General features: G+C 66.9%; 52 protein-coding genes and 1 pseudogene (2 of these 53 running past the window's edge). 30 read left to right on the forward strand and 23 right to left on the reverse strand.

The genetic code is table 11. The features are described 5' to 3' along the window. The 6 genes from CUJ90_RS30715 to CUJ90_RS30740 form a co-directional block, all read left to right on the forward strand. On the forward strand, positions 1–1,217 hold the 3' portion of the coding sequence (locus tag CUJ90_RS30715) for an aldehyde dehydrogenase family protein (protein ID WP_114164546.1). It extends 1,171 nt beyond the left edge of the window; 1,217 of the gene's 2,388 nt are visible here — the last part of the coding sequence; its start codon lies off the left edge, out of view; it ends in the stop codon at positions 1,215–1,217. 123 nt (positions 1,218–1,340) lie between these two features. Beyond that, a complete protein-coding gene (gene rbsK, locus CUJ90_RS30720) occupies positions 1,341–2,303 on the forward strand; it encodes a ribokinase (RefSeq protein WP_073428376.1) in 963 nt (320 codons plus the stop codon). Between the two features lie 34 nt (positions 2,304–2,337). Further along, positions 2,338–3,408: an ABC transporter permease gene (locus CUJ90_RS30725; protein ID WP_244220080.1), complete on the forward strand. Its 1,071-nt coding sequence runs from the start codon at positions 2,338–2,340 to the stop codon at positions 3,406–3,408. Positions 3,409–3,518: 110 nt separating this feature from the next. Continuing rightward, a complete protein-coding gene (locus CUJ90_RS30730) occupies positions 3,519–4,523 on the forward strand; it encodes an autoinducer 2 ABC transporter substrate-binding protein (protein ID WP_073428374.1) in 1,005 nt (334 codons plus the stop codon). 73 nt (positions 4,524–4,596) lie between these two features. Beyond that, positions 4,597–6,150: a sugar ABC transporter ATP-binding protein gene (locus CUJ90_RS30735; RefSeq protein WP_073428486.1), complete on the forward strand. Its 1,554-nt coding sequence runs from the start codon at positions 4,597–4,599 to the stop codon at positions 6,148–6,150. 14 nt (positions 6,151–6,164) lie between these two features. Next, positions 6,165–7,223 carry an ABC transporter permease gene (locus CUJ90_RS30740; protein ID WP_073428373.1) on the forward strand — a complete coding sequence of 353 codons (1,059 nt, stop codon included), beginning with the start codon at positions 6,165–6,167 and terminating at the stop codon, positions 7,221–7,223. Positions 7,224–7,249: 26 nt separating this feature from the next. Here the strand turns inward: CUJ90_RS30740 and CUJ90_RS30745 are convergent, their stop codons facing one another. From CUJ90_RS30745 to CUJ90_RS30755, 3 genes are all read right to left on the reverse strand, one after another. Beyond that, complete coding sequence (locus tag CUJ90_RS30745; protein ID WP_073428372.1) at positions 7,250–7,975, reverse strand: DeoR/GlpR family DNA-binding transcription regulator; 726 nt, start codon at positions 7,973–7,975, stop codon at positions 7,250–7,252. 203 nt (positions 7,976–8,178) lie between these two features. Further along, positions 8,179–8,502, reverse strand: a complete 324-nt coding sequence (locus tag CUJ90_RS30750) for a TFIIB-type zinc ribbon-containing protein (RefSeq protein WP_114164741.1) — start codon at positions 8,500–8,502, stop codon at positions 8,179–8,181. 145 nt (positions 8,503–8,647) lie between these two features. Next, a complete protein-coding gene (locus CUJ90_RS30755) occupies positions 8,648–9,400 on the reverse strand; it encodes a TerC family protein (protein WP_114164548.1) in 753 nt (250 codons plus the stop codon). 123 nt (positions 9,401–9,523) lie between these two features. Between CUJ90_RS30755 and CUJ90_RS30760 the strand changes: the two genes are divergently transcribed. After that, positions 9,524–10,405 carry a LysR family transcriptional regulator gene (locus CUJ90_RS30760; protein WP_073428370.1) on the forward strand — a complete coding sequence of 294 codons (882 nt, stop codon included), beginning with the start codon at positions 9,524–9,526 and terminating at the stop codon, positions 10,403–10,405. A 23-nt stretch (positions 10,406–10,428) separates the two neighbouring features. On the opposite strand, the gene CUJ90_RS30765 is transcribed toward CUJ90_RS30760, so the two are convergent. The 3 genes from CUJ90_RS30765 to CUJ90_RS30775 form a co-directional block, all read right to left on the reverse strand. Beyond that, complete coding sequence (locus CUJ90_RS30765; protein WP_073428369.1) at positions 10,429–10,566, reverse strand: DUF3563 family protein; 138 nt, start codon at positions 10,564–10,566, stop codon at positions 10,429–10,431. 258 nt (positions 10,567–10,824) lie between these two features. Next, positions 10,825–11,655 carry a class I SAM-dependent methyltransferase gene (locus CUJ90_RS30770; protein ID WP_073428368.1) on the reverse strand — a complete coding sequence of 277 codons (831 nt, stop codon included), beginning with the start codon at positions 11,653–11,655 and terminating at the stop codon, positions 10,825–10,827. Between the two features lie 86 nt (positions 11,656–11,741). Beyond that, on the reverse strand, positions 11,742–12,176 hold the full coding sequence (locus CUJ90_RS30775; protein ID WP_073428367.1) for a GFA family protein: 435 nt from the start codon (positions 12,174–12,176) through the stop codon (positions 11,742–11,744). Between the two features lie 172 nt (positions 12,177–12,348). Here CUJ90_RS30775 and CUJ90_RS30780 point away from each other — a divergent pair, with 172 nt between their 5' ends. The 3 genes from CUJ90_RS30780 to CUJ90_RS30790 all read left to right on the forward strand — a co-directional run bounded on the left by CUJ90_RS30780 (position 12,349) and on the right by CUJ90_RS30790 (position 15,787). Continuing rightward, a complete protein-coding gene (locus tag CUJ90_RS30780; RefSeq protein ID WP_073428366.1) occupies positions 12,349–13,380 on the forward strand; it encodes an AraC family transcriptional regulator in 1,032 nt (343 codons plus the stop codon). 323 nt (positions 13,381–13,703) lie between these two features. After that, on the forward strand, positions 13,704–15,104 hold the full coding sequence (locus tag CUJ90_RS30785; RefSeq protein ID WP_073428365.1) for a selenium-binding protein SBP56-related protein: 1,401 nt from the start codon (positions 13,704–13,706) through the stop codon (positions 15,102–15,104). Beyond that, positions 15,104–15,787, forward strand: coding sequence for a hypothetical protein (locus CUJ90_RS30790; RefSeq protein WP_073428364.1), 684 nt, complete (start codon positions 15,104–15,106; stop codon positions 15,785–15,787). Before CUJ90_RS30785 ends, CUJ90_RS30790 begins: the two co-directional genes overlap by 1 nt. Before the next feature lie 34 nt (positions 15,788–15,821). Here the strand turns inward: CUJ90_RS30790 and CUJ90_RS30795 are convergent, their stop codons facing one another. Further along, a complete protein-coding gene (locus tag CUJ90_RS30795; protein WP_073428484.1) occupies positions 15,822–16,190 on the reverse strand; it encodes a hypothetical protein in 369 nt (122 codons plus the stop codon). Between the two features lie 121 nt (positions 16,191–16,311). Further along, complete coding sequence (locus CUJ90_RS33525; RefSeq protein WP_244220081.1) at positions 16,312–17,280, reverse strand: hypothetical protein; 969 nt, start codon at positions 17,278–17,280, stop codon at positions 16,312–16,314. On the opposite strand from CUJ90_RS33525, the gene CUJ90_RS30805 reads away from it, so the two are divergent. From CUJ90_RS30805 to CUJ90_RS30850, 10 genes are all read left to right on the forward strand, one after another. Further along, a complete protein-coding gene (locus CUJ90_RS30805) occupies positions 17,267–19,483 on the forward strand; it encodes a flavin monoamine oxidase family protein (RefSeq protein WP_244220082.1) in 2,217 nt (738 codons plus the stop codon). The genes CUJ90_RS33525 and CUJ90_RS30805 overlap by 14 nt on opposite strands. Before the next feature lie 278 nt (positions 19,484–19,761). Beyond that, positions 19,762–20,649, forward strand: a complete 888-nt coding sequence (locus tag CUJ90_RS30810; RefSeq protein WP_073428362.1) for a nitrilase family protein — start codon at positions 19,762–19,764, stop codon at positions 20,647–20,649. A gap of 55 nt (positions 20,650–20,704) precedes the next feature. Then, on the forward strand, positions 20,705–21,874 hold the full coding sequence (locus CUJ90_RS30815; RefSeq protein ID WP_073428361.1) for a substrate-binding protein: 1,170 nt from the start codon (positions 20,705–20,707) through the stop codon (positions 21,872–21,874). Between the two features lie 74 nt (positions 21,875–21,948). Then, entirely contained in the window at positions 21,949–22,782 is an 834-nt protein-coding gene (locus CUJ90_RS30820) for a branched-chain amino acid ABC transporter permease (protein ID WP_073428360.1), read from the forward strand. Continuing rightward, on the forward strand, positions 22,775–24,640 hold the full coding sequence (locus tag CUJ90_RS30825; protein WP_073428359.1) for an ABC transporter permease subunit: 1,866 nt from the start codon (positions 22,775–22,777) through the stop codon (positions 24,638–24,640). The genes CUJ90_RS30820 and CUJ90_RS30825 overlap by 8 nt, the downstream gene beginning before the upstream one ends. Then, on the forward strand, positions 24,637–25,344 hold the full coding sequence (locus CUJ90_RS30830) for a branched-chain amino acid ABC transporter ATP-binding protein (RefSeq protein WP_073428358.1): 708 nt from the start codon (positions 24,637–24,639) through the stop codon (positions 25,342–25,344). The genes CUJ90_RS30825 and CUJ90_RS30830 overlap by 4 nt, the downstream gene beginning before the upstream one ends. A 19-nt stretch (positions 25,345–25,363) precedes the next feature. Beyond that, positions 25,364–26,668 carry an amidase gene (locus CUJ90_RS30835; RefSeq protein WP_083082340.1) on the forward strand — a complete coding sequence of 435 codons (1,305 nt, stop codon included), beginning with the start codon at positions 25,364–25,366 and terminating at the stop codon, positions 26,666–26,668. A 29-nt stretch (positions 26,669–26,697) separates the two neighbouring features. After that, positions 26,698–27,870, forward strand: a complete 1,173-nt coding sequence (locus CUJ90_RS30840) for a transporter substrate-binding domain-containing protein (protein WP_073428356.1) — start codon at positions 26,698–26,700, stop codon at positions 27,868–27,870. Next, the gene (locus CUJ90_RS30845; protein WP_073428355.1) at positions 27,867–28,496 is read left to right on the forward strand and encodes an ANTAR domain-containing response regulator; all 630 of its coding nucleotides are present in this window, start codon (positions 27,867–27,869) and stop codon (positions 28,494–28,496) included. Before CUJ90_RS30840 ends, CUJ90_RS30845 begins: the two co-directional genes overlap by 4 nt. 652 nt (positions 28,497–29,148) lie before the next feature. Then, a complete protein-coding gene (locus tag CUJ90_RS30850) occupies positions 29,149–30,018 on the forward strand; it encodes a helix-turn-helix transcriptional regulator (RefSeq protein WP_073428354.1) in 870 nt (289 codons plus the stop codon). A gap of 21 nt (positions 30,019–30,039) precedes the next feature. Here CUJ90_RS30850 and CUJ90_RS30855 read toward each other — a convergent pair whose 3' ends face one another. Then, positions 30,040–30,939 (reverse strand): helix-turn-helix transcriptional regulator, encoded by a 900-nt coding sequence (locus CUJ90_RS30855; protein ID WP_073428353.1) that lies wholly within the window; start codon positions 30,937–30,939, stop codon positions 30,040–30,042. Positions 30,940–31,340: 401 nt separating this feature from the next. Here CUJ90_RS30855 and CUJ90_RS30860 point away from each other — a divergent pair. Next, positions 31,341–31,787, forward strand: a pseudogene (locus tag CUJ90_RS30860) (lytic transglycosylase domain-containing protein); the annotation flags it as partial. A 606-nt stretch (positions 31,788–32,393) separates the two neighbouring features. Here the strand turns inward: CUJ90_RS30860 and CUJ90_RS30865 are convergent. The 4 genes from CUJ90_RS30865 to CUJ90_RS30880 all read right to left on the reverse strand — a co-directional run bounded on the left by CUJ90_RS30865 (position 32,394) and on the right by CUJ90_RS30880 (position 40,019). Further along, positions 32,394–33,356: an alpha/beta hydrolase gene (locus tag CUJ90_RS30865; protein WP_073428352.1), complete on the reverse strand. Its 963-nt coding sequence runs from the start codon at positions 33,354–33,356 to the stop codon at positions 32,394–32,396. A 106-nt stretch (positions 33,357–33,462) separates the two neighbouring features. Then, the gene (locus CUJ90_RS32540) at positions 33,463–33,645 is read right to left on the reverse strand and encodes a hypothetical protein (protein WP_143031919.1); all 183 of its coding nucleotides are present in this window, start codon (positions 33,643–33,645) and stop codon (positions 33,463–33,465) included. Between the two features lie 1,827 nt (positions 33,646–35,472). Beyond that, entirely contained in the window at positions 35,473–38,904 is a 3,432-nt protein-coding gene (locus tag CUJ90_RS30875) for an autotransporter (RefSeq protein ID WP_114164550.1), read from the reverse strand. Between the two features lie 500 nt (positions 38,905–39,404). Continuing rightward, positions 39,405–40,019 carry a GNAT family N-acetyltransferase gene (locus tag CUJ90_RS30880; RefSeq protein ID WP_073428349.1) on the reverse strand — a complete coding sequence of 205 codons (615 nt, stop codon included), beginning with the start codon at positions 40,017–40,019 and terminating at the stop codon, positions 39,405–39,407. 564 nt (positions 40,020–40,583) lie between these two features. Between CUJ90_RS30880 and CUJ90_RS30890 the strand changes: the two genes are divergently transcribed. Continuing rightward, positions 40,584–41,063: a hypothetical protein gene (locus tag CUJ90_RS30890; RefSeq protein ID WP_143031920.1), complete on the forward strand. Its 480-nt coding sequence runs from the start codon at positions 40,584–40,586 to the stop codon at positions 41,061–41,063. A 357-nt stretch (positions 41,064–41,420) separates the two neighbouring features. Here the strand turns inward: CUJ90_RS30890 and CUJ90_RS30895 are convergent, their stop codons facing one another. From CUJ90_RS30895 to sctU, 10 genes are all read right to left on the reverse strand, one after another. Next, entirely contained in the window at positions 41,421–41,888 is a 468-nt protein-coding gene (locus CUJ90_RS30895; protein WP_073428346.1) for a CesT family type III secretion system chaperone, read from the reverse strand. A gap of 410 nt (positions 41,889–42,298) precedes the next feature. After that, complete coding sequence (locus CUJ90_RS30900) at positions 42,299–42,541, reverse strand: type III secretion protein (RefSeq protein ID WP_073428482.1); 243 nt, start codon at positions 42,539–42,541, stop codon at positions 42,299–42,301. 18 nt (positions 42,542–42,559) lie between these two features. Continuing rightward, positions 42,560–43,810: a secretion protein gene (locus CUJ90_RS30905; protein ID WP_114164552.1), complete on the reverse strand. Its 1,251-nt coding sequence runs from the start codon at positions 43,808–43,810 to the stop codon at positions 42,560–42,562. A gap of 333 nt (positions 43,811–44,143) precedes the next feature. Further along, on the reverse strand, positions 44,144–45,043 hold the full coding sequence (locus tag CUJ90_RS30915; protein WP_073428343.1) for a hypothetical protein: 900 nt from the start codon (positions 45,041–45,043) through the stop codon (positions 44,144–44,146). Beyond that, positions 45,040–45,303, reverse strand: coding sequence for a type III secretion system export apparatus subunit SctS (sctS, locus tag CUJ90_RS30920; RefSeq protein WP_073428342.1), 264 nt, complete (start codon positions 45,301–45,303; stop codon positions 45,040–45,042). The genes CUJ90_RS30915 and sctS overlap by 4 nt, the downstream gene beginning before the upstream one ends. A 43-nt stretch (positions 45,304–45,346) precedes the next feature. Then, complete coding sequence (sctR, locus tag CUJ90_RS30925) at positions 45,347–45,997, reverse strand: type III secretion system export apparatus subunit SctR (RefSeq protein ID WP_073428341.1); 651 nt, start codon at positions 45,995–45,997, stop codon at positions 45,347–45,349. After that, complete coding sequence (sctQ, locus tag CUJ90_RS30930) at positions 45,981–47,297, reverse strand: type III secretion system cytoplasmic ring protein SctQ (protein WP_227470540.1); 1,317 nt, start codon at positions 47,295–47,297, stop codon at positions 45,981–45,983. The genes sctR and sctQ overlap by 17 nt, the downstream gene beginning before the upstream one ends. Next, positions 47,294–47,965, reverse strand: a complete 672-nt coding sequence (sctP, locus tag CUJ90_RS30935) for a type III secretion system protein SctP (RefSeq protein WP_073428340.1) — start codon at positions 47,963–47,965, stop codon at positions 47,294–47,296. The genes sctQ and sctP overlap by 4 nt, the downstream gene beginning before the upstream one ends. A 20-nt stretch (positions 47,966–47,985) precedes the next feature. Then, positions 47,986–50,070, reverse strand: coding sequence for a type III secretion system export apparatus subunit SctV (gene sctV, locus CUJ90_RS30940; protein WP_073428339.1), 2,085 nt, complete (start codon positions 50,068–50,070; stop codon positions 47,986–47,988). Then, complete coding sequence (gene sctU, locus CUJ90_RS30945; protein ID WP_073428338.1) at positions 50,054–51,166, reverse strand: type III secretion system export apparatus subunit SctU; 1,113 nt, start codon at positions 51,164–51,166, stop codon at positions 50,054–50,056. Before sctU ends, sctV begins: the two co-directional genes overlap by 17 nt. Positions 51,167–51,530: 364 nt before the next feature. Here sctU and CUJ90_RS30950 point away from each other — a divergent pair, with 364 nt between their 5' ends. The 8 genes from CUJ90_RS30950 to sctT form a co-directional block, all read left to right on the forward strand. Continuing rightward, positions 51,531–52,112, forward strand: a complete 582-nt coding sequence (locus CUJ90_RS30950; protein WP_073428337.1) for an HrpB1 family type III secretion system apparatus protein — start codon at positions 51,531–51,533, stop codon at positions 52,110–52,112. 47 nt (positions 52,113–52,159) lie between these two features. Continuing rightward, complete coding sequence (locus CUJ90_RS30955) at positions 52,160–52,561, forward strand: type III secretion protein HrpB2 (RefSeq protein WP_073428336.1); 402 nt, start codon at positions 52,160–52,162, stop codon at positions 52,559–52,561. Between the two features lie 3 nt (positions 52,562–52,564). Continuing rightward, positions 52,565–53,386 carry a type III secretion system inner membrane ring lipoprotein SctJ gene (gene sctJ / locus CUJ90_RS30960; RefSeq protein WP_083082339.1) on the forward strand — a complete coding sequence of 274 codons (822 nt, stop codon included), beginning with the start codon at positions 52,565–52,567 and terminating at the stop codon, positions 53,384–53,386. Further along, entirely contained in the window at positions 53,341–54,114 is a 774-nt protein-coding gene (locus tag CUJ90_RS30965; protein WP_227470538.1) for a type III secretion protein HrpB4, read from the forward strand. The genes sctJ and CUJ90_RS30965 overlap by 46 nt, the downstream gene beginning before the upstream one ends. Beyond that, complete coding sequence (gene sctL, locus CUJ90_RS30970) at positions 54,099–54,926, forward strand: type III secretion system stator protein SctL (RefSeq protein WP_073428335.1); 828 nt, start codon at positions 54,099–54,101, stop codon at positions 54,924–54,926. Before CUJ90_RS30965 ends, sctL begins: the two co-directional genes overlap by 16 nt. A 55-nt stretch (positions 54,927–54,981) precedes the next feature. Further along, entirely contained in the window at positions 54,982–56,364 is a 1,383-nt protein-coding gene (gene sctN, locus CUJ90_RS30975; RefSeq protein WP_073428478.1) for a type III secretion system ATPase SctN, read from the forward strand. A gap of 4 nt (positions 56,365–56,368) precedes the next feature. Further along, complete coding sequence (locus tag CUJ90_RS30980; RefSeq protein WP_073428334.1) at positions 56,369–56,896, forward strand: type III secretion protein; 528 nt, start codon at positions 56,369–56,371, stop codon at positions 56,894–56,896. A 69-nt stretch (positions 56,897–56,965) separates the two neighbouring features. Beyond that, positions 56,966–57,010: the beginning of a type III secretion system export apparatus subunit SctT gene (gene sctT / locus CUJ90_RS30985; RefSeq protein ID WP_073428333.1), read on the forward strand. Its footprint extends 771 nt past the window's final position; only the first 45 of its 816 coding nucleotides appear in the window; it begins with the start codon at positions 56,966–56,968; the stop codon falls past the right edge of the window.

The following is a 57,010-nucleotide window of genomic DNA, read 5'->3' on the forward strand; positions in this document are numbered from 1 at the left end:
CTTCCACGCTCGCGCAGGAAGAGATCTTCGGCCCGGTGCTGGTGACGATGAGCTTTCGCACGCCCGACGAAGCGATTGCACTCGCCAACAATTCGCGCTATGGACTCGCCGCCAGCGTGTGGAGCGAAACCATCGGCCGCGCGCTCGACATCGCGCCGCGCCTTCAATGCGGTGTCGTGTGGATCAACGCGACCAACCTGTTCGACGCGGCGGTCGGCTTCGGCGGTTATCGCGAATCGGGCTATGGGCGCGAAGGCGGACGTGAGGGCATTTACGAATATCTGAAACCGCGCGCGTGGCTCAATCTTCCGAAGCGCCGGCCGGTGGAGCGCGCGGCGCATGTCGAGCAACGCGGCGAGCCGTCGAACGTTGCGCTGATCGACCGCACGGCCAAGCTCTTTATCGGCGGCAAGCAGGCGCGCCCGGATAGCGGGTATTCGCTGCCGGTGTACGCGCCGGATGGAACGCCCGTGGGCGAAGTGGGCGAGGGCAATCGCAAGGACATTCGCAACGCGGTCGAAGCGGCACGCGCGGCGCAGAAGTGGTCGCAGGCGAGCACGCATAACCGCGCCCAGGTGCTGTACTACCTGGCGGAAAATCTGGCTGTGCGCGCGGACGAATTCGCGCGGCAGCTCGTCGTGCGAAACGGCGCGACCGAGGCCGCGGCGCGCGCGGAAGTGGAGGCGGCGGTCGCGCGTCTTTTCACCTACGCGGCGTGGGCCGACAAGTTCGACGGCGCCGTGCATACGCCGCCGCTGCGCGGCGTCGCGCTGGCGATGCACGAGCCGCTCGGCGTGATCGGCATTGCGTGTCCCGACGAGGCGCCGTTGCTCGGCTTCGTGTCGCTGGCCGCGCCCGCGCTCGCGATGGGTAATCGCGTCGTGGTGTTGCCGAGCGAGGCGTGTCCGCTCGCGGTCACGGACTTTTATCAGGTGGTCGAGACCTCGGACGTGCCCGGCGGCGTGCTGAACATCGTGACGGGCGAGCGCGCCGCGCTGCTGCCGGCGCTCGCCCGACACGACGACGTCGACGCGCTCTGGTGCTTCGGCAATGCGGCGGATTCGGCTTTGGTGGAACGCGAGTCGATCGGCAACCTGAAGCGGACCTTTGTCGATCATGGGCGCCAGTTCGACTGGTTCGACCCTGCGAGCGAAGGCTTGCCGTTTCTGCGCCAGGCCGTGCAGGTGAAGAACATCTGGATCCCCTACGGAGACTGACCGGGCGTCCCAGGCACTTGAACAACGCGCACGCCAACCAGTAAATGGAGGAGACAACGTGCTGAAGAATCTGGCTCTGCTGAAACACGCCCCTTTCGCAAACGCTCCGCGAGGGACATACGCATGAACGCGCCTCACGAACGAGCGGGACGCGTCGTCATTCTCGGCATCTACGTCACCGATCTGACGTTTCGCGCCGAACGCATGCCGTTGATCGGCGAGACCATCGCCGGCTCGGCGTTCGCGATGGGGCCGGGCGGCAAGGGCTCGAATCAGGCGGTGGCGGCGGCGCGTGCCGGCGCCAAGGTCGTGTTCTGCACCCGCATCGGCAACGACGCGTTCGGCGCGATCGCCCGTGCGACGTGGGCCGCCGAGGGCATCACGGCGCGCGCCTCGGTGATCGACGGCGTGTCCACCGGCGCGGCGCATATCTTCGTCGACGACACCACCGGCATGAACGCGATCATCGTCGCCTCGGGCGCGGCGGGCACCCTGAATGCCGCCGACGTCGACGCGATCGAAGCCGACATCGCCGCCGCGCAAGTGTTCGTCACGCAACTGGAGCAGCCGCTCGCCGCCGCGCGCCGCGGACTCGAGGTCGCGCGCAAGCACGGCGTCGTCACCGTGTTCAATCCGGCGCCCGCGTTGCCGCTCGACGACGGCATCTTCCCGTTGTGCGACTACATCACCCCGAATGAAACCGAAGCCGCCGCGCTCACCGGCGTGCCGATCGCGAACGCCGACGATGCACGCCGCGCCGCCGACGTGCTGCTCGCCAAGGGTGTCGGCACGGTGGTCGTCACGCTCGGCGAGGGCGGCGCGCTGCTGCATTCGGCGACCCAATCGGTGCTCGTGCCCGCGTATCACTGCGGCCGTGTGGTGGAAACGGCCGGGGCCGGCGACGGCTTCACGGGCGGCTTCGCGGCGGCGCTCGCGCGCGGCGACGATGCGATCGCCGCGATGCGTTTCGGCTGCGCGCTCGCGGGCATTTCGGTGACGCGCGCGGGCACCGCGCCGTCCATGCCGACGCTCGATGAAGTGAAGCGGGTACTGAGCCAGTCGGATCAGACCTCACAGGCGCTCTGACCATTCGCGCCGGTTCAAGGAGATCGTCATCATCATGAAGTCCTCGTTGGGGTCCTTGCTCGAGTCCATGTTCGGCGGCGGCAAACCGTTCGCCGACCGGCAACTGAATTTCCTGCTGATCGTCAACGTGCTCGTCGTGCTGGTCGCGACGTGGCTCTCGCGCGGGCAGTTCGTCGATATCGACAATCTGCAATCGATGGGCGGCCAGTTGCCCGAGCTCGGCTTGCTCGCGCTCGGCATCATGCTCTCGATGGTGTCGGGCAATGGCGGGATCGACCTGTCCGGCGTCGGGCTTGCCAATCTGTCGGGCATGGTCGCCGCGTTGGCCGTGCCGCATTTCGTCAACGGCGACGACTCGCCGGTGCTCTATACGGCGCTGTTCTGCTCGATCGTCGTCGTGATGGGACTGCTCGGCGGAATGCTGAACGGCGTGGTGATCGCGTGGCTCAGGCTCACGCCGATTCTCTGCACGCTCGGCACGCAGTTGTTGTTTACCGGCTTCGCGGTGGTGCTCAGCAACGGTGCCTCGGTGCACGTCGACTATGTGGACCCGTTGTCGGCGATCGGTAACGGCACGGTGTTTCAGGTGCCGATCGCGTTCTGCATTTTCATCGCGGCGGTGATCGTGCTGGGATGGCTGCTCAAACGCAGCCCGTTCGGCCTGCGCCTCTATCTGATGGGCACCAATCCCAAAGCCGCGTTCTATGCCGGCATTCCGCGCGCGCGGATGCTGATCACGACCTATGCGATGTGCGGCGTGCTCGCGTCGCTGGCCGGGCTCATCAGCGCGACGCATACGTCCAGCGTGAAATGGGACTACGGCAACTCCTATCTGCTGATCGCGATCCTGATCGCGGTGATGGGCGGCGTGAATCCGGCGGGCGGTCATGGCCGCATCATCTGCGTGTTTTTTGCCGCCACGGTGCTGCAATTTCTGTCGAGCCTGTTCAATCTGCTCGGCGTATCGCAGTTCTTCGGCGATTGCGCGTGGGGTTTTCTGTTGCTGTTGTCGCTGGCGTTCGCGGGCGGTGAGCGGGTGCGGGCGATTTTCGGCTTTGGCGGTGGCGGCGGTGCGGCTGGCGCGAGCGCCGCGCCGAAGCGTTAGCTATCGACCCAACGCCTGCGAACGGTTTCATTCAGTACACGGCGGACAACGAGCCCTGGTTGTCCGCGACCGTGAAGAGGGGCGACATCGAACGATAAAGGAGACATCGCATGAAATTGACTCGACTGGGTGCCGCGCTGGCTACCGGCGCCCTCGCGGTGGGCGTGATCGCCGCCGCGCAGGCGGCAACGAACGAAACGATCGTGACGGTCGTCAAGGTCACCGGCATCAACTGGTTCAACCGGATGGACGAGGGCGTGAAGGAGTTCGCGAAGGAGAACCCCGGCGTGAGCGCGTATCAGACGGGCCCAGGCCGCGCGGACGCGGCCCAGCAGTTGAAGATCATCGAAGATCTGATCGCGAAGAAAGTCACGGCGATCGCGGTGGTCCCCTACGATCCGCCCACGCTCGAACCGGCGCTGAAGAAAGCGATGGATCGCGGCATCAAGGTGGTCACGCACGAGGCCGACAACGCGAAGAACACGATGGTCGATATCGAGGCGTTCGACAATACCGCCTACGGCGCCGGCCTGAACGAGCGCCTTGCCTCGTGCATGCACAGCGACGGCAAGTGGGCCGTGCTGGTCGGTTCGCTCGGCAGCCGTTCGCAGGTGCAGTGGGCGGACGGCGGCATCGGCAACGCGAAGGGCAAGTACCCGAAGATGAACCTGGTCGAACCGAAGCTCGAAACGAATAACGACGGCGAGCGCGCCTATGAAGTCGCGAAGGAAGTGCTGCGCAAGCATCCCGACCTGAAGGGCTTTCAGGGCTCGTCGTCGCTGGACGTGATCGGCATCGGCCGCGCGGTCGAGGAAGCCGGCATGCAGGGCAAGATCTGCGTGTACGGCACCGGCTTGCCGACCGAGGCGGGCAAGTTCCTCGAAAGCGGCGCTATCAACGGCATCGCGTTCTGGGACCCCAAGCTCGCGGGCGAGGCGATGAACAAGGTCGCCAAGATGCTGGTGGACGGCAAAACCGTCGAGAACGGCGCCGATCTCGGCATTCCGGGCTACACCAAGGTTACCGTCGCGAAGGGACCAGGCAAGGGGATCATCGTGCGCGGCCAGGGTTGGGTGAACGTCGACAAGTCGAACTACAAGCAGTATCCGTTCTGATTCCGCTTGTGTCCGTTGCTTCATGTGTCACGGCGTGCCCCGGTGGGCACGCCTCAACTTGCGGCTCGCCATCATGAATCAAGACGTATCGTCATCCGTACAGCCTGAAGCGTCGCGGCCTTTCCTGCAGGTCGCCGGCGTACATAAGCGGTTCACCGGCGTGCATGCGCTGCGCGGCGTGAGCCTGTCGTTCGAGCGCGGGCAGATTTATCACCTGCTCGGCGAGAACGGCTGCGGCAAGAGCACGCTGATCAAGATCATTTCCGGCGCGCAGCCGCCAGATGAAGGCGAGCTCGTGATCGAAGGCGTGCGGCATGCGCGGCTCTCCGCGCTCGAAGCGCTCGCCGCGGGCATCGAAACCGTCTATCAGGATCTGTCGCTGCTGCCCAACATGAGCGTGGCCGAAAACGTCGCGCTGACTTCCGAACTGGCTTTGCATGAAGGCCGGCTCGCCCGCACCTTCGACCGGCGCGAATTGGCGCGCACGGCGGCCCGCGCGCTAGAAGCGGTCGGCTTGCCCGGCGACGCGGAGTTTCAGGCGACGCTCATCGAACAGTTGCCGCTCGCAACGCGCCAACTCGTCGCGATTGCACGCGCGATCGCCAGCGAGGCGAAGTTCGTCATCATGGACGAACCCACGACCTCGCTCACGCAAAAAGAAGTGGACAACCTGATTGCCGTGCTCGCCAATCTGCGCGCGCAGGGCGTGACGGTGCTGTTCGTGAGCCATAAGCTCGACGAGTGCTACGCGATCGGCGGCGAAGTAATCGTGCTGCGCGACGGACAGAAAATGGCGCAAGGCCCGATCGCGCAATTCACGAAAGCGCAGATCAGCGAGTTGATGACGGGGCGCCATCTGTCGAACGAACGTTATCGCGAGGGCGGGCTAGGGCAAGACGTCGTGCTCGACGTGCGCGCTTTTACGCGCGCCGGCCAGTTCAGCGACGTGTCGTTTCGCCTGCATGGCGGGGAAATTCTCGGCATCACTGGTCTGCTCGACTCGGGGCGCAACGAACTCGCGCGGGCGCTCGCGGGCGTCGCGCCGGCGCAGTCAGGGCAGGTGGTGCTCGACGGCAGGCGCATTGCATTGCGCACGCCGTCGGATGCGAAACGCCATCGCATCGGCTATGTGCCGGAAGACCGCCTGAACGAAGGGCTGTTTCTCGACAAGCCGATCCGCGACAACGTGATTACCGCGATGATTTCCAGCTTGCGCGACCGCTTCGGCCAGATCGACCGCGCGCGGGCGCAGGCGCTCGCGGAACAGACCGTGAAGGATCTGCAGATCGCGACGCCCGGCGTCGACAAGCCGGTGCAATCGCTGTCGGGCGGCAACCAGCAACGCGTGCTGATCGGCCGCTGGCTCGCGATCGATCCGCGCGTGCTGATCCTGCACGGACCGACGGTCGGCGTCGATGTCGGATCGAAGGACATCATCTACCGCATCATGCAGCGGCTGTCGCAACGCGGCATCGGCATCATTCTGATCAGCGACGACTTGCCGGAACTGCTGCAAAACTGCGACCGCATCCTGATGATGAAGAAAGGACGCGTCGCGAGCGAATACCGCGCCGACGAACTGAGCGAAGCCGATCTGTATCACGCGCTGCTTTCCGAAGCGGCATAGAGGACGCCCCACCCATGAACTCGCGCCTGAATCCGCGCATGAACCAGCCCATGACCACCCCGACCGTTGCCGAAGTCGCTCCCGAGGTCAAACCGCCGAGCCTGCGGACCCGGCTCGCGCGCAATCCCGAATGGTTTACGGTCGCGCTCATCGTGCTGACGTGCCTGCTGGTCGGCGCGATCAATCCGCGCTTCTTCCAGTTGGCGACGCTGTTCGATCTGTTGCACTCGGCCACCACGATGTCGCTGTTCGCGCTCGGCACGCTCGTCGTGCTGGCGTCGGGCGGCATCGACGTGTCGTTCACCGCGATCGCCGCGCTCACCATGTACGGCATCACCAAGGCCGTGTTCGCGTGGTGGCCCGACGCGCCGTTTGCGCTGATCCTGATCACCGGCGCGCTCGGCGGCGTGATGCTCGGCGTGGTGAACGGGCTGCTCGTGCACCGGTTGAAGGCGCCTTCGCTGATCGTCACGATCGGCACGCAGTATCTCTATCGCGGCATGTTGCTGACGTTCATCGGCACGACGTTCTTCATGAACATTCCGCACAGCATGGATCATTTCGGCCGCATTCCGCTGTTTTTCTATCACACGGCCGACGGGCTGCGCGCGGTGCTGCCGGTTTCGGTGCTGGCGCTGGTGGCGGCGGCGTTCGTCACATGGTGGCTGCTGAACCGGACGATGATGGGGCGCGGCGTCTATGCGATGGGCGGCAGTCTCGCGATTGCGGAGCGGCTCGGCTACAACCTGCGCGCGATCCATCTGTTCGTGTTCGGCTATACGGGCATGCTCGCCGGTATCGCCGGCATTCTGCACGTGTCGAACAACCGGCTCGCGAATCCATTCGATCTGGTTGGATCGGAACTCGATGTGATCGCCGCGGTGATTCTCGGCGGCGCACGCATTACGGGCGGCACGGGTACGGTAGTCGGCACCTTGCTCGGCGTGGTGCTCGTGACGTTGATCAAGAGCGTGCTGATACTGGTCGGCGTGCCGAGCACCTGGCAGAAGGTGATCATCGGCGCATTCATTCTGATCGCGGGGACGCTGTTCGCGTTGCAGCGCAAGCGCTGAATTGTGACGCTGCGCGGCCTGCGCGCTTATTTGCGCTGGCGCAGCGCCTGGCCTTTCTCGGTGATGATCGAATCGAAGTCGTCCACTTGCGAGAAGCGCACCGCCTTCACCACGCCGAACTTGCTTTCGTCCACCACCAGATGCCGTTCGACGGCGCTCGCCATCGCCGCCTGTTTCAGCGCGACTTCGTGAAAATTCCAGCAGGTGACGCCGCGTGCGGCGTCCACGCCGCCCGCGGAAATAAAAGCCTTGTTGATCCCCATGCGGCGCAGCATCTCCAGACTCTCCTCGCCCGCGAATGAGTCGGACGAAGGCACATAGACGCCGCCCAGCAGGATCATTCGCACATTCGGCTTGCGCCGCAGAATCTCGGCGACGTTCAGCGAATAGCACACCACGGTGACATGGCGTTCGACCGGAATCAGCCGGGCAAGCGTGGTGAGCGTCGTGCCGCAGTCGATGAACAGGGTTTCGTTGTTGCCGATCAGCCCCGCCGCAATCGCGGACGCTTCGGCCTTGGCCTGCGCGAAATGGTCTTTTTCTTCTTCGAGTGAATAGCCGGCGGTGTTCGGTACGTCAGTGGCGCTGACGATATAGCCGCCGAGATACGTGAAGCGTTCCGGGCTGCCCGCGATGTCGCGCCGGACAGTCATCTCCGATACGCCCAGCAGGCTGGCGGCGTCGCGCAGACGCATCACGTTTTGCTTGCCTAGCGCGTCGCCGAGGACGCGGAGGCGGTCGGGTTTCAGCATGGAGGTCCTGTCGCGCGGTGCGGTTCGCGCAGTTGGCGCAGTTGGAATTGGCGTTATGTTTTGTTCGACTTGCTGAAAGAATTATAACAAGAGCTCGCCTGCGCGGCGAGCCTGGATTGAAGGTGCTCCGGTGGCGATGCGGTCCCGCTGCTTCGTTGCAAACGGGACCGCCGCGCATGCCGCGCATGGCGCGATCACGGCGTTCAGTCGAAATCGAATACGTCGAAAATCGAACGCTTCTTTCGTTTATGTCCCTGATAGCCGCTTCGGTGATCGTCATACGAGCGGTGGCCTTCGTATCGCGGCTCACGCTCGCGGTGGTCACGGTGATCGCGGTGATCGCGGTCATCGTCCCGGCTCACGCGCGCGCTAGTCGGCGCGTCGTGGCTTTCCGCATCCTGCGCGATCAGCTTGTCGAGTTCGCCGCGATCGAGCCACACGCCCCGGCAGTTCGGGCAGTAGTCGATTTCGATCGAGCGGCGCTCGGTCATCAGCAGGTCGGTTGTCTTGCAAACGGGGCATTTCATCATGTCGCTCCTCAAAAGTACCAAGAACATCGAACGTCAAACATGGCGGGCCGTTCGATTCGGGGGCGGCCTCCGGCGATAGTCCGGCCAGATCGATCGAGCCGCCCTTCATGCGCGGGCGCAATGCCCGCGCTCAGTGCACGCCTCACTGCCTCGCCACGGCGGCTCGCTTCGCGTGCGCCCGGCGCGTCAGCATGTTCATCGCCTCGACGAACGCGGAGAACGCCATCGCCGCGTAGATGTAAGCCTTCGGGATGTGCGAACCGAAGCCTTCCGCGATGAGCGCCATGCCGATCACGAGCAGGAAGCTCAACGCGAGCATGACGATCGTGGGATTGCGATCGATGAAGCGCGAAAGCGGATGCGCGGCGAACAGCATGGCCATGACCGCGGCAATCACCGCGACGAACATGATCGGCACATGCTCGGTCATGCCGACCGCGGTGATGATGCTGTCCACCGAAAACACGATGTCGAGCACGAGGATCTGGCTAATCGCGGCCCAAGCGGTCATTTGAACCACCTTGCCCGCCGCGCCCTGTGCCTCGTCGGCGGGGGCGACGTGATGGTGCATTTCACGCGTGGCTTTCCAGACCAGGAACAGGCCGCCGCCGAGCAGGATCAGATCGCGCCAGGAAAAGCCGTGGCCGAAGAGCGTGAGGGCAGGCTGGGTCAACTGCGCGATCCACGCGACGGTGCCGAGCAGGGCCAACCGCAGCACGAGCGCAAGCATGATGCCGATGCGCTGCGTGCGTGCGCGCTGCGCTTCGGGCAGCTTGTTGCTGAGAATCGAAATGAAGATCAGGTTGTCGATGCCGAGCACGACTTCCATCACGACCAGCGTGAGAAGCGCCGCCCATGCAGCGGGGTCGGTAACGAGTGCGAGTAGATAGTCCATGGGAATAGGTGATTGAGGTTAAGGAGAATGACGCCGGAATTCGTTGATGATCCGCGTTTTCGTGGTTCGGATAAACCAGTGTTACCCTGAGCGATACATCGTTTTTCCCGAAGACTGTTCACCATGCTCAATTACCGCCATCTCTACTATTTCTGGATCGTCGTGAAGGAGGGCGGTTTCGCGCGCGCGGCCGAACGTCTCGGCATGGCGGTGCAGACGATCAGCGCGCAAGTGCGCGAACTCGAAAAATCCATTGGGCGCCAGTTGCTGAAGCCGGCCGGGCGCGGCGTCACGATGACCGAAGCAGGGCAGGCCGCGTTTAGCCGCGCGGAGCAGATTTTTCAGCTCGGTGAGGCGCTGCTCGACGAGATGCGCGAGGCGGGCGGCGAGCGTGTCGCGCGGCTCGCGGTGGGTCTGTCCGACGGCATCTCGAAGCTCGCGGCGCACGCGTTGCTCGCGCCGGTGCTCGGCACGCCTTCGCTCAGGCTGCTATGTCATGAAGGCGAACACGCGCAATTGCTGTCGGAACTCGCGCTGCATCGGCTCGATCTCGTGCTGGCCTGCCAGCCCGCGCCGCACAACGCGGACCTGCGCGTCGTGAGCCAGCGCCTCGTGGGCTCGCCGGTCGACTGGTACGGTCCCGCGGAAATCGTTCGCAAGTCGACTCGCGCCGGTTTTCCGCACTGTCTGTCCGAGGTGCCGGTGCTGCTGCCGACCGGCCATGGCGCGTTGCGCGCGCGGCTCGAACGCTGGTTCGAAACCGAAGGCATCCGGCCGCGGATCGCCGGAGAATTCGAGGACAGCGCGCTCATGGCGGTGTTCGCCGCGCGAGGTCTCGGCGTGTTCCCGCTCGCGGAGTTGGGCGCGGACGATGTGTCGCTGCTGCGGGGACTGCGCCCGCTGGGCCGTGCGGAAGGCGTGATCGAGGAGATTCACGCAATCCGCTCGCGGCGCGGGCAGCATCATGCGCTCGCGTCGCAGGTGATTGCCGCCGCGCGTGCGTAGGCGGCTCAAGAGGCCCCGTTCGACTAACCGTTGATCTCGAACGAGCGCATGCGCCGCTCCAGCTCGCCTATATCGACCGACGACGCGAGGAACGCATTACGGCGGCTATGTTCCGCGCGTTCGAGCAAATTGCGCAGCATCCTGGCAAGATAGGCGAGCATGGTGTACTCCGATAATCGATGCGGTCTGGAGTGAATCCACCGCCGCGAATCGCGGGCAGCCGTTCAACTCAACTGCCGTACCTAAGCATCGACCATGCGCGCTTTACACGAGCCTTGACTGGAACGCGTTGCGGCTTCCAGTGGCGATGCGAGGGGGAAAGTGTCGTTTATTCGACGACGTTCATTGAGCAAATAGTTCGGGCGCGACAGACAGCGCGGCTTGACGCTCCGCGTATCCGTCAGCGCCATCGCGCGGCATCAGTTCCGCTCGATCACCACTTCGAGGTATTCGCTCGGCAGCACGAGCGTGGCGTCGCCGGAACGATTGCGGCTTTCCATGAGCGAGAGCAGATCCTGGGTCAACGCGGCCTGTTGCGCCGCATCGAGCGCGCCGAACGTCCTGTTCATCGGACCGTAGTAGGTGCGGAACACTTCGAGCCAGTGGGCCGGCGACAGATAGCGGAAGACGAACTCGCGGCTCGTCGTGCGAACGTCCCGCGCGGTTTCGCCGAACAGTTCCGCGAGCCGGGCCTGCGTGCCCCACAGTGCCGGCGATTTGACGCCCGGCGCGGGCGGTATGTATTTGCCGATCATCCTGAACACCTGGCCGATAAAGCTATCGGGCGTCCAGTTCGCGAGGCCGATTCTCCCGCCGGGTTTGCAGACGCGCGCGAGTTCGCTCGCGGCCTGCTCCTGATTCGGCGTGAACATCACGCCGAAGGTGGACATCACGACATCGAACGATTTGTCCGCAAACGGCAGGCTTTCGGCGTCCGCTTGCTGGAACCGGATCGTGTGGCCTTCCGCTTGCGCGCGCGTGCGCCCGGCTTCGAGCAGCGACGAGACGTAGTCGGTGGAGGTCACGTCGCACCAGCGGCGTGCGGCGGCAAGCGTTGCATTGCCGTTGCCGGCGGCGACGTCGAGCACGCGGCTGCCGGCGCGCAGATCGAGCGCCTCGCACAACTGTTCACCGACGATCTGCAAGGTGGTGCCCACCACGGCATAGTTGCCCGAGGACCAGGCGGCTTGCTGACGGCTCTTGAGCGCGGCGAGATCGACGGCGGGCGAGGAAGAAGTGACTGTGGACATGGCTGTACTTCCTGTTAAGCATGGAGTGGAAATGTTCCGCGGTGCATCGCGTCGCATGGCGCGGCAATGCACGCGCCGTGCGGCCGCTATTCGGCGATCGTGATACCCGAACCGCCCATTTCCTTCGGCACGTCCTTCATTTTCGGCAAGCCGTCCTTCATGCGCAGCCTGGTGTGCTCGTAGTGAACATGCACGCCGGGTTCGTAGGGAAACTGTGGAATGGACGCTGCATACACGTCGGTGAGTCCCATGCCGGGGTGTTCGGTGAAGAGGTGACCGCCGCACGTCTTGCACCACTTCCGATAACTGTTCGGCGTTTTGTTGTAAGTGCCGATGTTGTCCGCGCCCTGCGTGATGCGCACCGCTTCCGGTTGCCACAGCGTGAACGCATTGACGGGTCCGGCCGACCAGCTTCGGCATGAATCGCAATGGCAATAGCCCATTCCGGCCGGCTCGCCGCTCACCGTGAATTGAACCGCGCCGCAAAAACAGCCGCCCTCGTAAGTGCTTTCATTGCTCATGAGATGTCTCCTTGATGGTTTGCATTGCATGTGCCGCTACTGTCGCCGGGTGCCTGATTCGCGCGTTGTTGCGCGTTCAGGTGGGTGCTAGTATCTGCTCGTAGTTCATATCGTTGAATGACCAGGCGTCCAGATCTCTTGCGCGGAACGCCGGGATTGACGGACGCTGTTCATGGATGCGCTTTCCGACGTTCTTCGCGTTGTGCGGCTCAATGGTGCGGTCTACCTCAACGGAGACTTCACGACCCCGTGGTGCCTGTTTGGCCAGGCGGATTCGGCCCTCTGCGACGCCTTTCTGCCGGGCTCGCAACGCGTGATTTCATTCCATCTCATCACCGAGGGCAGTTGTTCGGCGCGACTCGCCAGCGACCCCGCATCCGTCATTCATCTCAAGGCCGGTGAACTGCTGGTGGTGCCGCAAGGCGAGGCGCATGTTTTCGGCAGCGCCCTCGATCTCTCCCCCGAGCTGGCAGGACCGCTTCTCGCGATCCAGATGGAGACGACACCGGGCCAGGTGATGACGCTCTCCTATGGCGGCGGCGGAGCGCCGACGCGGGTCGTATGCGGCTTTCTCGCTTGCGACGATACGTTGGGCAATCCGCTGCTGTCCTCGCTGCCGAGGCTCTTCAAAGTCGACATGCGCAACGATCCTCATTCGGCGTGGCTCGAATCGTCGCTTCGATTCGCTGTCGGCGAGGCGGCGCAGTGGCGCGCGGGCAGCGCGATCGTTCTTGCGAGGCTGTCGGAACTGCTGTTCGTCGAAGCGGTGCGCCGCTGTATCGACGCCTTGCCGGCGGACCGCAAGGGCTGGCTCGCGGGTGTGCGCGACCGCTTCGTCGGGCCCGCGCTATCGCTGCTTCATGCGCAACCGGCGTATTCGTGGACCGTCGACGAACTCGCGCGAAGAGTGGGGCTGTCGCGCTCCGCATTGGCGCAACGGTTCACCGATCTGTTGGGTCAGCCGCCCATGCAGTACCTGGCGCGCTGGCGTTTGCAGCTCGCCTCGCACGAACTGCTGGACGGCGCCAAATCGCTCGCCGCGCTGGCGGAGCAGGTCGGCTACGACTCCGAGGCGGCGTTCAATCGCGCATTCAAGCGCGAGTTCGGTATGCCGCCGGCCGCATGGCGAAAGAGCCATGTGACGCCAAACGATAGCGCGCCCGCCAATGCGCCGGGAGCGATCGGCGAGACGACGGCCGTATAGGGAAAGTACGCACGCGCGCATGCGGTACTCACGATCACGATCACGATAGGAATACCGTGCGTGCGGTTTGCGTCACATCGCATGGCGGGCGTTGGCTATCCGTGGCGCATGACAACTAAGTGGAAACCAGGTGGACCCGCGCGAACGCGCAAACCGCGCGCAACATTTCTGTTGCCCTCGTCAGCACGGTGGTCTACAAATCTAATCGACCGACCGCTCGCCTGCGCGACATCGCATGCGGAAACAGAAGATTCGGCAATGCAGCATCCGCGTCGCCGCCGCGCGCGGCCACCCTCGATCATTCATTCACTCCAAGGTGCTCCATGCGCCCAGATCCCACGTTCCACGCATCGCCGAAACTCGCGATGGATGCGCCGGCGGAAGACTACGCCTACACGGTGTTGCTGAGTCCCGACTTCTCGCAGCCGGACATGCTCGCCGTCCTCGACGTGAAGCCGGATTCGCCCACTTACAGCCAGGTGGTGCATACGGTGCCCATGCCGAACAAGGGCGACGAATTCCACCACTTCGGATGGAATGCTTGCTCGTCGGCGCTGTCCCCGCTAACGGGCCACGCTTTCCTCGAACGGCGCTACCTGATCATTCCGGGCATGCGTTCCTCGCGCATCTATATCGTGGACACCAAGCCTCATCCGACCCAGGCGCGAATCCACAAGATCATCGAACCGGAGGAGATCTTTCGCAAGACGGGCTACTCGCGTCCGCACACGGTTCATTGCGGTCCCGAAGGCATTTATGTCAGCACGCTCGGCGGCGGCGGAAAGGACGGCACCGACGGCCCGCCCGGCATCTTCATCATGGACTGCGAGACGTTCGACGTGCTCGGCCGCTGGGAGATCGATCGAGGGCCGCAGGAGAAACACTACGATTTCTGGTGGAATCTGCCGCGCGACTACATGGTGTCGAGCGAGTGGGCGTTGCCGCCGCAATTCGAGAACGGCATCGTGCCCGAGGATCTGCTGTCGAACAAATACGGGCACCGCATTCACTTCTGGGACCTGCGCGCGCGCCGCAACGTGCAGACCATCGATCTCGGCGCGAATCATCAGATGGCGCTGGAAGTGCGGCCCGCGCATGACCCCAGCCGCGAATATGGCTTCATCGGCGTCGTGGTCGACACGACCAACCTGGAAGGCTCGATCTGGACGTGGTGGCGCGAGGACGGGCAATTCCACATCGAAAAGACCGCGACGATTCCGCCCGAGCCGGCGGCCGCGGACGAGCTTCCACCGTTGCTGCAAGGCTTCGGCGCGGTGCCGCCGCTCGTCACCGATATCGATCTGTCGATCGACGACAAGTTTCTGTACGTCGCCTGCTGGGGAACCGGCGAGATGCGTCAATACGACGTGACGGAGCCGCGCAAGCCGAAGCTCGCGGGTTCGGTTCGCATCGGCGGGATCGTGCGGCGCGCGCCGCACCCGAACGGCAAGACCTTCGCGGGCGGCCCGCAGATGGTCGAGATCAGCCGCGACGGCAAGCGCGTCTACTGGACCAATTCGCTGTACTCCACGTGGGACGACCAGTTCTATCCGAACGGCGTGCCCGCGGCGCAAGTGATGGCGCGCGCCGAACCCGGCGGCGGCCTCGCGCTGGCCGAAGAATACTGGGTGAACTTTCCCGACGGCTACCGGGCTCATCAGATCCGGCTCGAAGGCGGCGACTGCTCGACCGATTCGTTCTGTTATCCGTCGGTGGGTACTTGATGGCGAATAGCTGGCCGCAGGCCGGCCTGTGGCTGGCCGTGGTGGCGAGCGGTCTCTATCACGGCGTCAATCCGGCGATGGGGTGGCCGCTCGCGGTGTCGAGCGGCTTGATGGAGCGGCGCGCCCGCGCGCTGCTCGCCACGCTGCTGTATCTCGCGGCCGGGCACGTGCTGGCGATGTTCCTCGTGATGCTGCCGTTCGCCATGCTCGCGATGCTGCTCGCGTGGCAACGCGAGATTCAGATCGGCGCGAGCGTGCTCGTCATCGGCTTCGGCGTGGGCCTGCTGATCTGGCGGCGTCATCCGCGCGTGCTTGCGCGAATTCCGCCGTCGCGGCTCGCGCTGTGGTCCTTCGCGGTCGCCATCGCGCACGGCGCGGGACTCATGCTCGTGCCGGTCTACCTCGGCCTGTGCCGCGCTGACGACATCGATCGCGGGCACCGCGCCGCGCAGGCGTTGATGCAGAGTAATCTGACGATGGCGCTCGCGGTCTCCGGCGTGCATGCCGCCGCGATGATCGTGGTCGGCGGGCTGATCGCCTGGCTGGTCTACCGCTATCTCGGGCTGAAGTTCGTCTCACGAAGCTGGTTCAACCTGGATGCGTTCTGGGCCTCCAGCCTCATCGTGGTCGGCCTGCTCGCCCTGGTGTTGAATGCGGCGTTGCCGGGCGCCGAGCACGGCTGAAGGGCGACGGCCCGCAACGGCCCAGCTCATCGCTTCACGCCTTGAATCTCGACTTGCGCGGCCTGGGCTCGACGCCCACGCGCGGATCGCGCGCGAGCACGAGCTTGGTCAGATGGTCCGCGATCGACTCGAACGCCGGATCGTCTTGCGGCACATAGAGCCATTTGCGCAACACCGGATGCGGCCGCAACGCGGGCATGTCGTTGATGAGCGCGGCGTGGCGTTCTTGCGATGTGCATACGAGCAAGCCGTTCCAGGGCTTGGCGCGATCGGCGGCGACCAGACACAACTGGCCGTCGATATACGCGGCATCGGAGCCGAACATTCGCTTGCGAAGGTAGGTTGCATCGCGCTCGAATGCGTCGAAGATCCAGACGAGCGAGTTTCTGATCGAAGAAGGCATGGGCGTGGAGTCGATAGTGGCCGAAGCGTGGCCGAAGCGCGGCCAAAGCAGGCATGAGCCTGCATGATAAAACGCGCGACGCTTCACGCGACTCCCGTCGTGTTGCTCGTTCGCGCGCCGCTCATCGAATCCGGTCGGTGACGCGGCCGGTGAATTTCCATCCGCGGTCCTGTGTCCAGACGTAGGCAAAGCCGCTCGGGCCGTCGATGAACACGGTCATCGGCTCGCTCGCGGCACGCTTTTCCTTGAGACGCGATGCGCCCACGGGCGACACGCGGCCTTCGGCCTGCGTGGATGCGCCGTTCGCGGTGTCGAGCTTCCATCCATCGAGCGGCACATAGGTGAGCCGCAACGTGCCGCCCTCGGGCGGATCGACCAGCAGCGTCAGCGGGCCCGGCGAGGATTGCGCGCTGCCCGTCTGGGCCTCGCAGGGCGTCGCCGCGCCGCGCGCAGCGGTGGCGGCGAACGTGGCCGCGCCATGCGTGGCGAACGTCAGCGCTACCAGGGTAGCGGTGAGCAAAGCGGCACATCGATTCAGGCGTTTCATCTCTTCTCTCCAATCTTCGGTAGTGGGCGACGAATCCGACGCACCGAAGACGTGCACCGTCTGGAAAGTGCTGGACCCACGGCGCAATGCCTTTCCGAAAATAAGACGGCAGCTTCGAAAGTAATTTGAAGCGCGTAATTTGAAGCGCGGCCGGGCCAGCACGAGCGTGCGGCGTTTCGCATAGCGTGTCGATTCTTCCGGGGTGACGGTTATCGCCGAGCGCTCGCCTGTTCTCATAACGATCGATTGCTTTTGTTCGACATAACTCACGAGACAACCCACGAGGGACATCGCCAACATGAACGTCAATCCAAGCTCGTCCACCCCCGGTAACAACCCCGACATACCGCCGCTCGGCGACGTTGCAGCGGAACCTCCACCGCCGGCCGCCTCGCCGCGGCAAGTGCCTCCGGGCATGCCGGGGCCCGCCGAAAGGCGCAAAGCGGGTCCAGCAGAAGGCTCCGCCGCCGACCGTCCGCGCCAGCCGCCGCCCGCCTCGTCAAGCCAGGGCGCGCAGGCGACACGGCCGGTGATCACGGACAAATGGCCCTACGGCCAGGCGCTCATGGGGAGCTATCTGAAAGCGGGCAACTCAGACGCGCTGCTTCGCGACCCGACTCTGAAAACCAGCGGCCGTGCGCTGCCGCCACTCACGCCGCAGGCCATCGGCTGCGATTTCAGCGAGCCGGTCGGCCAATGGCCGCGGGCCGACCGCGAGAAGCTCGCGCCCGCCGTCACGAAGAATCTGAACTTGCTGGGCACGCTGGGAGAAGGGCGGGAGCGCAACCAGCTGCATATGGAAATCACGACGATGTGGCTCGCGTTGTGCGAGGCCGAAAAAGGCGACGTGCTCAACTCGCTGGGCACGGAGCAGGCGGCATTGCTCGGCGACACCACGCGCGCGGCGTCGCAGGATCTGCCGCGCACGCCGGTGCGCGACTGGCTCGACCACATGGCCGTCAACATGAAGCCGGAGCAAGCCGCGCGTCTGCTTGGCTCGTGCACGCCCGAAGCGGAGCAGGCGCTGACGGCGCCGATGCAAGTCGTCGACGCGGAGCCTCGTCTGAAGGCGCTGCTCGATGATCGCTTCGCCGACGTGAGTGCGTCGATGCCGGTGGATCACCAGGTCGACTATCGGGGTTTCCTCGAACGGACCAACCGTGTGGTCGGCGAACTGCCCGAAGGCGAGAAGGACATCAGCATCGGTATCGTCGGCGGGGGGCCCGCAGGGATCATGGCGGCGGACCTGGCCAACCGGGCCGGCATCAAGAACATCGAGGTGCTCGAACAGGCGGGCCAGATCGGCGGACGGATCGCGGCGAAACACTGGGAGGGAATTTCGACGCCCTTTCATCCGGGCGGCATGCGTTTCCACCGGGATCGGAACAACGCGTACTGGGGTTTGGCCGAACACTACGGCCTCGAATTCGAGCCGTTTCCCAATCCGGGTTCGCCGGGCGTGCCGATCACCTATCTGCTCGGCGGCAAGGTGGCCACGGTTCAGCCCGGCCAGCAGGCCGACGATCCCGTCATGCGCAAGGTCGCGCACGACATCCAGCGCGCGATGATCGACCCCTTCTTCAAGCCGATCGACGAGGCGCGCAAGGCGGGCGACACGGCCGAGGTCCGCAGACTCTGGGACAAGGCGAAGAAGGATTTCGACAGCCACTCGTTCCGCTCCGGCGTGGACCAGTTGCTGGCCGAACAGGGCATCGAATGGAGCGAGGAGGAATGGCAAACGTTCGGTGCGGTCGGCATCGGCGTGGGCGGATACAAAGGCTATTCGGACATCGGCTTTCTCGAGGAAGCGCGCTTCGTCAGCGACGGCCGTCTGAAGGATCACGTGGGGCTGAAGGAGGGCGCCGATGCACCGCTTTACAAGCTCGTCGCGGACCGCGAGGGGCTGCCCGAAGGCGTGGGGTCGCTCGAGGACAAGCAGGTCATCAAGCTCAATACCGAAGTCACCGAGATCAGGAAAGTCGATGGCAAGTACCGCGTGTCGGTGCTCGACAAAACAACCGGCAAGACCGACGAAAAGGTCTACGACGAACTGCTCTTCTCCGGCAGTCCGCGTGAGGCGCTCCGGCTCGGTCTGCATGCGCCCGCGCCAGGCACGGAGCCGATGTTGCCGGATGAATTCGTCGCAGCGCTGAAAAACGCCAACCTGGTGTCCGCCACCAAGGCGGGATTCGGGATCGCGGTCGGCAGTATCCGGGCCGACGAATTGCCGGCGAACATCCAGACGGACGAGTTCAATCAACAGGTCTACATGATGCTGCAGCCCGACGGTACGGGTGCGGTGTATTCCGAGTACGCGCAAGGAAAGAATGCGGACAAGGCGGTGGGGATGACCGTCGAGGATCGGCGAGACGGATTCATCAAGCTGTTGCGCAGCGTCGCGTCACGTGAGCCGGACAATCCCGAGTACCAGAAGATCGGCAAGCTCGCCGATCTCGTGGAAGCGAATCGCGACCGCTTCTTCTACACGAACTGGGCGGAAGAGCGGCATGTCTGGGCCGCCTTCAAGATGGACGCACCGGGCGATCTGGAAAACAGCCGCCGGCTCTATGGCTTCCTCACGGAACGGCACGACGACGGCGTGATTCCGATGGGCGAGAAGCTCACCTACGAGGGCGGGTTCGCGAGCGGCGCAATCGCATCGGCGATTCTCGCGACGCAGAAGCTCGTCGTGCGTCACGGCGGTACGTTGCCGGTGAATTCGCCGCTGCACCAGGAATTGCTGTAATCGCGCGTCACGCGCAAACTGTGAGTTGATTCGGATGCCGGGGCTCCACGGTCCCGGCGTCGCGGCTTGAGAGAGCTGGAGAGAAGTACTTTCCCTATAAGCTGCCCAAATCTCTTGACATCGAGAATTTGGTTTCATAAATTCACCCCGAATCAGTCGCCATGATTTTCCGGCGACACCACGGCAACGTTGCCGTGCCACACATGGAAGGCTATGCAGCCCCCGAACTTGCGTCCAACGCTAGTGAGGGGGCTTTTTGTTTTGGGAGAAGAAAAGCGATGTTGCACGACCCCGCAAAACCTGAGCTTCAAAGTCTCGTGATCGCATGCGTGCAGATGGAGCCGCATGTCGGCGCGAAGCGCGATAACGTGGCACGAGCGATCCGGCACATCGAAACCGCCGCGAGAAACGGCGCATCGCTCGTGGTCTTGCCCGAGTTGGCGAACACCGGTTACGCCTTTGCGAATCGCGAGGAGGCTTTCGCGCTGGCGGAAGCGCTGCCCGATGGAGAAACCGCTCGCATCTTCGCCGACACGGCGCAGCGTCTCGGCATTCATCTCGTCACCGGTATCGCGGAACGGGCCGGCAAGCGTCTGTATAACTCGGCGCTCTTCACGGGTCCTTCGGGTTACATCGGCGTGTACCGCAAGCTGCATCTCTGGAATAACGAAAACCTGTTCTTCGAGGCGGGGGACCGCGGTGTGCCGGTGTTCGGCACGCCGCTCGGGCGCATCGCGATCGCGATCTGCTACGACGGATGGTTTCCCGAGACCTATCGGCTGGCGGCCATGCAAGGCGCGGACATTGTCTGCGTGCCGACGAACTGGGTGCCCATGCCGTCGCAGCCTGACGACCGCTCGGCGATGGCGGCGACGCTCACCATGGCCGCCGCGCACAGCAACGGCATTGCGATCGCCTGCGCGAACCGGATCGGCACCGAACGCGGTCAGCCGTTCATCGGCCAGAGCCTGATCGTCGGCGGCGACGGCTGGCCGGTGGCCGGGCCGGCCAGCGTCGATCGCGAGGAAATTCTGTACGCGGTGATCGACGTGAAGCGCACGCGCTCCGGGCGCACGCTCAACACGTTCAATCATGTGTTGCGCGATCGGCGCGCCGACGTGTATGGCCGGATGCTCGGCACCGCCCGGTCTTTCTGTCTCGCGTGAAAGACCGGCGCCCGCATGTACTTCCCGATTCACTCCATCCATTAAAGGAAACGCCATGAGACCGTTCGACAAACAGTTCCTCGTTGCCACGATCGCGGCGCTCGCCGGCGCCTGCGCCTGCATGAACGCGTTTGCCGCCGAGCCGATCAAGATCGGCGTCGCAGTCGGGTTGTCCGGCGCCAATAGCGTGGTCGCGCCCGCGGTGGTTCAGTCCTCGCAGCTTGCGGTCGACGAGATCAACGCATCCGGCGGCATCATGGGCCGCCCGATCCAGCTTGAAATCACAGACGACGCGTCCGGCGCGGTCGGCGCGCAAAAAGCCTACGACACGTTGGTGTTCCAGAAGAACGTCGACGCCATCATTTCGATGGAGACCAGCGCCGCCCGCAATGCGGCCCTGCCGATCGTGGCCCGCGGCAAGAAGCCGCTCATCTATACGTCGTTTTACGAAGGCCGCTCGTGCAGCCCGTGGATGTACGTGAACGGCTGGGTACCCGAGCAACAGGTCGCGCCGGTGGTCGACTACTTCGCCAAGAGCAAGAACGCCAAGACGTTCTATCTGGTGGGCAACGATTACGCGTTTGGCCGCGGCATGTTGCAGTTCACCAGGAAGTACATCGAGCAGCATGGCGGCAAGGTGATCGGCGAAGAGTATCTGCCCATCGACGGCACCGACTGGACGCCGGTGCTCTCCAAGATTCGCGCGGCGCATCCCGACGCGCTGATCAGCGCGACGGCCGGCGGCGCGCCCAACGTGGCGCTCGCCAAACAGTTGAAGGGTTCGGGGCTCGCCGTGCCATACGGCAACCTGGCTATCGACGAAGGCACCGCGAGAAGCATGGGCGACGTCGCGACCGGCATCTACATGTCCGGCTCCTACTTGACGAGTATCGATACGTCGGGCAACAAGAAGTTTCTCGCGGCCATGGACAAACGGTTCGGCAAGAACGTGAAAACGCCGAACGAGCTATCCGAGCCGCAATACGAAGCCTTCTTCCTGTACAAGGCGGCGGTCGAGAAAGCGGGTTCCACCGACTCGGGCAAGGTCATCAAGGCGCTCGATCAAGTGTCTTTCGACGGCCCGCGCGGTCAGGTCGAGATGAGCAAAAGCCGGCATACGCCCCTCGCGATGCGTTTGGGTCAGATTCAGGCAGACGGTTCGGTCAAGATCCTGCAAACTTTCCCGGACGTGGACCCCGGCGCTCAGTGCCCGAATATCAGGTAAGCACGATCAGACATGCAACATCCGCCGCTCGCGGGTTCCGACCGGCGCCAAGGCGGATGTGATGGGAGACGACAATGGTTCTGGTATTGGATGTTTTGACAACCGCGGCGGTGCTGTTCATCGTGACCGCCGGGTTGATGGTCATTTTCGGCGTGATGAAAATCGTCAACTTCGCTCACGGCGCGTTGCTCACGATGGGCGCGTACGCGAGCTTCGTGATCACGCAACTGAAGCTTGATCCGTGGATCGGCGTGCCGCTGGCGATCGTGATCGGCACCGCGGTCGGCATGCTGGTCGAACTGGTGATCGTGCGGCCTCTCTATAAGCGGCCGCTCGACGCGATCCTCGCCACGTGGGGGCTCGGCATCGTCATCGGACAGATCATCGTGATGGCGTTCGGCCGCGAGGTCCAGTTCGTGGAAACACCGCTGAAAGGCGTCTTTTCCATCGCGGGGACCGAGTATTCCGCCTATCGCCTGTTGCTGATACCCGTTGCGCTCGGCCTATGCGCGCTCATGACGGCGCTGCTCACGGGCACCCGCTTCGGCGTCAAGACCCGTGCGGTGATCATGAACGAGGACCTGGCGCGCGGGCTCGGCATTCACTCGGGCCGTATCCGCTTCATCACGTTCAGTCTCGGCGCGGCCCTGGGCTCGCTCGCGGGCACGCTCATCACGCCGCTGTCGAGCGTCGATCCCGACATGGGGCTGCCGTGGCTGGTGAGCGCTTTCATGCTGGTGATGGTGTCCGGGCACTCGATGCTGAGCCTGCTGTTCACGTGCCTCGTGTTCGGCGCTTGCCAGGTGCTGGTCAGCACGTTCGTCAGTCCGGTGCTCGGTGGGTTGACCATCGCCGTGCTGGCGGCGCTCACGCTGCGTGCCCGTCCGAAGGGGTTCTCTCATGGCTAAAGTGAACGCATCGCTCAATCATGTCGGCGGTGATCCGGCACGGACCGGCAAGCCGGTGCGCGACCGGCGCAACGCGCAGGGCAGGGGACTCGTCGTGCTCGGCGGTATCGGCGTTCTGCTGATGGCCGCGGGTCCGTGGCTGTTCGGCTCCTATCTGCTGAACGTGCTGATTCAGGCATTCTTTTTCTCGATCGTCGCCGTGACGGTGGACATTCTTTGGGGATACACCGGCTATCTGACGTTCGGGCAATCGGCCTTCTTCGGTCTCGGCGCGTATGCGGCGGGCCTCGTCTTCACGCACGGCGGCTTCTCCGCCGGTTATGTGGCGTTGGCGCTGGGCGCGGCCGTCGCGGTGAGCGCGGGCGTCGCCGGACTGCTTGGCTGGCTCTCGTTCTACCGGGGCGCCTCGCCGTTCTTCGCGACGGTGATGTCGCTGGTCTTGCCGATCGTCCTCAGCCAACTGCTGCTCTCGGGTGGGGAATGGACGGGTTCGAGTTCGGGGCTGACCGGCTACCCGACCTTCGATCTTTCTCTGGAGGCCTGGTACTGGATCGCCGGAGCGGCGCTCGCGGTTGTCGCCCTGCTGGCCTGGCTATTCGTGCGCAGCGACGGCGGCCGCGTGCTCGCGGCCATTCGCGACAACGAATCGCGCTGTTCGTACCTCGGCATCAATACGTCGCGGGTCAAGATCGTTCTGCTGGTGGCGACCGCCGCCGTCGCGGGCCTTGCGGGCTTCGGCTATGGCTCGTTCAGCGGCGTGGTCGCGCCCGAGCTGACCGGCTTCGTGCTGGGTACGCAACTCATCATCTGGGTTGCGCTCGGCGGCCGGGGGACGCTGTGGGGGCCCGTGATCGGCGCGCTGCTGATCAACGTGGGGACGGCCTATCTCAGCGGCTTCATGCCCTTTGCGTGGCAACTGATACTCGGCGCCGCCTTCGTCGCGGTGATCGTCCTGCTGCCGCAAGGTCTCATGCCGCTGCTTCTGAAACCGTTCCGTCATCTGGGCGGCAACGGCGCCGAACCGGAACTGGTCGAACGGGTGATGCGGGCGGAGCATGGGCGTGCGGCGGCATCTCCGCCCGCGCTGCAAATGGAGGGCGTCGCCCGGCATTTCGGCAATCTCAAGGTGCTGCAAGGCATCGACCTGAACGCCGACGCCGGCGAGCTGGTCGGCCTGATCGGTCCGAACGGCGCCGGCAAGACCACGCTGATGCGATGCATGAGCGACGGCGCGGAACGCTCCGCCGGTACGGTCGTGCTGTGCGGTCACGATATCCGGCAACTGCCGCCGGATCGCTGCGTGCATTTCGGCCTGGGCCGCAAGTTCCAGAACGCGAACATCTTCGAAACGCTCACGGTGGCCGAATGCTTGCGAATCGCGGGGACGATCATCGAGCCGCCGTCGCTCTTCAGACAGTCGGCCACGCTCGCCTTGCCGCCGTATGCGCTGGAGGTGGTCCGCACCACCAGCCTCGACCGGAAGCTGAGCGCGGTGGCGAAGGATCTGTCGCACGGCGAACAGCAGGCACTGGAACTGGCGATGGTGCTCGCGCTCGAACCGCGGATCGTGCTGCTCGACGAACCGACAGCGGGGCTCACCAAAACCGAGCGCACGCAGATCGGCAACGTGCTGGCCGCGCTGGCGCATCAGTATCGGCTCTGCTGCCTGCTGGTCGAGCACGATCTGGATTTCGTCGCCGAGATAGCGACCCGCATCGTGGTTCTGCATCAAGGGCAGATCGTGATGCAAGGCAACTTCGACGAAGTGGTCAATTCGGAACTGGTCAGGACGATCTATGCCGGAACCGCGCAGGCCGACGCGCCCGGCGGCGCCGCTACCTATCAGGAGGCCTCGTGAGCCAGATCGCATTGAATCTGCAGGACGTCACGAGTGGATACAAGGCCTCGGTCGTGCTGCGCAAGCTGTCGTTGAGCGTCGCCAACAGCGAGGCCGTCGCCTTGCTCGGCAAGAACGGCATGGGCAAGACCACGCTGCTCAAGACGATCATGGGTTATCTGCCGAAGAAGAGCGGCGCGGTGCATGTGCATGGGCAAGACATCACGCGCCTGCCGCCGCATCGCATCGCGCGCGCGGGCATTGCCTACGCGCCGCAGGAGCATGCGTTGTTCCAGGATCTCAGCATCCGCGACAACCTGCGCCTGGGGCTTGCCAAAGTGTCGGTGTTCGACGAACGCTTCGCTGAGATCGAGCCCGTTTTCCCGGTGTTCAAGAGCCGTCTGAGCCAGTATGCCGGCACGCTGTCAGGGGGCGAGCAGAAGATGCTGCTGGTGGCGAGGGCGCTGATGATGCGTCCGTCGATCATCCTGCTCGATGAAATCACCGAGGGCTTGCAACCGTCGGTGATCGACCGGCTGGCCGACGCGCTGTTATGGGAGCGCAACCGTCACGGCACCACGCTTCTGCTGATCGAGCAGAACGTTCCGTTCGCGTTGAAGGTGGCCGACCGGTACACCGTGCTCAAGCAGGGCGAGATCATCGACCACGGCGACGCCAAGGACGAAACCGCGGCGGCGTCGATCTTCGAACACTTGCGCGTGTGATCTTCACGATACTCGGGGCATGATGACAGCACATTCGTTTTATCGGCCGCTCTCGGGCGTGGATCTGCTGGAGCGCACGGCGAACGACCCGCGCGAGCGCGGCCTCGTCATGCTCGAAGCGTTCGCGCGCATCGAGAAAGCCGAGCCGGCCGTCAGAGCGATGACGGCCGTCGGTCGCCGCGAGCACGCGGTGGCCGCGGCGGTCGCGGCGAAAGGGCCGCTCGCGGGCATGCCGGTTGCGGTCAAGGACATCTTCGACACCGCCGACTTCGTCACCCGGTACGGCTCGCCGATCTACGAAGGTCATCAGCCGAAGTCCGACGCCGCGCTCGTCACGCTGTTGCGGCGCAACGGCGCGGTCATCGTGGGCAAGACCGTCACGAGCGAGTTCGCCTATATGGCGCCCACCGTGACGCGCAATCCGTGCGACCTCGAACGCACCGCGGGCGGATCGTCATCCGGCTCGGCGGCGGCGGTGGCGGCCGGCATCGTGCCGTTCGCGATCGGCTCGCAGACCGGCGGCTCGACGATCCGGCCCGCGTCGTTTTGCGGCATTGCCGGCTTCAAGCCTACGTTCGGCATGTTGCCTACCGTGGGCATGAAGTGCTTCTCGTGGTCGTTCGATACGGTGGGTCTGTTCGCCGCCGGCGTGCGCGACGTGGCTTACCTGGCGCAGGTGTTGTCCGGCCGGCGGCTCGCCGTGGACGATAGCCGCGCCGGCCCGGTGTTCGGCGTCCCGCTGAACTACCCTTGGACCGAGCCGTCGGCGAATGCCGGCGCCGTGCTGGACACCGCCGTGCGGGCAATCGAAGCGGCGGGCGGGCGCGTGCGCCAGGTGCGCTTCGGCGCGTGGATGAGCGAACTGATCGCGGCGCACGATACGATCCAGCGTTACGAAGCGTGGCAGGCGCTCGGCTTCGAGTACGATTACCATCGCGCCGATCTGTCGCCGATGCTCGCCGGTTTTCTCGACCGCGCGGCCGCGGTCGATGTGGCTTCTTACGCCGAGGCGTGTGTCCTGATGGAGCAGGGAAAGGCGCGGCTTGCCGAACTGTTCGACGGCGTCACCGCCTTGTTGACGCCGAGCGCGCCCGACGAAGCGCTCGACGGGCTCGGATCGACGGGCGACCCCGCGTTCAATCGCAACTGGACGCTGCTCGGATGCCCTTGCGTGAACGTGCCGGGGCTGCGGGGCGAGCGAGGCGGTCCGATCGGCGTGCAGGTGATCTGCCGGCCGTGGGACGATCGCGCATGCCTGCAGGCCGCCGCGTTCGTCGAGCATGCGATAGCCGCCACGGCTGCGATTGATCCGGCGGCGCGGTGAATGACTTAACGATGCAAGGAGAACATCGAATGGAGGCGAAGCAACAGCCGGCGAGAGCGCTGCCCGCGGACGCCGGATGGCGTATCGGCGTGCTGTACTCCCGTAGCGGCGTAACCGCGGCGACGGAGTCGGAACACTTTTTCGGCACCGCCCTCGCGATCGAGGAAGTCAACGCGGCGGGCGGCGTCGACGGGCGCATGCTCGACCCGGTTGTCTACGATCCGAAAAGCGATCCCGACGAATACCGCCGGCTCGCCTCGCGCATGCTGCAGGAAGACGACGTGACGGTGATCTTCGGCTGTTCCACATCGTCGAGCCGCAAGGCGGTGCTGCCGGTGATCGAGCGCAACAACGCGCTGCTCTGGTATTGCTCGATTTACGAAGGATTCGAGTATTCGCCCAACGTGATCTACACCGGGGCCGTGCCCAACCAGAACAGCATGCAGCTTGCCGCATATTTGCTGCGCAATCACGGCCGCCGTTTTTTCCTCGTGGGCGCCGACTACATTTACCCGCGCGAATCGAACCGCATCATGCGCGACATGGTCGAGCAGCATGGCGGCGAAATCGTGGAGGAAGTCTATCTGCCGAGCGACGCGGACCCCGCGGCGCTGGAGGAGGTAGTGCGGCAGATCCGGGCCGTCGAGCCCGACGTGGTGTTTTCCACGTTGATCGGCCGCGGCGCGCGCGCCTTTTACCGCCTGTATCGCGAACATGGCATCGACCCCGCGCGCGTGCCGATCGCCAGCCTGACGATGACCGAGGGCGAAACGCGAATGATCGGCCCTGAACTGTGCGCGAGCCACATCATTTCCGCGAGCTATGTGAACACGCTGAACCTCGCGGGCAACCAGCGCTTCCTGAAGTCGTGGCGCGCGCGCTTCGGTGACCAGCCCGCCAGCATGTGGTCGGAGATGGCGTACAACCAGGTGCATCTCTTTGCGCTGGCATTGGCCCGCACCCGAAGCCTCGATACGGCCAAGCTGGTGGAGGCCGTGCATGACGTCGAATTCGATTCGCCGGAGGGCATGCTGAGAATCGACCGGGCCAACAATCACGCGATCCTGACGCCGCGCATCGCCGTCTGCCGGACGGACGGCGCGTTCGACATCGTGTGGGAGGGCCGTGCTCCGATCAAGCCCGATCCTTATCTCACGTCGTATGGTTTTTCGGAATTCTGGCTCGACGGAGAACCGGCATGAACACGGGCGCTCGCCGGCTCTTCGACGATCTGCGCACGCTACGCGTCGTGGTGATCCATCCTCCCGGCGACGACCGCAACGTTCTGGTCGAGCAGTTGCGCCGGATCGGTTGCCTGATCCACGCGCTTTGGCCGTTACCTTCGCAGTTGCCCGCGGATGCCGACGTGATTTTCTTTCTCGTCGGCCCGGAAACGCGCAGCGCGGGAAACTGGAGCGCCGCCGATACGCAAGCCACCTTGATCGCATTGTCCGATTACGAGAATCCGACCGCGTTGAAGATGCTGCTGGATACGCAGGCGCACGGCGTGATCACGAAGCCCTACCGGTCCACCGGGATTCTGAGCACGCTCGTCCTCGCGCGCGCCTCCTCGGGCTATCAGCAGCGGCTGCACCACAAGATCGGCAAGCTCGAGGAAGCCATCAAGGCGCGGCGTCATATCGAGCGGGCGATTCGCATCCTCATCGAAGCCCACCGGTTGAGCGAAAACGAAGCGTATGAACACATGCGCTCGCGCGCCACGGAACTTCGGGTCACGGTCGGCGAGATCGCCACGATCGTGATCGATGCGCATGAGGCCATGGACAAGCTGGGGCTTGGCAAAAGAGCGAGGCCTTCGGATCAGTAGAGGGGCGGTTTGGTAATTGCTGACTCGGCGGTTCTAACGACCAACGCGGCGCGTAACTCGATCCGCGCTCAAGCCACCGGCGCGGCACGTAGCTCGTCGCGCAACACGGCCCACCAACGCGGCACGTGACTCGTCGCGCAACACGGCCCACCCACGCGGCACGTGACTCGTCGCGCAACACGGCCCACCGACGCGGCACGTGACTCGTCGCGCAACTCGGCCCACCAACGCGGCACGTGACTCGTCGCGCAACTCAACTCACCGACACGGCACGTAGCTCGTCGCGCAACTCAACCCACCAACGCGGCACGCGACTCGTCTCGCAATTCAACCCACCAACGCGGCACGTAGCTCGTCCCGCAACTCAGCCCACCGACGCGGTACACGACTCGGCGCACCCACGCGACCCGCAACCCAACCCACAACGCGGCCGCACGCGACCCCGCCCCGCGCTTGCGGCCGTCCGTTGCGAACATTCCTCCGATGCGCATCGACTACGAATCTCCAGCAAGCCGGCCGTCGACCCCGCTGCCATAATTCCCGTTCACGCCTCGCGCGGATCGCGGCGCCGTCGAACGCCGCGCGCGCCGGCACTTTCGTTCAACAACGCACATGGGCGCACAGAGGGGCGCGATGTCGGAGGAGCGCGAAGATGGTCAGATCGGGAAAAGCTCATGCGTGGGTCGAGTCGCCGCCGCAGGCATCGCGCTTCAAGCGTGCGCGCTCGGCTCGGGCAACGGACGCGGACGCGGACCTGCCGCCGGCTTCGCGTGAAGACGGCAACGCATGCCTCGACAGTCCGGGCTCATGCATCGCCGACACCCGGCTCGCCCTCGATCTCGCCGGCGCGGGTCATCCACAGGAGCGTCTGCGAATGGCGAGCGCGATGTGGAACATCATCGGCTTCACGTCGTTTGCCAACGGCTTCGTTCAGTTCGAGGGCGACGCCGCGGCGCGCTGGTCCTCCAAATGGGTGGACGTGCCGGCGCATCCGGGCAGCGCTTATTTTCGCGCCGGCTATCACCTCCACGATCCACGACTGCGCGCGGCATTGCGCCACAACGCGCCGCTCGTCTGGGACAGCCGCTGGCTCGCGCAGGCGTGGTCGCGCAACGGTTCACCCAAAGAATTGCACGGCCTCTTCGACGAACTCGCGCGCGAGCAGGTCGGCAGCGGCGTGATGTTCGCGTTCACCACCGGCGCGCGGGACGTGCGGGCGATCGTCAGCCTCGGCGCGGGACGCAGCCGCTCCGACTGGATCAGCGACGTGGTCCTCGCCCAGGCGCTCACGATCGGTCTCTCGCTGCACCGCGCGCGGCCCGGCGATCCGGCCGCGCTGTCGGATACGGAGGCGCGCATCCTGATGGGCGTCGTGAGCGGCCTCGGCAATCGGGAGATCGCGCTGCGGCTGCGCACGAGCGAACACCGGGTCGACTATCACCTGCGTGCGCTGCGCCGGAAATACCGCGCGACGACTCGCGCCGAACTGGCGTTCATCGCCGGCAGCATGGGTTTGCGCTAGAGGGGCGAAGGGGGCCGCCGCTCAGGTTTGGCGCGTCGGCGCATCACTCGCCTGGCCGTTCAGGATGCCGCCCGCGACGTAGGCAAGCTGGGTCCGGTTTCGCGCGTGATAGCGCGCCTGCAACTCGCGAACATGTTGCGCTACGCAGCGCGGAGCAAGCTTGAGAGCGGCGGCGATCTCGCGATCGTTTTTGCCGTGGCCGATATCGCGCAGCACCGCGCGCTGGATTTCGCTGAGATCGTTCGCGTGATAGCGCGGCAGCAGCCGGCTCGCGTAGGCGTCGACGAGGGTATGGACGCCGACCGCCAACGCATAGGCGGCGCCGATGGCGGTCCCGGCGTTCGAGTCTTTCCAGGCGTCGGCCGGCTGCGCGCCCGACAAGGCGACGACGCATCGCTCGAACCGGTTGGCGGTGACGATGCCGAGGCACACGCCGCTGCGCAGACCCGCGTCGATTGCGGCATCCGCGAAGCGCCGTGTCGCCGCTGCGTTGCGCGTGGTGGCCGCGGCTTCGGCGAGCCGTTTCATGTCCCACGTGAACGGCCACTCGACGTGGCAAGCGGTCGCCATGCGTGGATCGACCGCGAAAAAATTCTCGCGGCAGTAGCGGCTTGCCCAGCCGGTGGGCGAGTAGCTCTCCAGCCACGCGGCTTGCGTGACCTGCTCGCCGATGCGCAGCATTCGCACATAGCACAGCGAGTCGAACCCGGCGCGCGCAAGCGCCGCGTCCATCAATGCGCGCCGCGTCGCGCCATCGGCCGCGGTGGCGAGTTCGTGCGCGAGCGAAGCGAGCGTCGCGCCCGGCGCGACGAAGGCGGTGGACGCCACGGTTTCCGGATCGACCACGACGTCGTCGATGTCGAAAAGCGTAGGCGTGATCGCGTCGCCCGCGGCGGCATCGCGCTCCATGTTCTGATTCATGCGATGACCTCGTCGGATGGCCGTCGATGTGCGCCGGCCAGGCGCCCGTTTTTGCAGGGAAGTGATGGCCTGCGTCGCGTGCTGCTCGCGGCGTGTCGCGCGCCGGCGCGATGATCGTCGCGGGTAGCCGGCGACGCGTTTCGCGTGAGCGTGGCGATGGAATCATACGCACGATGAAGCGGCCCGTGAACGTGCCGTCGAGTCCTGCTTCGCATTGGAGGCACACGTGTTCGCGTGCGCCGTTTCTTGTTGCGCGGCTTCGCGCATCATGCGAGACCAGAACGACTCGCATGCCCGCTATCCGCATGATCCGGCCTATCATCGTGGCGCCTTTTCATCCCCTGTCCCGGCACGAACAACGTGGCGGCTCGTATCGCACGCGCGTGTGCTGCGTCGCGCGCCTGCGGGCGTGCGTGATCGCCGCGCTCGTCTGCGGATCGGGCGCGGCGCTGCCGGCCCGCGCGAACTGTTTCGACGATGCCGCCGCGTATCAGCACGTCAACCCGCTGATCCTGCGCGCGATCGCGTGGCAGGAGTCGCGCAACCAGCCCGGCGCGACCCATCTGAACGCGAACGGCTCGACCGATTACGGCGTGATGCAGATCAATTCGATCCACCTCGCCACGCTGTCGCGCTACGGCATCGCGCGCGATGCGTTGATGTCGCCGTGCAAGAACATCTACATCGCGGCGTGGCAGTTGCGGCGGCAGATCGTGAAGTACGGCAATACCTGGGCCGCGGTGGGCGCCTATCACTCGGCCACGCCCGCGCTGCGCGACGGCTACGCGAGGCAGATCGCCGCGATCCTGCGCCGCTGGAACATGCTGCCCGACGAGCGGGCCGCGTCCGCGGGCATCGAAGGGGTGTCCGCGACGCCGCGCGACATGCGCGCTGCTCAGACGGGTGTGAAGCAGAGCGTGCGCGGCGACGAGCGGGCTGTGTCTGCGGGTTTCGAGCGGGTGTCCGCGACCTCGCGCGGCACGCCCGCTGCTCAGGCAGGTATGAAGCAGAGCATGCGCGGCGACGAGCGGGCCGTGTCCGAGGGTTTCGAGCGGGTGTCCGCGACGTCGCGTGACATGCCCGCTGCTCAGGTGGGCACGAAGCAAACCCGGCGCGCCGACGGCGACGTGATGCGCCCGGCGTGCGGACGCGGCGAATGACGCGAAATGCGGGCAGCTTCGCCCGAACCGTGCGCGCCAGGCGCTAGAGCGTTAGCCTGTCAACGCATTAGGGCGTCAAGCAGCCGCAGCGCGGTCCGCCGCACACGGGAGCGGGTGTCCGCGACCTTGCGTGACATGCCCTCTGCTCAGGTGGGCACGAAGCAAACCCGGCACGCCGACGGCGGCGTGATGCGCCCGGCGTGCGGACGCGGCGAATGACGCGAAATGCGGGCGGCTTCGCCCGAACCGCGCGCGCCAGGCGCTAGAGCGTTCGCCCGTCAACGCATTAGGACGTCAAGGCAGCCGCAGCGCGGTCCGCAACACACGGGCCGCGTCGCGATGCGCGAGCGCCGCTTCGGGGATCATCCCGCCCATCGAAAAGAAGCCATGGATCATGCCGGGGTAATACACCACCTCCGCCCGGTTGCCATGCAGCTCGAGCTTTTCCGCGTAGCGCGCGTGCTCGTCCTGCAGCGGGTCGTACTGCGCCGACACGATCCACGCCGGCGCGAGACCGCGCCAGTCCGCCGGCGCCTCGCGATCGCCGTCGAGCGGCGCGAAGCGCCAGTCGCGGCGATCATCGGCGCTCGCGAGATAGTGGCTCTGAATCCAGCGGATCACATCGAGCGACAGAAAATAGCCGTCGCCGTAAAGGCGATGCGCCGCGGTGTCCATGCCGCCCGAGACCGCCGGGTAGATCAGCAGTTGCAGCGCGAGCGGTATGCCGGCATCGCGCGCGCTGAATGCGCAAACGGTGGCGAGCGTGGCGCCGGAACTCTCGCCGCCGACGGCGAGCCGCGTGGCGTCGATCGCGAGCGATGCAGCCTGCCGATGCAGCCAGCGCAGTGCGTCGATCGCGTCGTTGACCGCATAGGGAAAGCGGTACTCGGGCGCCAGCCGATAGCCGACCGACACCACCGCGCAACCGGTGTCGGCGGCGAGCATGCGGCACAACGCATCCGAGGCCGCGACGCTGCCGACCACATAGCCGCCCGAATGGAAGAACAGCAGCGCCGGCTGCGGATCGGCCCAGCACGCGGGCGCGGGATAGTAGACGCGCGCGTCGAGCGACGCGTGGTCACGCGTGTCGATCGTCAGGTCCTCGATCGCCGCGAGCGGACGCGGCGCCACGTCGCCGAGCGGCGTGTAGTAGTCGAACCGTTGGCGCGCATCGCGCAGCTCGATGGCGTCGATGTTTTGCGCGCCGGCGCTCATGCGCCGCGCGAGGAACTGCTGCACGCTGGGGGCAAGCGACATGGCGATGTGAATAGCGTTGGCCGGATTTCAGCGTAGCGGGCGGCAAACGCGCGGGATCGCCGCCCGCGAAATCGCATGCGATTTCGCGAACCGGCAAGCATCGGCATCAGATGCGGACGATGCGCGGGTTCATGGCGGCGTCCGGGTGAGGCTCATGCGCGTGGTGGCGGATCGTCGCCGTGATCGTCATCGTCATCGTGATTGGCGCGCGGCGGGCTGGCGGGAGCGGCTTCGATCGCGAGCCTTTCCACAGGTGGAGCGGGCCGTGGCGGCTGGTCGAGACGTTCAAGACGCACCACGTGTGGCGGCGGTGTCTGCGATGGCGGGACCGGCGGGGAACCTCGCATTGGCATCGATTGGGAAGTCCCCCAGGGCTGCGGGGAAGGCGGTTGCGGCATGCCATACGGTGACTGCGTGGGCGGCTGCGGTTGTGGCCGCGGCCACGGAGCGGAGGCACCCGAGGACGCTTGGGCCGGTGGCTGCGGAGGGACATACGGCGGCTGCGGCTGTGGCTGCCGCCACGAAGCGGGCGTGCCCGAGGGCGGTTGGGCTGGTGGTTGCGGAGGGGCATACGGCGGCTGCGGCTGTGGCTGCTGCCACGAAGCGGGCGTGCCCGAGGGCGGTTGGGCTGGCGGTTGCGGAGGGGCATACGGCGGCTGCGGCTGTGGCTGCCGCCACGAAGCGGGCGTGCCCGAGGGCGGTTGGGCTGGCGGTTGCGGAGGGGCATAGGGCGGCTGCGCGGGCGGCTGTGGCTGCCGCCACGAAGCGGATGTGCCCGAGGACGGCTGGGCTGGTGGTTGCTGTGCGCCATACGGCGGCTGCGCCTGCGGCCTCGAAGCGGGCGCACCCGCGGGCGCTTGCGCCGGCGGCTGCGGCTGCGGCTGCGGCGCACCATACGGCGGTTGCGCCTGCTGCGGCTGTTGCCATCCACCGGATTGCCATCCCTGCTGTTGCTGCGCGCCATTAGGGGGCGGTTGCCACTGGCCGTACCCCCCGTATCGCGGACCATAGGCGTTGGCATCACTGCGTTGCGCCATCGACTTGTGCTGTTTCCAGTAACCCCATGCGCCGAGGCCCATGATCCCGATCATCGCCAACGAGCCCATGCCACCGCTCGCTAGTCCGAATGACAGCAATGAAACGCCAACAAATCCGGCGACCGCGGCAAGAGGCCGATAGCTCCGTCGCCCGGATTGCGGTTGAACCATGGCCGAGTATTGCTGCGCGTAAGGGCCCGACTGCCAGGGACCCGACGCGTTACCGCCGTACTGCGCGCCTGGATAGCCGGAGTTCTGACCACCTGCCGCGCCGGCGTTCCACGGACCCGCACCGGGACCACCGGGAGGCGGCGCGCCACCCACACCGTATTGCGGCGCACCGGCACCGCCCGGAGGCGGAGCACCCGTTGCGCCCGCTGCGCCCCCCGGATGCGGCGCACCGCCCATGCCGGGCTGCTGCGCGCCCATACCGCCCGGAGGCGGGACGCCCGCGCCACCGGGCGGATGCGGCGGCCCCCACTGGGCCTGTTGCCCCGCGCCTGTGGCGCGAGCGCGTATCGCGCCCAAAAGACTGTCCAACCGCGCACCCGCCGACGGCCGTGGCTGAGCGCCGCCCGGCTGCGCGCCCGGATTGTGCGGACCATAGGGTCCATGCGGACCATGCGGAGCCTGAGGTCCCTGCGGCCCTTGGGGCATCTGAGGCCCTTGCGACCAATGAGACCCGCGTGCTTGCGAGCCGTCGCCGACTGGAGTGGACATGATTTCTCCCGCGCCGCCAGAGCGGCTCAATCTGGCGATTGTGGCGAGCGGCGCACGGCGTCGTGTCGACGATGCGAACCCCGCGCCGGTCGAGCGAACCGCGCGGCCCGCGAAAGTGCGCCGGCCAATGAGCGGCGCCTACCGGTTCAGTGCTTCGAGCACGCAGAACGGCAAGCCCTCGGTCACGAAGCGCCCCGGCCAACGACCGACTCCCACGGATCCAACGCTTCGAGCACGCAGAACGGCCCCCCCTCGGTCGCGAAGCGCGTCGGTCAAGGACCGCCGCCCGCTGGTCCAACGCTTCAAGCACGCTAAACGGCACCCCTCGGTCACGAAGCGCCCCGACCAACGCCCAATTCCTACCGGTCCAGCGCTTCAAGCACACTAAACGGCACCCCCTCGGTGACGATCTCGCGATCGCCGACCGCGCCCATGCGCGTGGTGAGTTGCAGCACCACGTTCGGCCCGAAGCTGCGGGCATTGGCGTTGCGCTCCTTCACCTTCAGTTCGATGGGCATCCATGACGCCGGGTCGTCGAGAATCCTGGCATTGGCCGCGTCGATGCGCTCCTTCAGTTGCGGATCGTCGCCCGACTGATCGAGCGTCGCGGTGTTGGCGTCGAGCCGCAGCGCGGCGTACCGGCGCAGCCGGTAGCGCCGCACATAGGTCAGGTTCGCCCGCTGGTTCCGGCGCACGGCCGCCAGATGCGTGTCGATGCGTTGCGCGGCCAGCACTTCCGGCGCGGGCTCGGGCCGCGCGTGACGGCCGCGCGATGGCGGTCCTTCCTTGCGGCGTCGCGCGATGATCGGCGCCGCGAACAGGGCGACCAGTTCGGCGCGCGCCTCGTCGACGGCGCGGGTGTACGTGCGGGCGTCGAGATATTCGACGTCGAGGATGCAGCCGCGATGACTGAGCCTGCCGTCCTCGCGCACCAGCAGCCGTTTGGCCGAGCGGTTGCGTTCGCGCAGCGTCATCGTCGCGGCCGGCGCGTCGATCGAGAACAGCCCGACCGAGCGCCGGCCGTCCGCGCCCACTGGATGCGAAAAGCCCGGCGCGATGGCCCCGCGCACCTGCCATTGGCTGCCGAGCCCGACCCGATGTTCGTCGATCCGCACACGGCCGCTGCGCTCCACGATATCGGCCTTCTGCCGCGAGCGTTCCCAGCCGCCGCCCGCCGACGGACCGGCGCGCGCCGATAGATGCCGCACGCTTTTGCCCGTGTGCGGATCGCGCGCGGCTTCGCCGCCGAGGCTCGCCACCTTGACCGTTGCGTTCACGTCGAGCGTGGCGCCGCGGCGCCGGTTGCTCGCGTGGCCGTCGGTCCAGCTGAGCGACACGTCGGGGTCGTCCCAGTAGCGCTGTGCGAGGCGGTTCCACACGCCGGCCGGCCCGTCGTCGTGCGCGCCGGCCGCTTCGTCGAACAGATGCCCGACCAGCGCCGCGAGTTTCGCGCGCATCGCATCGTCGTCGTAACCGGTCCCGTCCGGCCGCAGCCGGCGCGCCACCCTGAGCGACACGCCGCGCGGCTCCGACAACTCGCGCGCATGCAGGATCACGTTCGTGACGAGGCCCGCGCGCACGGTGGTCAGCGCCGTCTCGATGTCATAGCCGACCAGCAGGCCGGCGCCGACGTGATGCATGCTCGACTTCGACGTGCCGACGAACAGCGACACGCCGTGCGTCGAACGGCTCACCTCGACGACGGCCTCGCGGGTACGCGACGCGCGCAGGTCCACGCGCGGCGACACCGGCACCGCGTGCCCTTTCAGCAGCGTCTCCACCGTCACGTTCAGGCCGCGCGTGCTGAGCCCCTGGCGACCGCCGTCCGTGAGCCGCAGACGCTGCCCCGACTGCAGATTGCTCACCACGTCGAGCAGCGTCTGGCGAACGTCGTCGACGTTGTCCGCCGGTCTCGACGCGCCGTCGTGCCGGACGAGCGCGCGCAGTTCGTCGACCGTGTTCCAGAACGGCGCGTCGTGCGGCACATGGGCGACCTTGCCCCACACCGCGAGCCGCTCGACGGTGAACGGCCGTTTGGCGATCGACCGGAATGGTTTGGTCCTGGCGAGTTCCTGCGGCGTCATCTCGAGCCAGTGCGCGGTGGTCGCGCGCACGCGGGCACGGATGCGGCGCGGCACCTTGACGCCGGCGGCAGGCGAGGGCGGCGACGCCGTGGGATCGTGCAACCGCGTCGCTTCATCCGCCATCTGGTGAGCCCGCTCGGCGATCGCGCGCAGCGTCGCGTCGCTGAGACGGCCGGGCGGAAAGCCGCCGCGCTCCAGCCACACATGCAGCGCCGCGAGTTCCGCCAGCGATGCCTCGGGCCGTGCGTGAGCGAGCGCAGCGCGCGGGTCCATCGCCGGATTGCGCTTGAGTTGCGCCAACGCCGCCTGCAAGGTGTCGCGCAGCTTCGCGCGCTCCTGCGCGATCGTCTTGCGCGGCACGCCCTGCGTGCCGAAGCGCAGCGCGGACAGCGGCGAACCGTGCTTGCCGCGAAACATGCGCGGCAGCAGCGTCTTCCAGCGCTTTTCGCCGACTCGCGCAATGGTCTTGCCCGCGAACCGCCCGAGACGCTGCCTGGCCTGCGACAGATCGGTGTGCCGGCCGTCTTCGGTGAACGCTTGCCGCCACGCGAAGAGGGCGCCTTTCTGGTCGGGCGTCAACGCGTCGCGGCCGTGTTCGAGCAGGGTCGCGGCGGCGTCGAACGCGCGCTTGGCGAGCGCCGTGACGCCGGGCTCGTCCGCGGTGAGCGGCGGGTTCGCGACCAGCCCCGCGCGCGCGGCGACGGCGCCTGGCGCGCCATCGGGCCTGGCGTGGGGATCGGCGTGGCGGGCCGGATCGAGCGCGTCGCAGCTCGTCAGCAGCGCTTCGACGCCGAAGCGGTGCAGCTCGTCGTGGTGAGTCGGTGGAGTCTGGGGAGTCGCTGCGCGCAAGGCGTCGAGCACCTCGCGCCCGACACCGGAGCGCGCGAGCAGGCGCGCGGCGCGCCAGGCTTCGCACTCTGCCGGGTCATCTAAACGACGACGGCGCGGCGCCGTGAAGTCGAGCATGCCGATGCGTTGCAAAGCGATAGGCGCGGCGCGGAGATCCGTCACGCCGGCCAGCTTGAGCGCCTGCGCAAGCAACGCGCCGCGGGATGCCGCGAGCGCGTCCGGGTAGCCGCCGTCGGTCGCTTCGGGCGGGCGCGCATGCCGTCCGGATAGGACCGCCGCGGCGGCATGCTCGGCGGGCGACGTTTTCGAGCGGCACAAATCGTGCAGCCGGGCGGCGAGTGCGTGGGCTTCGCCGGCGTGGTCCGGCGCGCCGTCCGTGAATTGCTGTTGCACGTAGGCGGCGAGGTCGTCACGCGAGACGATCGCGTCGAGCGGCGTCGCGCGCCATGACGCGGCGGCTTCCCGCGCGGGCGGGTCGGCTGCCTGCCCGCATGTTTCGCTCGATGCGGACGGCGACACCGTTGCGGGCGCCGTCACGTGCGCGGCGGCCGCGAACGGGCTCGTTTCGCGTCGCGCATGTCGGCTCTTGCCGGCGGGCGGGAAACGGCTGTCGCCGTCCGCATGATGTTCCGGTCCGGATGAGCGTCCGTGGGTGCTGTGCTGAAACAGCGCGGTGCTGAACTCGACGCGGCGGGCGCCGGTCATCCGCGCCGGACGCGGCAACGCGGCGCGCAGCCAGCCGGACCATCCGCGCGGCGTCGGCTTGACCGTTTCGGCCGTGACCGGGGCGGGTGCGTCGGCTGCGGCCTCGCTCAGGTGCGGGACAGGCGAAACATCGATACGGCGATGACGGGACATGACGACGCGGTAGGAGGGAGCCGCGTTGCACTATCGTCTTCGAATGTGTCATGCCGTTTTGCGGGGTGCGGGGCGATCCGAATGTATGCGCTGAAATGCGAAGCGCTGGGGCGAGCGCTCCGTTGCGGTGAACTGCGATGAGGGGGCTGCCGGCCGATAACTGTCTCCTGGGCGAGGCGATCCGAATGCATGCGCTGAAAGACGAAGCGCCGTGGCGAGCATTCCGTCGCGGCGCGCTGCGATGAGGGGGCAGCGGGCCGGCGATTTTCGCCGGGGCGAGGCAGCCCGAATGCATGCGCTGAAATGCGAAGCGCTGGGGTGAGCAGTTCGTCGCGGCGTGCTGGGATGAGGGGGCAGCGGGCCGGCGATTTTCGCCGGGTGTGAGGCAACCCGAATGCATGCGCTGAAATGCGAAGCGCTGGGGCGAGCGCTCGGTTGTGGTGAGCGGGGTGAGGGGTCAGCAGGCCGGCAATTGTCACCTCCAGCCGCGCGTTGCCGCCTCAGATCGTTTCGAGACTCGTGTGCTCTTCGAGCCAGCGGATCGCTGGCGTGTCGGACGGCGGATGCAGCGGACGGGTCATCGCATAGAGGTAGCTGTCGGCGGCGATGAGCCCCAGATTCGGGCGGCATTCGTGGTTCCTCAGCTTCGCTTCGAGCGTGAAGCCGAGCCGCTCCATGCTGCTGTGCGCATCGCCGTCGACGGCGCAGTACGCGAAGATGCGCAGGAACGGCGGCTGCGCGATCAGCCACTTGAGCAGCTTGCGCAGCGCATACAGGCCGGCGCGCCGCCGCCGCGCGCCGCCGCGCCGGCTGATGACGACGCCGAGTTCGACGCGCGGCGGATGCGGCCGCAGTTCGATGAGGCCGGTGAGACGGCCGCTGGCGCGGTCTTCGAGCACCCAGCGGATGAGCGTGCCGGTACGCCAGCCTTCCTGCGCTTCGTCGATGAACGCGAGGGTCTCGTCGAGTTGCGTGTGGCGCGCGAAACTCAGGTCGCGTGTCGTGGCGACGTCGCTCAGCATGTCGTCGAACAGGGCTTGCGCGTCGCGTGGCTCGGGCGGCCGCATCAGCAACTCGTCCGACTCGATCAGGCCGGGAAAGCGGAATGTCGACATGGGTCGCCTCCATGCATCGGATCGAGCCATTGTCAGCGCCGGCGGGCGTGCTGAGCGGATTGCCGCGAAGCGGCATGTGCTAATGCGAACGTGCGGGTTGGCGTTGCACGAGCGCGGTCGAACGCGGCGAGTGAATCAAGTGAGGTCGAGTGAGTCGAGTGAGGCGAGTGAGGCGAGTGAGTCGAGTGAGTCGAGTGAGTCGAGTGAGGCGAGTGTGGCGAATGAGGCGAATGAGGTCGAGTGTGGCGAATGAGGTCGAGTGTGGCGAATGAGGTCGAGTGAGCCGAGTGAGCCGAGTGAGTCGAGTGTGGCGAATGAGGTCGAGTGTGGCGAATGAGGTCGAGTGAGCCGAGTGAGTCGAGTGCGGTCGGTGGCGCCGAGCGGGGCGCGCGACACGCGTCCCACCGATTCGCGTATCCCTCAAACCGTCCCGGCGTGCTTCGCATCACCTGTCGCGACTTCGTGCCGCGCTCGCCGCGTGCCGACGCACAACGCTAACGTGGTGACATCCGCGGCATGGGTTCGTTGCCGCGCCGAAATGATGGAGAGATGGAGAGTCCAATCGTGAGCACCCAAGCCATCACCGCGCTGCCCGTAGGGAGCGTCGGCCGCGTCGACAGCACGAACGACAATGCGCGCACGGGCGCGGACAGTGCCGTCGTTCCCGTCACGCCGACCGCCGTCGCGCTGCGCGGCGAACTCGCCGCGTTGCGCGGCCTCGGCGCCGCACGCAAACCCGGCGCGTTCAGCACGGCAACGGACGGCGACAGACTGCCGGTGCCGATGTCGAAGAAATCGCTGATCAACCAGGCGGCCGTGAAAGCCGGCGATAACCTGCCGAATGACGCTCTGCGCGATGTCCTGGTCACGCAGCGCCGCGTGCCGTTGCCGGTGCCGTCTTCGGATGTGCAGCCGCAACTCGCGGGGCCGATGCTCGACCCCGGTCTCAACCCGGCCAACGCACTCGACCAGCACCAGCACCTCATGGCGCTGGCTAGCGTGATGCAACGTGCCGGCGAAACGATTCACGGTGCGACGCACTAACGATCCCTAACGCCGTCGACGCGCCCGGGCCCACCCGGCCCGGCAACCGCAGAGAAATACAAGCACACCCATGTATGGCCGCGGCATCTGATGACCGCGGCCATTCGCGTGGCCGCCTGCCTGGCCGGCGCCCGCCGAGAAACACAAGCACACCCACGCATGCCCGCGTCATCTGATGATCGCGGCACATCCGCATTGCCGCCTACCCGGCCCGTCGACCGCCGAGAAACACAAGCTCATCCACGCATGCCCGCGGCATCCGACAATGCGCGGCCATCCGCATTGCCGCGACGCCTCATCCACATCACCGTCATTCCCGCGCCCGCACCCGCAACCGCAACCGCACGCATCATCCCTTCAAGCCCGCAGCCAGACAAACTCGCCGGCGACGATGCCTTCGAACATCTCATCCGTCGACTCGATGATGCTTTGCCGCCAGTACCGCCCATGCTCCGCGTAGTGGGCGAGCAGATCGGCCAGCGTATTGCCGTCGACGTCATAGGTCATCGGCACGCGCAGCACCAGCACGATCCCGCCCGTATCCGTATCGAGTCCGAGTTGCGCCTGGTCCTGCGCGTAGATCAGCAGATTCGCCTCCAGCATCAGCCGGAACACGACCAGCGTGCGGCCCGCCGTCACGGTGCCGTAGTGGAAGTTGGCGTACATGGCCTCCAGATCGTTCTCGAAGTATTCAAGCCGCACGTCGAAGCCTTCCACTTCGATCGAGCGCGTGCGCAGCACATGCTCGGCGTCCGCGAGACCCACGGTCGCGCACAGGTCGCGGATCAGTTGCGCATAGCGTTCGGACGTGTCGTTGGTATCCAAGGGCGGGTGCGGGCAAAGGGAGGGGCGGCCGGCATGACCGGCGCGCGCGATGAAAACGGCCGGCGCGCGCGGTGCTCCGCGGGCCGGCCGGTAAGGCGGGATGAGCACACCCCGACGATGCCGAGGGTGTCGAACGCTGTCGAGCCGAAAGAACGCCCGTCAGTGTCCCGTACCGCTCTGGACCGCCTGGCCCATCCCTTTCACGACGTTCGCCAATGCGCCAGCCAGCGACAGTTGCAACGTCGCCTGGGCCGCGCCCAAGGCTCCGGCGCTCCCTTGTGCCGCCATCCCCTGCATGGCTCCGATTGTGCCTGCGACAGCCATAAGACCTCCTCACTCTCAGGTTGAAAATGCTGCTCTGCCTCGCGGCGCGGATGCCGCCTGACAGGGCTAGCCAGGTGCCGCGCGCGTCACGCCGCGCCGCGTTTGTCCGCGAGCTGCGCGACGATCCTGCTCGCTGCGAGCAGGCCACGGTACAGCTTCGCGAGATTGTTGCGATCCAGTTCGGTCGCGCCGTTCGTTTCGCCGACGTTCTTCGCCGTGGCCTCCAGCGCCTCGCGGATCGCGGCGAGCCGCGGACCGCCGTCGGGGTCCGCGAGCGTCTTCTGCAGATCGTTGAAATCGGTGGCGCACGCTTCGAGCGGCGCATACATGTTGGTCATCTCGGAACCTCACTTCGGTAATGGCAGATACGCCGTGGTCCTGGCCTGCGCCGGCGCGGGCGGCTCGGCGGCGATGTCTTCGACGGGTTGCATCACGCCGCGCGCCGCGCCCGTGGTGATGACGACGGGCGTGCCCGATGCCGCCGCGGCAGCGGCGGGCGTGTCGGTGGCGGCAGCGGCGGGTGTATCAGCGGCGGACATCTCGGTGGCCGGGGCCGACGCCGCCGCTTCAGGACCGGAGGCCGCGGCGGCCGCTTCCGGCGTCGTGTAGATATGCTTCACGCCATCGGGCGTTTCGGCGTAGCGCACATCGTCGGACGACATCACGAGCGAGAAGGCCGTCGGCAACGGCATGCCGTCCTCGGATTGCACGACGCGCACGCGCAGATCCTTGACGTTCTCGCCGAGATCGCGGCGCATGCGCGACAGCGCGCTCTCGACATCGCGCGGATTGGCGACCTTGCCTGAAATCTCGAACGCGCCGCGGCCCACATAGGCGACCTTCACGCCCGGCATGGCGAGCGAATCCTCCATGTTGCGCACGTCGTTCTGCGCGATGTCGTAGCGCCGCACGATGCCGGTCGACGAAATCCGCATCAACAGCTTGCGCACTTGCGTGTCTTCCTCGGGCGTGGCGACCATTCCGGTGACGCTCACCGTCGAGCCGCGCGCCTGCGCGTTCAGTTCCTTCATATGCGCCGCGCGCAGCGCCACGTTCACACGCTGCGCGAGATCGCCGGCATCGTGCGGCAGGGCCGCGCGGCTCACCACGGTGGTCAGCAGCACGCAGCCGATCACGATCACCCCGCCCAGCATCGCGCAGGCGGAGACGATGCCGGTCATCTTGCGGCGCCGCGAGCGCTCGGCGGCGCGCCGCGTTTCGTCCGGCTTGACGAGCAGCGTCGACAGCAAATCGAGGTCGCTCGGCCAGGCCGCGTCGGTCGAGCCCACGCACAACACCGTGTCGCCGAACTGCATCGGCACGAACTCGATCAGGATGACCGTGCCCGGTTCCTCGTCGAGATCGGCCGGTTCGCCTTGCCGCGCGTTCGCCGCGTCGTCCGCCTCCACCGTGACCGGGGTCAGGCGGCGCGCGGTGACGATGCCGCCTTCGTCGACGCCCAGCAGCACGTCGTCGCCGCGCCAGTCGGAGATGCGGATGTCGGCATCGTCGTCCGCGCCGATCCGGTGCGTGCCGATACCGAGGCGCAATTCCGCGCCGGCATGCGTGCCAGTCAGGATTCGCAGCAGCTTCGTCATGGAGCGCCTGTAGATCGAGAAGGGGCGGCGCGCATGGGGCGCCGATCGACACCTACTCTAGCGGTCCGACATGACGGGCAAGCACGCAATGCGAAGCGGGTACCAGGAATGCGAAACTGCGCGGCGTCACGGTTGGCCTCATGTCGGCGTCGGCGTCGACGTCGGCGTCAGCGCGATGGGTCGGGCGCACCGGCCGCGACGCGTGCGGCACGATGACCTCGCGCGCAATGTGAAGCGCGATGGATCGACCGGCCGGCAGCGACGCGTGCGGCACGATGGCCTCGCGCGCAATGTGAAGCGCGTAACGGGAATGCGAAACTGCGCGGCGTATCGTCAGCGCGATTTGTCCGCCGCACCCGCCGCGACGGCCGCGCCGCGCTGAAGCGTGCGAAGGTTGAGCGCGCGCTCGCGCATCGCGGGCGTCGCCGGCCGGCTGTACATCAGCAGCAGCGGCAGCATCAGCAGGTTCAGACGCCCGACGCGTCCGGGTTCTCCTGGCGTCGCTCCCGCAGCGGACATCGTCTTCGGCGGCTGCGCCCGCGCCGAGCTGGCGTCGATCAGACGCTGACGCCACGCGCCCAGGTCGCCGTCGCTGCCGCTAGCCGCGTCGGCCCCGCCCAACTGCCGCCGCACGGTAAGCAGATCGATGAAGCGCTCATGCACACGCGCATCGATCCGCGCTTCGGGATTGGCCGCAAGCTCGTCGCGCAACGCGAGCAACGCGTCGCACCACAGCTTCGGCAATGTTTGCGACAGATCGGCATCGGGCGGCTGCGACGCGGCAAACGTCTGCAACGCGCCGCGCCGGGGCAGCGGCACTTCGGTCTTGCCGCTGCTGCGTATGCCGACCTCGCCGCGCGACGATGCCGTGCCGCCGTGTCCGCTACCGTTGCCGTTACCGCTGCTGTCGCCACCATCGTGCCCATGCTGTGACTGTCCGCCGCTTCCTCCGCCGCCATCGCGCGTGATCCGGCCACTGCCTCCCGCACCCGCGCCGCGCGCCGGTTCGCCCGCGGCCACGAGGGGCCGCGGCACCGCCATGCGGAGCTTCCGCGCGAGCAACGCGCGGCGCGCGCTCGCGCTGCGCGTGCGTGCATAGGCGAAGCGGGTCGTGCCGCGATACAGCGCGGCGAACTGCGCGCCGGCGCGTGCGCCGGCATCGTTGCGGGCCTGTTCGCGCGCGAGTTCGGGCTGGTCCGCCGGCGCGGGGGACGGCGTGGAGATCCGCGTCATTGCGGCACCGCCGTGTGCATGATTTCGTTGGCGAAGTGCAGGATGGCGGCCGCCGAGAACGGCGCGGCGATCACGATCGCGATCGTCACGGCGATCAGCTTCACGCCATGCGACAGCGTCTGATCCTGCATCGACGTGATCGCCTGCAGAAACGACACGGCCAGACCCACCAGCGCCGCGACGATCACGATCGGCAGCGACACGTACATGCACAGCAGCATGCCCTGGGTCGTGAAGCGAACAAGCGTGTCGATATCCATGCGAGCAGTTTCCGCGAGTCAGTGCGATAAGTGCGATGCCGCGCTAGCGGTAGGTCATCACGAGGCCGTGAATCAACGTCGACCAGCCGTCCATCACGACGAACAGCAGCAGCTTGAACGGGATCGCCACGTTGGTCGGCGTCACCTGGTTGAGGCCCATCGCGAGCAACACGTTGGCGATGATCAGGTCGATCACGATGAACGCGATGTAAAGCAGAAAGCCGATCTTGAAGGCGTCGGTCAGTTCGGTGAGCGTGAAGGCGGGCGCGAGCACGATCAGGTCGTTTTCATGCAGGCTGGCCGCGTTCTCCTTCGGCCACACCACGTTCGCCGAGCGCATGAAAAAGCGCTTCTCGCGCTCGTTCGTGTGCTTCTGCAGGAACACGCGGAACGGCTCGCGCGCGGCGCTGAACACCTGGATCAGCGCCTGGGTCGGCTGCCCGGCCACCGGCTGGCCCTGCATCGACTGCATCGCCTGCATGCCGACGGGCGCCATCACGTACAGCGACACCAGAATCGCGATGCCGTTCAACACCATGTTCGGCGGCACCTGCTGCACGCCGAGCGCATTGCGCAGCAGGCCGAGCACCACGACGATCTTGGCGTAGGAGGTCACCACCATCGCGACGAAGGGCACGAGGCTGATCGCGATGATGACGATCAGCAGGCCCGTGAAGTCACTGAACTGGACCATCGCCGTGCGCCATGCGCAGAATCCGGATGCCGAGGTGATCGCCGACCGTGACGAGTTCGCCGTAGCCGATCGTCTGGCCGTGCGTGACGAGCTTGAGCTGCGCGTCGGCCACCGGCGTCGGCAGTTCGAGCACATAGCCGGGGCGCAACGCGTAGAGCTGCGAGAGCGGCAGCGCCACGGTATCCACTTCGAACTGGACGGGTAGATCGAGTTCGCCGATTTCGATCGCGTTGGCGTGTTGATCGGGCGCAAGCAGATCGTCCGGACGAACGGGATCCAGCTCATCGGTCATGGTGGGCTCCTTCGTGATGGATAGCGTGAGACCGTCGATGCTGACCGGTGCATGGACCCGCATCAGGCCGGGGGTGCCCCAGGCCACGATGCCGGTGGCGGCTTCCCTCGCGCCCTCGCCGGCGCGGGCGAGCACCGTGCGCAGCGTGCCGGCGAGCGAGCGCAGCAGCACGTCGCCGGGGGCGAGCGCGCGCAGCGTGTCGACCGGCAGCCGCCGCCGGCCGAGTATCAGCCTTCCCGGTATGAGGCTGCCGGCAAGACCCGCGGAACGTTCGGACGAGCTCGCCAACGCGCGTGTCGCGGCGGCGAGCGCCGCGCCGCGCGTCGCATGCAAGGCTTCGAGCGTGTCGAGCAACGCGCGGCCAAGCAGAACGCGGGCCGCGTAAGGCCGGCCGTCGAAAGTGAGCGTCAGATCGATCGCGGCGACCTCGGCGGAGGCGGCCTCGCGCGGCTCGCCTCGCACCAGTTGCGCGACATGCACGCCTGTCAGCCCGAGCGACGCGAGCCGCTGCAGCAACGGATCGAGCAGCACGCCGGCCACCGCGGCGCGCAGCGCGCGGGCGGTGTCGCCGGGCACGGCCGGACCCTGGCCGGCCGGAGACGCGGCGATCTCGAGCGCCGGATGCGCGGCAAGGTCGAACACGACCCGGATCTCGCCGGACGGATGCGCGAGTTCGAGCGTGCCGGGCTGCTCGAAGCGCGCGTGAGCCTGAGAGGGCGAGACATCGACCGTCGCCTGCCATTCGTTGACGCCCGCCGCATGCCCGAGAAGCTGCGCGGTCCGCGCGTTGCACACGAGCCGCGCGGCGCGCGCCGCGAGCGGCGGCACCGCGCGGATCGGCAACGCGGTGATCGGCGCGGCGGCGGTGTTTGCGCGATGAGCGCCATGAGCGGCATCCGCGGGTTGCGCTCCGGCAACGTCGGCGCCCGGCATTTCGACGATCGAATAATCCATGCAGCGGTCGGCGGAAGTGACGGCCAGCGTCGGCCTGGAAAACGGTGCGCTCACCACACCGTCAGTTCGATATCGCGGGGCGTGCCCCACGCGCGTAGAAGCGAGTCCAGCTCGCGTTCGAGCATGGCACTGTGGTCGAAGAGTAGCTGCCGGGTCTCGATGCCGCCCGTGTCGAACCGAAGCGACAACAGGAAACGCGAAAGAGACAGATACAGCGTCGTGTCCGGCAGGATGCGGCTATCGAGCGGCATGCGTACCTCCCAGTTGCCGGCGTCCGCGACGGCGGGGTCGCCGCAGAAGCCCGCGACTTCGCGCGCCAGCGAACGCGCGAGTTCGAGAAAATGGCCCTGGGTGCGAAACAGCGCGTCGATGGCCGGTAGCGTGGCGCCCGGCAGCCGGCGCAGCAACGCTTCGTGGGCGAGTGCGCCGGCGTCGGGCGCGCTGGTGTCGTCAGCGCTCGCCTGCGCTTCGGCCTGGGCCTCGTCGTCCTGTCCATCCGCGAGCCAGCCGGCCTGGGCGCGGCGGCTGTCCGCCTCGCTGCCCGAGGCATCGGCGGGCGCGGACCCGGCGCTTTCACCGGCCTCGGCGGGCGGCCGTTGCGCGCGCCCGCGCCGCACCAGCGCCGCGTAATCGAAGCGGCGCGCGCGCGCCGCATCCGCGGCCGGATGCGTATCGGCGGCGGACGGAATGATGCGCAGCGGACGCGGTTCGATGATCGCCATGTGCGTGTGGGCCGTTCGCGCTAGATGGTCACGCGGCCGAGCGGCTGCAGTTCGACATGGTCGCCGAGTTCCTGATACGAGTAGACCGACAGCCAGCCGAGCCGCGCCTCGATCATGCGCCGCACGTAGCGGCGAATGTCCATCGACGTGACGAGCGCGACGCCTTCGCGCGGGGTGTCGCCGACGAACGACTGGATCCGGTCGATCAGGAAGCCGACTTCGTCGGGCGGCAGCGCGAGGAAATTGCCGGTGGGCGTCTGCTTGATCGCCTGGCGGATGTGCTGCTCGACCGGCAGATCCAGCAGCACCGCGGGCAGTTGCCGGCTTCCCGCCGCCGCGCGATGCGCGAGAAAGCGCGCGAGGTCGCCGCGCACGTACTCGGTGAGCATCAGCATGTCCTTCTCTTTCGCGCCCCACACCACGAGACTTTCGAGAATGTTGCGCACGTTGCGAATCGAGATCTGTTCTTCGAGCAGCCGGCGCAGCACGTCGGCGATGCGCTGCGGCGGCAGCACTTTCTGCACTTCGGCGACGAGGCCCGGATACTCGGCGTTCTGCTGGTCGAGAATCCATTGCACCTCCTGGATGCCGAGAAAGAGCGACGCGTGCCGGCGCAGCATCGCCACCGACGCATGCGCGATCACCTGCTCCGCGCGCCACGCGGACATCTTCGGCGGCAGCGTCTTTTCGTCGATCCACCAGGTCGGCCCCGCGCCGCCGTCGAGCCCGCGCCGTTTCTCGCCGCGCTCGGCGAGCGCCGCGAGTTCGGCGGGCATCGGTTCGTGCGTGCCCGTCAGCGCCGGGTCGGGCAGCATCACCTTGCCCGGCGGCAGTTCGATCGCGCAGTACGGCACGTCGTGCATCAGCAGTTCGCAACTGGAGGCGGGCAGCGTGTCGCACGTCCACATCGTGATGCCGGGAAACGGCAGGCCCAACACCTGTTGCAGACGGGCGCGCTCCGCTTCGAACGAACGCTCGAGCGCCGCGCTCGACAGGCGCGCGACGAGGTCCGGCGAAATCCGCACGCCGAGCGGGCAGGCGAACTGCGGCGCGCGCGTGAGGATCGCGGGCGTGTCGGCTTTCGAGCCGGCGCGTTGCATCGCGCTGACGGCCTCGCCCGCATGCGAGGTCGCGGCCGGCTGACGTTTGCCCAGCCGATAGCCGGAGAACGCGAGAATCGCGGCGAGCAGCAGGAACAGCATCGACGGAAAGCCGGGTACGGCGGCGAAGCCGAGCAGCAGCAGGCTCGCGAAGTAGAGGGCGCGCGCGCTGGCCGACAACTGCCGGCCGATCTCGTCGCCGAGCGAGAGCGGCCGCGCGTCGCGCTCGTCGGACACGCGCGTGATCATCACGCCCGCGGCGACGGAAAGCAGCAGCGACGGAATCTGCGAGACCATCGCGTCGCCGACCGACAGGATCGAGAAGCGGTTGGCGGCTTCGCCCGCGCTCATGTCGTGATACGCGATGCCGACCGCGATGCCGGCGATGATGTTGATCAGCGTGATGATGAGCCCGGCCACCGCGTCGCCCTTGACGAACTTCATCGCGCCGTCCATGCCGCCGTGCAACTGGCTCTCGACCGCGAGCGTCGCGCGCTTGCGGCGCGCTTCTTCAGGCGAGAGCAGATTCGCGCGCAAGTCGGCGTCGATGCTCATCTGCTTGCCGGGCAACGCGTCGAGGGTGAAGCGCGCGCCGACTTCGGCGACCCGTTCCGAACCCTTCGCGATCACGATGAACTGCACGGTCGTAATGATCACGAACACCACCATGCCGACCACCAGATTGCCGCCCACCACCAGTTCGCCGAAACTCTCGATGATGTTGCCCGCGTCGGCGTGAAGCAGGATCGACTTGGTCGACGCGATGTTCAGCGACAGGCGGTACAGCGTGGTGAACAGCAGCAGCGAGGGAAACACCGAGAGCGATACGACGTTCGGCACGTACATGGTCACCATCAGCAGCGTGACGCTGATCGTGATGTTGATGGCGAGCAGTAAATCGATGAGAAACGGCGGCAGCGGCAGGATCATCAGCGAGATGATCGCGACCACCAGCATCGCGATGCCGATCTCACCGCCTGCCGGTAGCTTAAGTGCCTTGAACATCGCGATTCTCCATGTCGGCGCGCTGCGTGTCGTGGCCGCCGCCGTCGTCACGCCGTGCGCCGATCGCATCGACCCAGCGCAGGATCGCGGCGACGGTCTCGAACAGTTCGTCGGGAATCGGCTCGTCGACGCCGACCTTGTAGAGCGCGCGCGCCACCGGCGGATTGCCGATGATCGGCACGTTCGCCTCGCGCGCGAAGCGCCGCAGTTGCGCGGCGCTTTCGTCCATGCCGCGCGCGATCACGAGCGGCAGCGGATGTTCGTCGGGCGCATAGCGGATCGCGACCGCGTAATGCGTGGGATTGACGATCAGCGCGTTGGCGAAGCCGACCCGCTGCTGCGGCGCCGCCGTGGTCGCGAATTCGCGCGCGAGCTTGCGGCGTTCCGCCTTGATCTTCGGATCGCCGTCCATCTGCTTGCGCTCGCGCTTCACCTCGACCTTGGACATCCGCATCTTGCGCATGAAAAGCGCGCGCTGAAGCTTGACGTCCACCACGCCGATCACGACGAACACCGCGGCCGCGACGATGAAGAGCTTCACCAGCAACGCCCAGAACAGCTTCGACAGTTCCGGCAGCGGCTGATACAGCGAGCCGACGATGAGCGGCAGCATCCAGCGGATCGTCACCCACATCACGACGCCGATCACGGCCGCCTTGATCATCATCTTCGCGAGGTCGATCAGCGTGCGCCACGAGAAGATCCGCTTGACGCCCTCGATCGGGCTCGCGTGGTTCAGATCGGGCACGACGGGTTTGGTCGCGACCTGGAAGCCGACCTGCGGAAGCAGCGCGGCGATCGCCGCCAGCGCCGCCGCGCCGGCGCACGGCACGACGATGACGAGCGCCTCCTTGCCTAGCTCGAAGAGCCGGCCGAACATCAGCGGCTCGTCGTGGCGGCCGGGCACGAAATCGAGCGCGGTGATCACGATCGCGCGCAACGCGCCGGCGAAGCTCGCCGACGCGAGCGCGAGCAGACCGATCACCACGGCCATCGTCGCCGCCTCGACCAGATCGGTGCTTTTCGATATCTGGCCGTCCTTGCGGGCGTCGCGCAGCCGTTTGTCGGTAGGCTGTTCGGTCTTCTGTTCGCTCATGGAGGTCCGGTCTGTTGGCCGGGTGCGCGAGGCCGTGCCGTGTCGCGGATTGGCGCACTCGAAGCCTGACGGTAGCGGGGCCGGCGGCGCGGCGCGCAGCCGATGCGAAGCCCGCATGCGGCAAGCGAAGCGACGCCGCGCGGCTCGCGCGGCGCTTTCCGCTTCTCTTCCTGCTTCTCTCCCTGCTTGGCTTCCTGCTTCGCGCGAACTGTGTTCTCTTCGCGTCGCGCGGTTGGCCGGCGGTGCGAAGCCGGTATCCTGGGCGCATCGCTCTCGCATGGAGCGGGCCGGGGCTGGACGTCGTTCGTGCCGCAGCGGTTCGCGACGTATCCATCGACATGTTCATCCGCAGGAGTCTTGCGCCATGAGTACCGTCACGCCGAACTACCTCAACTGCAGCCAGGCCATCGTGGGCGGTCTGATCGATAGCCTGTCCTGCGCGCTGCTCAACAATTTCCCGACGCTCGAAGCCGATCCGTACGACATCGAACTGGTGCTCGACGCGTTGCGCCTGCTGCGCCCGCAGGTGGCGGAACTGGACACGATGGAAGCGGTGCTGTACATGCAGCGCGGCCATTGGGACGACGCGATCCGCGTGTTCTCGCGCGTGATCGAGGAGGCGCCGCATTTCTCGTATGCGAAGGCGCTGCTCGCCTTCTGTCTGTCCGTCAAGGGCGACACCGGCTGGCAGCAATGGGCGAGCGCGGCGCTGGCGCAGAATCCCGACCGCGACACGCGCCAACTGGTGCGCGCGCTGTCGGCGCGCGAGGATCTGCGCGAGGCGATCCGCACCTACCGCAACGGCGGCACCTTCGAGGTGCCGCTCTCCATCGCGACCTTGAACGACGAACTGCCCGACGAATCCGCGCAACCCGTGGCGGCGCCCGCGGCCACCGCCGCCGCGCAGAACGACGTCGTCGGGCAGCAGGGCTACCTGCGCATCTGAGCACGACCCGCCGAAGCCGGCGGGCATCGAACGATGAGAGGCTGAACATGACACTTCCCGTCACGAGCAAACAATTCGAGGCCGCATTGCAGGCCGCCACCTCCATGCCGGCCACGCAGCCCGGCGCGGACCCGGCGTTGCAGCAGGCCGGCGAGCGCTTCGCCTCGATGATGCAGAACCCGCGCATGGCCGCGCCGGTCCACGGCGACGACATGAACACCAATGTCATCGCCAGGATGGCGGTCACGCAGGACGCGGAGTTGCAGCAGTCGGTGAACGACGTGGTCGCGTTGTCGAGCCAGGCGGGCAACATGTCGCTGCCCGAGATGACCGCCGCCGCGATGAAGACGACGCTCGAACTGGCGACCACCCAGCTCGACATGCAGGCCAAGATGGGCGTCGTCAACTCGTCCAAATCGTCGATCGAAACCCTGATGAAGAACCAGTAGGCCATGCGCGCACAGAGTGTCTTCGTCACGGCCCGCGCGCTGCGGACCGGCGCATGTTGCGCGGCGCTGGCCGCCTGCGTGCTGCTCGCCGGGTGCAACAAGGAGCTGTACCGCAACCTGACCGAACAGGACGCGAACGAGATGGTCGTGGCGCTGCTCGAACAGGGCATCGACGCGTCCAAGGCGACCGCCGACGCCGGCAAGACGTGGATGCTCGAAGTCGACGGCAACCAGATGGTGCGCGCGATGCAAGTGCTGCGCGAGCGCGGCCTGCCGCACAGCCGCTACGACGATCTCGGCAGCCTGTTCAAGCGCGACGGCCTCGTGTCGACGCCGACCGAGGAGCGCGTGCGCTTCATCTACGGCTTGTCGCAGGAACTGTCGTCGACGCTGTCGAAGATCGATGGTGTGATCGTCGCGCGCGTGCAGATCGTCTTGCCGAACAACGATCCGCTCGCGCAGCAGATCAAGCCGTCCTCGGCGTCGGTGTTCATCAAGTACCGGCCGGATTCGGATGCGAGCGCGCTGGTGCCGCAGATCAAGACGCTGGTGATGCATAGCGTCGAAGGGCTCACCTACGACGCGGTGAGCGTGACCACCGTGCCCGCCGATCCGGTCGATCTGTCGAAGCCGTCGCAGATGCATGCGGCCGCGCCGCTGCCGATTCTCGTGGCCGCCGCGCTCGTGCTGGTGGCCGGCGCGGCGAGCCTGTTCCTCTGGCTCAAACGCGGCCTGCCCGTGAGCAGCGCGGCGAGCCGGCTTCGTCCGCGAATTAGCGCGTGGCTCGCCAGGCTGCGGCGGCCGAAATCGTCATCGGCGACATGACGGCGCCGTCGACGTCGTTTCCGTTCGCGCGCGCCGCGGCGGCGCTCGGCGCCTATGAGCGCAATGCGCGCGAAGCGGCGCGCTGGGCGCATCCGTCGTGGTTCGAAGCGGCGCTCGACCTGCCGGCGGGCGCGTCGGGCGCGTCGCTCGACGGACTGCGCGGCGCGCTCGCGACCGCGCACGGTGCATGTGTCGCCGCCTGCTCGCGCGCGCTGCTGCGCGCGACCAACGTGAACGCGCCCGGCTTCGACACGTTGCGCGCGCCGAATCCCGCCGTGCTCGACGCCTTGCCCGTCGAGGTCGGCGTGCGCGTGCTGCGCATGCGCGCGCTGCTGCTGCGGCGCGCGGACGTGCGCAAGCTGATCGACAAACGCAGCCGTCAGCGCCTCGCGCAATGGGTCGGCGTGCCGCTCGAACGGCTGACGGCGGCAGGCGCGGCGGGCCCGGCGAATGCGCCCGATGTGGCGCGCCTCGTCTCGCGCGGACAGTTGCCCGCGCTCGAAGAAGTCGACGCGGACACACTCGCGTATGAAGGCTACGCGCTGCTCGCCCGCGACACGCCGGCCGCCGCCAGGCCGTGCCCGCTATTGCGGCTGGCCTTGCCGCACGCGTTGCCGGATGCGGCGTGGCTGCGCGCGAGCGGGCGCGAACTCGACGCGGCCGGCACGGCGCAACTGGTCGCGCGGCTTCCCGAACTGCTTCCGGAGTGGGCATGGTTATTTGGCTGAGGTCGGACCGGATGCTGCCCGAGGCGGCGGGCGCGCACGTCGGCGCGCATCAGGACGTGGTGCCGCGCGCCGCGTTCGGCGCGTTGATGGAAATCGGCGACGGCTACGAGCAGCTCGCCGCGGATCGCGAGGCGCTGCTCGCCGCCGCGCGCGACGAAGCCGCGGCGATCGTCGCGGCGGCGCACGACGAAGCGGCGGGCGTACTCGCGGATGCGCGCGACGAATACGACCGCGCGGCCGAGCGCGGCTACCGCGACGGCGAGCAACGCGCGCTCGCCGACTGGGTCGAGCGCCTCGGCGAAGCGGGCGCCGATCAGCGCCGCGCGCAGTTGAAGATGCGCGAGCGCATTGCCGGCATCGTGACGGTGGCCGTCGAGCAGATCGTGAAGGTGCAGCAGTCCGACCAGTTGTTCGAGCGCGCGCTGTCGGCGGTGGACCGGATCGTCGAAGGCGCGACGTGGCTGCGGGTCGTCGTCAGTCCCGTCGATTACGACAAGGCCTGCATCGCGTTCGAGCGGCTGTCCGCGCGCTGGCGCGAATCGGGCCGGCCTTTCCCGCTCTCCGTGGTGGCCGATAAGCGGCTGGAGCCGGGCAGTTGCCTGTGCGAATCGGATTTCGGCGCGATCGACGCGAGCCTCGCCACGCAGATGCGCGCGATGCGGCTCGCGGTGTCGCGCGCACTCAAGCAGTCGGCGAATGAACTGGAGGCCGCCGCCGATGCGTTCGCGCCGCACAGCGAGATCGACGACAACGCCGACGACAACCCCGACGAAAACGCCGCCGACGCATTCGCCGATTCCGGCACGGCCTGAATCATCCATGAACCACCCATGAGCGACGCACGAACGACATGAGCGCCCGATGAACATGACGCGCGACCTCCCCGTGTCCGATGCGGACTCCGGCTCCGACGACGAGCCGCATTCGCTCTTCGACGTCGAACAGTTCGCCGACGCGATCGAACACGAGATCCTGTCGACCTCCAGCATCGCGCGCACCGGCAAGGTGCTGGAAGTCATCGGCACGCTCGTCAAGGTGGCCGGGCTCGACGTGACGCTCGGCGAACTGTGCGAGCTGCGCGCCGCGAACGGCGAACTGCTGCAGCATGCCGAGGTGATCGGTTTCACGCGCGATGTCGCGCTGCTCTCGCCGTTCTCGCGGCTCGCCGACATTTCGCGCTCGACGCGGGTGGTGGGCCTCGGACGCTCGCTGTCGGTACCCGTCGGCGATGCGTTGCTCGGGCGCGTGATCGACAGCCTCGGTCAGCCGATCGACGGGCTCGGGCCGATCGACACCGATGAGGAACGGCCGGTGTTCGCGAGTCCGCCTTCGCCGATGAGCCGGCGCATGATCGATACGCCGCTGGCGACGGGCGTGCGCGTCGTGGACGGCATGATGACGCTCGCCGAGGGACAGCGGATGGGCATCTTCGCGCCGGCCGGGGTCGGCAAGAGCACGCTGCTCGGCATGTTCGCGCGCGGCGCGCAGTGCGACGTGACCGTGATCGCGCTGATCGGCGAGCGGGGCCGCGAAGTGCGCGAGTTCGTCGAGCTGATTCTCGGGCCGCAAGGCATGGAGCGTTCGATCGTGGTGTGCGCGACGTCGGACCGCTCGTCGATCGAACGCGCGAAGGCCGCGTATGTCGCCACCGCGATCGCCGAACACTTCCGCGATCGAGGCCAGCGCGTGCTGCTGATGATGGATTCGCTGACGCGCTTCGCGCGCGCGCAGCGCGAGATCGGTCTCGCCGCCGGCGAGCCGCCGGCGCGGCGCGGCTTTCCGCCGTCGATCTTCGCCGAACTGCCGCGCCTGCTCGAACGCGCGGGCATGGGCGAGCACGGCTCCATCACGGCGCTCTACACGGTGCTGGCGGAGGACGAATCCGCCAACGATCCGATCGCCGAGGAAGTGCGCGGCATCATCGACGGCCACATGATCCTCTCGCGCGAGATCGCCGCGAAGAATCAGTACCCGGCGATCGACGTGCTGGCGAGCCTGTCGCGCGTGATGCCGCAGGTCATGACGCCCGACTACGTGCAGGCGGCCGCCCGGCTGCGCGAACTGATGGCGAAGCATCGCGAGGTCGAAATGCTGTTGCAGATCGGCGAGTATCAGCCGGGCGGCAATCCGCTCGCCGACGAAGCCATCCGCAAGATCGACGCGATCCGCGCGTTCTTCTCGCAGGCGACGCACGAGTTCGCGGCGCCGCAGGATACCGAGGCGCGTCTGTTCGAACTGGCGCGAGGCTGACGCGATGAGCGCGGCCCCGAACCCGGACACCACGCGGCGGCGCGTCGCCGCGCTCGGTCATACCGTCAGCCGGCGCGGCCGGCTCGACACGCGGCTGCAGGCGGCGTTGACGGCGCGGCGCGACGCACATGCGCAAGCCGTCGCCCGGCATGACGCGCAACGCGAGCGCGTCGAACTCGCAGGCGACGAACTGCGCGCCTATCGCGAGCGCGTCGCGCGGATGATGAGCGGCGGCAGCGCATTCCAGCTTGCCGACCTCAACGCGACGATGCGTTACGCGGACGTGGTCGCCGCGCGCGTGCAGCAATTGGAAAGCGAACTGGCCGCGCTCGAGACGGCGATGCGCGCCGCGGCCGAAGAACTGGCCGCGGCGGCGCGCGCGCTCGCCAACAACCGCGGGCGGATGGATCTGTGCCGCGAGCGCATCGCCACGCTGCGGCGCTCGCTCGATCAGCACGCCGCCGACGAGGCCGATGAAGACGCCGAGGAAACCGCGCTCGCGCGCCTGCGGTTGATGCCGCGGCCCGCGTGACCGCGCGGCGTCCGTTGTTCACCGTTTGCTCATCGTTAGCTCATTGTTCAATCCCCGCTAGTCATCCGAATGTACGAATCCCTCACCACGCTGCCGCAACTCGGCACCACGCTG

Source organism: Paraburkholderia terricola (assembly GCF_003330825.1).
GTDB lineage: Bacteria > Pseudomonadota > Gammaproteobacteria > Burkholderiales > Burkholderiaceae > Paraburkholderia > Paraburkholderia terricola.

What these genes read in the sequence shown, in the direction of transcription:
- CUJ90_RS30745 (WP_073428372.1), bottom strand. Translation starts at nt 7,975, where the DNA reads ATGCTGAAACCCGACCGCCTCCGCGTCCTCGGCGACGCGCTAGGCAAG.
- CUJ90_RS30725 (WP_244220080.1), top strand. Translation starts at nt 2,338, where the DNA reads ATGAAGTCCTCGTTGGGGTCCTTGCTCGAGTCCATGTTCGGCGGCGGC.
- sctL (WP_073428335.1), top strand. Translation starts at nt 54,099, where the DNA reads ATGGTTATTTGGCTGAGGTCGGACCGGATGCTGCCCGAGGCGGCGGGC.
- CUJ90_RS30775 (WP_073428367.1), bottom strand. Translation starts at nt 12,176, where the DNA reads ATGAGCAATGAAAGCACTTACGAGGGCGGCTGTTTTTGCGGCGCGGTT.
- CUJ90_RS30835 (WP_083082340.1), top strand. Translation starts at nt 25,364, where the DNA reads ATGATGACAGCACATTCGTTTTATCGGCCGCTCTCGGGCGTGGATCTG.
- rbsK (WP_073428376.1), top strand. Translation starts at nt 1,341, where the DNA reads ATGAACGCGCCTCACGAACGAGCGGGACGCGTCGTCATTCTCGGCATC.
- sctS (WP_073428342.1), bottom strand. Translation starts at nt 45,303, where the DNA reads ATGGATATCGACACGCTTGTTCGCTTCACGACCCAGGGCATGCTGCTG.
- CUJ90_RS30955 (WP_073428336.1), top strand. Translation starts at nt 52,160, where the DNA reads ATGACACTTCCCGTCACGAGCAAACAATTCGAGGCCGCATTGCAGGCC.
- CUJ90_RS30905 (WP_114164552.1), bottom strand. Translation starts at nt 43,810, where the DNA reads ATGACGAAGCTGCTGCGAATCCTGACTGGCACGCATGCCGGCGCGGAA.
- CUJ90_RS30845 (WP_073428355.1), top strand. Translation starts at nt 27,867, where the DNA reads ATGAACACGGGCGCTCGCCGGCTCTTCGACGATCTGCGCACGCTACGC.
- CUJ90_RS30810 (WP_073428362.1), top strand. Translation starts at nt 19,762, where the DNA reads ATGTTGCACGACCCCGCAAAACCTGAGCTTCAAAGTCTCGTGATCGCA.
- sctV (WP_073428339.1), bottom strand. Translation starts at nt 50,070, where the DNA reads ATGTTCAAGGCACTTAAGCTACCGGCAGGCGGTGAGATCGGCATCGCG.
- CUJ90_RS30980 (WP_073428334.1), top strand. Translation starts at nt 56,369, where the DNA reads ATGAGCGCGGCCCCGAACCCGGACACCACGCGGCGGCGCGTCGCCGCG.
- CUJ90_RS30900 (WP_073428482.1), bottom strand. Translation starts at nt 42,541, where the DNA reads ATGTATGCGCCGCTCGAAGCGTGCGCCACCGATTTCAACGATCTGCAG.
- CUJ90_RS30855 (WP_073428353.1), bottom strand. Translation starts at nt 30,939, where the DNA reads ATGAATCAGAACATGGAGCGCGATGCCGCCGCGGGCGACGCGATCACG.
- CUJ90_RS30850 (WP_073428354.1), top strand. Translation starts at nt 29,149, where the DNA reads ATGGTCAGATCGGGAAAAGCTCATGCGTGGGTCGAGTCGCCGCCGCAG.
- CUJ90_RS30880 (WP_073428349.1), bottom strand. Translation starts at nt 40,019, where the DNA reads ATGTCGACATTCCGCTTTCCCGGCCTGATCGAGTCGGACGAGTTGCTG.
- CUJ90_RS30785 (WP_073428365.1), top strand. Translation starts at nt 13,704, where the DNA reads ATGCGCCCAGATCCCACGTTCCACGCATCGCCGAAACTCGCGATGGAT.
- sctN (WP_073428478.1), top strand. Translation starts at nt 54,982, where the DNA reads ATGACGCGCGACCTCCCCGTGTCCGATGCGGACTCCGGCTCCGACGAC.
- CUJ90_RS30950 (WP_073428337.1), top strand. Translation starts at nt 51,531, where the DNA reads ATGAGTACCGTCACGCCGAACTACCTCAACTGCAGCCAGGCCATCGTG.
- CUJ90_RS30815 (WP_073428361.1), top strand. Translation starts at nt 20,705, where the DNA reads ATGAGACCGTTCGACAAACAGTTCCTCGTTGCCACGATCGCGGCGCTC.
- CUJ90_RS30840 (WP_073428356.1), top strand. Translation starts at nt 26,698, where the DNA reads ATGGAGGCGAAGCAACAGCCGGCGAGAGCGCTGCCCGCGGACGCCGGA.
- CUJ90_RS30820 (WP_073428360.1), top strand. Translation starts at nt 21,949, where the DNA reads ATGGTTCTGGTATTGGATGTTTTGACAACCGCGGCGGTGCTGTTCATC.
- CUJ90_RS30755 (WP_114164548.1), bottom strand. Translation starts at nt 9,400, where the DNA reads ATGGACTATCTACTCGCACTCGTTACCGACCCCGCTGCATGGGCGGCG.
- sctU (WP_073428338.1), bottom strand. Translation starts at nt 51,166, where the DNA reads ATGAGCGAACAGAAGACCGAACAGCCTACCGACAAACGGCTGCGCGAC.
- CUJ90_RS30765 (WP_073428369.1), bottom strand. Translation starts at nt 10,566, where the DNA reads ATGCTCGCCTATCTTGCCAGGATGCTGCGCAATTTGCTCGAACGCGCG.
- CUJ90_RS30780 (WP_073428366.1), top strand. Translation starts at nt 12,349, where the DNA reads ATGGATGCGCTTTCCGACGTTCTTCGCGTTGTGCGGCTCAATGGTGCG.
- CUJ90_RS30875 (WP_114164550.1), bottom strand. Translation starts at nt 38,904, where the DNA reads ATGTCCCGTCATCGCCGTATCGATGTTTCGCCTGTCCCGCACCTGAGC.
- CUJ90_RS30740 (WP_073428373.1), top strand. Translation starts at nt 6,165, where the DNA reads ATGAACTCGCGCCTGAATCCGCGCATGAACCAGCCCATGACCACCCCG.
- sctJ (WP_083082339.1), top strand. Translation starts at nt 52,565, where the DNA reads ATGCGCGCACAGAGTGTCTTCGTCACGGCCCGCGCGCTGCGGACCGGC.
- CUJ90_RS30825 (WP_073428359.1), top strand. Translation starts at nt 22,775, where the DNA reads ATGGCTAAAGTGAACGCATCGCTCAATCATGTCGGCGGTGATCCGGCA.
- CUJ90_RS30790 (WP_073428364.1), top strand. Translation starts at nt 15,104, where the DNA reads ATGGCGAATAGCTGGCCGCAGGCCGGCCTGTGGCTGGCCGTGGTGGCG.
- CUJ90_RS30915 (WP_073428343.1), bottom strand. Translation starts at nt 45,043, where the DNA reads ATGACGCGGATCTCCACGCCGTCCCCCGCGCCGGCGGACCAGCCCGAA.
- CUJ90_RS30760 (WP_073428370.1), top strand. Translation starts at nt 9,524, where the DNA reads ATGCTCAATTACCGCCATCTCTACTATTTCTGGATCGTCGTGAAGGAG.
- CUJ90_RS30735 (WP_073428486.1), top strand. Translation starts at nt 4,597, where the DNA reads ATGAATCAAGACGTATCGTCATCCGTACAGCCTGAAGCGTCGCGGCCT.
- CUJ90_RS30730 (WP_073428374.1), top strand. Translation starts at nt 3,519, where the DNA reads ATGAAATTGACTCGACTGGGTGCCGCGCTGGCTACCGGCGCCCTCGCG.
- CUJ90_RS30770 (WP_073428368.1), bottom strand. Translation starts at nt 11,655, where the DNA reads ATGTCCACAGTCACTTCTTCCTCGCCCGCCGTCGATCTCGCCGCGCTC.
- sctP (WP_073428340.1), bottom strand. Translation starts at nt 47,965, where the DNA reads ATGGCGATCATCGAACCGCGTCCGCTGCGCATCATTCCGTCCGCCGCC.
- CUJ90_RS30750 (WP_114164741.1), bottom strand. Translation starts at nt 8,502, where the DNA reads ATGAAATGCCCCGTTTGCAAGACAACCGACCTGCTGATGACCGAGCGC.
- sctR (WP_073428341.1), bottom strand. Translation starts at nt 45,997, where the DNA reads ATGGTCCAGTTCAGTGACTTCACGGGCCTGCTGATCGTCATCATCGCG.
- CUJ90_RS30865 (WP_073428352.1), bottom strand. Translation starts at nt 33,356, where the DNA reads ATGTCGCTTGCCCCCAGCGTGCAGCAGTTCCTCGCGCGGCGCATGAGC.
- CUJ90_RS30795 (WP_073428484.1), bottom strand. Translation starts at nt 16,190, where the DNA reads ATGCCTTCTTCGATCAGAAACTCGCTCGTCTGGATCTTCGACGCATTC.